This window comes from Acidobacterium sp. S8, from assembly GCF_009765985.1.
Lineage (GTDB): Bacteria > Acidobacteriota > Terriglobia > Terriglobales > Acidobacteriaceae > Alloacidobacterium.
This window is the reverse complement of sequence record NZ_LMUM01000028.1, coordinates 101,467-159,137: the sequence shown is the minus strand read 5'-3', so window position 1 is coordinate 159,137 and position 57,671 is coordinate 101,467. Positions and strand designations below refer to the sequence as shown.

Genomic DNA, 57,671 nt, shown 5'->3' with positions numbered 1-57,671 from the left:
GCGCCCCTCTTCTTCCGATCCGCGCGGAGCCCGCGTGGTGTAAGAGACGGAGAATTCCAGATTATCGACGAGGGAGCGGAGCTGATTGACGAGCGTCGATTTGCCCGATCCTGACGGCGCCGAAATGATGAAAAGTATTCCTGCCAAATCTATTTCCTTTATGCTGCCGGTCTGGCGCCCTACTCTTATTATCGGTAAATTACTCATAAAAAACCGGATAGAGAAATGATCCAAGTGCTAAATTCATGAAAACAAGGATTTCAAAAAGCCCAGGTTAGCTTCGCGAACCTGGGGCACCTGGTCGATTTTCCCTTGCCTTTTGGCCCTTTTATTCGAGGTTTTGTACCTGCTCACGCGCTTTTTCGATCTCCGATTTTATGCCCAGACCCAGTTCCGTAATTCGCGTGCCGTTCCCGGAAAGTCCGCTGGTCTTGGACAGGAGAGTGTTGGCCTCTCGGTTCATCTCCTGTAAAAGAAAATCAAGCTTCTTGCCGAGCTCGCCGCCCTGATCAAGAAGCGATTCAAAGTGCGCGATGTGAGTGCGCATGCGGGCAATTTCTTCTTCGACATCGCTGCGGTCGGCGAGAAGCGCGGCCTCCTGCAGGAGGCGTTCGTTGTCGAGATTACCGTTCAGCATCTCGGCCATGCGCTGGCTGATGCGCTCAAAGTAGACCTTCTGCACATCCTGCCGGAGGCCGCTCACCTCTTCCACGAACTCGCCGAGGCGTCGAAGTCCGCTGCGAAGCTCACCGGCGAGCGACTTCCCTTCTGCGGAGCGCATCGTGTTCAACTCGGCGATCAGCGGCTCAATACGCTCCATGACCGCCGCTTCGATGGCCTGCATATCTTCTTCAGAAGTGCGCGATTCGCCATTCCAAATACCGGGCAATCGGAAGACGGCGTTCAGATCGGGCTCACCCTTCAGCCTGTGCTCAGAGGCGGCGCTGCGAAAGGCGGCGATATATTCGGCGACAATCTCGCCGTTATATTGCGCCTCCCTGCTGGCGCTGCGGTCGATGGAAAGCGAAACCTCGACGTGGCCGCGCGCGATCTTCTCTTTCAAAAGCTTGCGCAGACGCATTTCGAGCGATTCCGTGCCGCCGGGCAAGCGCATGTGCAGGTCAAGGAAGCGGTGATTGACGCTTTTCAGGCTGACCGTGTATCCGAGAGTTTCGGTGACAGGCCCGGACGCACGCGCGAATCCGGTCATGGAATAGATAGGTGAGACAACCGTCTCTTTTTTCTGGCTCATAGCTCCGGTCTTCCAGTCGTTACCGGTTCGGGAAGGTTCGCCACATCCATGAACTGTAGTTGATACAGCTTTTGATAAATAGGCGATTGATGCATCAGGTCGTCGTGCGACCCGATGGCAGTAATGCGCCCCCGCTCGAGTACGGCGATGCGCGTGGCACGGCGCACGGTCGAGAGGCGATGCGCGATGACGACGACAGTGCGCCCCGCCATAAGGTTACTGAGCGCAGCCTGCACGAGCGATTCGCTCTCGGTGTCGAGGGCGGATGTGGCCTCGTCGAGGATAAGGATCGGGGCATCCTTGACCAGAGCGCGCGCGATGGCCAGGCGCTGACGCTCTCCACCGGAGAGACGAAATCCTTTTTCGCCGATCAGGGTGTCATAGCCATCCGGAAGCCGCATGATGAAGTCGTGCGCAAGGGCGGCCTTCGCTGCATCCTCCACGCGTGCGATGGGCACGTCGGGCTGACCGTAGGCGATGTTGTTGCGGACGGTGTCATTGAAGAGGATGGTCTCCTGCGTGACCTTGCCGATCTGTTCGCGCAGCGAGCGCATGCTGACGTCGCGGAGATCGTGGCTGTCGATGAGAATGCGGCCGGAGGTGACGTCGAAGAAGCGCGGGATGAGATTGACGAGGGTCGACTTCCCTGCTCCGCTGGGGCCGACAAGAGCGACGACCTCACCGCAGTGAATCTCAAGATTGATGTCGTGCAGGACTTGCTTCTCGCCTTCTTCATCGCTATAGGCGAAGCCGACATTCTCAAGCTTGATGGATTCGCGGAAGCCTTTGAGGGTGTAGGCGCGATGCTTTTCGACCAGCTCATCCTGGTCGTCCATGAAGGAGAAGATAGCGGATGATGCGCCGAGCGCCTGCTGGAAATTGTTATAGAAGAGGGCGAAGCGGCGGACGGGATCGTAGAGCTTGAAGAGGGCGACGATGAAGGCAAAAAAGGCGCCTTCGGTCATGGCTCCGCTCTTGATCTGGCCTCGGCCGACTAAGAGCAGCAGCGCTATGGCGATGGCGCCGATGGAATCCATGAGCGGCGAGCTGATGGCCTGCGCACGTACGGAGCGCAGGTTCGCCTTAAAAAGGCGCTTGGCGGCGTCGCGGAAGCGGAGCAGCTCCCAGAACTCCATGTTGAAGGCTTTGACAATGCGGTTGCCGGTGATGGTCTCGTGCAGGATGTTCTGGATTTCGGCGAGGCGGTCCTGCCCCTTGCGCGTGGTCTGGCGCACATCGCGTCCGATACGGCGGATGGAGCCGATGACGATGGGGACAAAAATCAACAATGCCCAGGCAAGCTTGCCACCGAGTGCGATCACCACGCACATGGTAAAAATCAGGGTGAAGAACTGCTGGAGAAATTCCGATAGCACGGACGACATGGCGTACTGCACGCGCTCAATGTCATTGATCAGCGTTGAGAGCAGCGTGCCGGTGGCGTGTTTCTGGAAGAATGAGACGGAGCGTCGCAGGACGGCTTCGTAGAGGTCGTCGCGCAGATCGGTGATCATGCCGAAACCGGCATAGTTCACCAGGTAGGTTCCGGCGTAGTCGAAGACGCTCTTAAGCAGAGTGGAGACGACGAGGGCGAAGGCAACGATCGTCCACTCGTTGTGAAAGTAATGGGGGACGAATTGCTGAAGCGTGAACTGATAGTGCGTTCCGGGGATTTTATAAAGCGGAATTGCCTCGTTCGGGCCGCCAGGGCTTAACACATGGTCGAAGATCGGCTTGACCAGCAATACGCGGAATGCTTCGAGCAGGCCAACGCCTGCCATGAAGAAGACAGCCGCCAGAGCCTGCCACCAGTAGCGGCGCATGTAATAGAGCAGACGCAGAATTCGCTTCATTTACCTTGCCTGCGGATCTGCCATCGATATGCCATTCTGCTATTTTACCGTTTCAGCGTGGCATATCGCGGTGGTCGGTCTTTACGCGATAGCCTTCTTTCGCCAGCCGCTTGCTGATTTCTTCGGCAATCATGACAGAGCGGTGCTGGCCGCCGGTGCAGCCAAAGGCTACCGTCAGATAGCTCTTGCCTTCGTGAATGTAGTGCGGAAGCAGGTAGAGCAGGAGGCTCGAGACACGATCGAGAAACTCTTTCGTTTGAGCGAATTGGTTCAGATAAGCAACCAGCTTTGGGTGCTTGCCGGTGAGCGGCCGGAACTCCGGGATGAAATGCGGATTGGGCAGAAAGCGCACATCGAAGATCAGATCGGCTTCGAGCGGCACTCCGTTTTTATATCCGAAGCTAAGTGTGGAGATCAGCAGATCTTTCCCGGTGCTCCCGCTGGCGAACTTGTTCTGCACGTGGGTGCGAAGCTCGTGCACGTTGAAGCTTGAGGTATCAATGATGATGTCGGCAACATTGCGGATGGGATCGAGGAGCTTACGCTCGGACTTGATCGCCCCGGCGACTCTTTCTTCGCGGCCAAGAGGATGCGGACGACGCGTCTCGGAGAAGCGGCGCACGAGCGCAGCTTCCGTGGCTTCGAGATAGATAACGGTGGTCGAAAGCGTGCGGCGTATCTGTTTCAGGATGAAAGGAAAGCGCTCAAGGCCCTCGCCTTCGCGCACATCGACGACCAGAGCGGCGCGCCGCGTTGTCGCAGAACTGCCAATGAGCTCGGCAAAACGCGGGACAAGCTCGATAGGCATATTGTCGACGGCATAGTAGCCGAGGTCTTCAAAGGCTTTGAGGGCAGATAATTTCCCGGAACCAGAAAGTCCGGTAATGATGACCAGGGCGCGGTTTTCACCATCTTTGCCGGTGGATTTGGCCTTTTTTTTCTTGGATCGATCAGCAGGTTTGGGCGCAGCTTTGGGGGCCATGCGCCCATCCTAGCATTTCACTGCAAAATCGGAGTGGAGATCGCAAGTCTAGGCTTCGATCAGTTCCATTTTGCCATCGCGTTTGCGGTGAAGAACCTTTACTTGTCCCTGGTGGTCGCGGAATACAAATACTTCGCGGTCGCGGAATTCCGCCTCTTTTACGGCTTCTTCGAGCGTCATGGGGCGCAGGGCAACTGAGTCCGCCGAGCGAACAACGTGCGGTTCCTGAATCGGCACCTTCGCCGGGAAGGAATGTACGGTAACAGGCAAGACCTGTTTCCCTCGGCCGTTGCCGTTTCCGTTGGTTTTCTTCGCAGCCGTCTCGGCAGCTGGCTCTTCTTTGGCAGCAGCAGCGGTACGATTGGCGCGTTTGGGCCGGGTAAGGGCAGGCTCGGTGGTAAGTTTTTCTTCCTTGGGTAGCCGCTTCTTGGTCTGGAGCTTCTTCTTGCAGCGGATCGCCTGGGTTTCCGCCTTATCGAGAGCGGCGCGGAGGGCCGTCTCCATATTGGTTGATTCGGACGTAGCGACGATGCTGTGCAGACGGGTATTGACGGTTATTTCAGCCGTCTGCCTGTATTTTTCTGCCGTGAGAATAACGTGGGCACCAGTAGTCTTACCCAGAATCTTCACAATGCGCGCAATCGCCTCTTCGGCTATGTCGCGTAGTGCGTGGGTCACGGTCACCTGCCTGCCTGTGTACTCAACCTGCATGGTGAAAGCTCCCTTCCTGAAGAAGTCCCTGCCAGAGTGGCGGCGAGGAGTTGTGATTGTACATCAACCGCGGACGCGTCGCTGATGGGTGCTGGGGATACGCATGTCCTCCCGATATTTGGCGACGGTGCGGCGGGTGACGTCGATGCCCTGCGACTGAAGCATGGCAGCGATCTGGTCATCGGTAAGCGGTTTGCGCGGATCTTCGTCTTCGATCAGCTTCTTCACCTTGCGCTTAAGCAGCATGAGCGGCGTGCCTGCTCCCTCCGGACCATTGACACCTTCGGAGAAGAAGAAGCGCAGCTCGTAAACCCCCTGCGGCGTATGCACATACTTATTGGATACGGCCCGGCTGACTGTGGATGGATGGACGCCGATCTCTTCGGCGACTTCCTTGATCATCATCGGTTTCATCGACTCGACGCCCTTTTCAAGGAAGTCTGTCTGACGGCGGATGATGGCCTCGCAGGTGCGGAGAATGGTGTTCTTGCGCTGCTCGATGTTCCGCATGAGCTGGATGGCGGAGCGGTAGCGCTCCTTCACGTAGTCCTTGACGTCCTTTTCCGTACCCTCCTGGGTGATCATGCGGCGGTAGCCCTGATTGAGGCGCAGGCTGGGAAGGTCTTCCTCGTTCATGACGACGACATATTCGTCGCCGCGTTTCACGAAGGCTACGTCCGGCTCAATCAGGCGTGCATCGACACGGTTGTAGCGCTGACCGGGGCGAGGATCAAGGGTGCGGATCAAATCGACGGCCTGCTGGGTTTCTTCCGGGGAACGCCCTAATACCCTGGAAACTTCGCGCAAATCGCGCTTCTGAAGCAAAGAAAGATGCTTGTCGACGATATTGCGGGCGTCTTCAAACACCCCCGCTTTCTGCGCCGTCTTGTCGGGATGCGCGACGGAACCATTCACCTGGGTCCCATTCACGTGCATCGGTTCGTCGCTCAACAGGGAATCGGCGGCCTCGGCGCGGCTCGAGCCGTTGGGGTAAACCGAGCGCTTCTGGCGCTCATAAATGAGCTCAAATTCGCGCTGTTGCGCATCAATTTGCACTAAAAGACACTCACGCAGATCTCTTGCCGCCACTCCAACGGGGTCAAGATGCTGCACGATTTTCATGGCGGCGGCCAGATGACCAGCGGCACGGTCTTTCAGTGCTGCGGGAATTTCGGCGCTTTCGAGATGACTGGCTTCGTATTCCGCTTCTGTTTCAGGAGCCAGTTGTTCGCGCAGATAACCATCAAGTAATTCTTCATCGGTAGCCGTTAAATATCCGTCTTCATTGAGGTTACCGATAATATATTCTGCAGCATCGCGAAGAGCAGGAGAGACGCTGAGAGAGCCAAGCTGCCAGAAAAGATGATCCGTAAGCGTGCTCGGCTGCGAAAGAAAGTTCTCAATCGAGGGCTTTTCGGTGATTTCGAAGCTGTTTGGAGTGCGAAAACCGGGGTCTAAATAGTCCTGAAAATATGAGCCGAAGTCGATCTCGTCAAACGGGTCTTTCTTGTCCTCGGCGGCAGCTTCGGCCTGCTGGGTTTCGACAGGACGATCGAGCATTTCCTCGCGCCCGGCCACGTCGTCGAGCAGCGGTACATTCTCTTCCAGCTCTTCGAGGATGGGATTTTCGGCGATCTCGGATTGAATCATCTCCTTCAACTCGAGCTTGTTGAGAGCCAGCACGCTGACCATCTGCATTAGGCCAGGCGTGAGTATCTGCCGCTGCGATACTTTCAAGCTGAGTCTTGGTTGGAGAAGTGCCATTTTGCCTGCTTACAAAACCATCAACAAATAAGTTGGGGATTTCCCTAAGTCTACACGCGCCTATGTCAATTCGACAGCTATTACGACCTCAGTTCAGGGAGAAGCCCTCGCCCAGATAGACCCTGCGAACATCAGGATCGTTACCCAGCTGCTCCGGTGTTCCGTGCCGGAAGATGCGCCCCTCATTAATGATGTAGGCGCGGTCCGTTACCGAGAGCGTCTCACGAACGTTATGATCAGTAATTAACACACCGATGCCGCTCGCTTTCAGGTCATAAATAATCTCCTGAAGGTCGAGTACCGCAATGGGATCGATTCCCGAAAAGGGCTCGTCGAGCAAAATAAATGACGGCTGGATGCAGAGGCACCGGGCGATTTCGACACGGCGACGCTCACCACCGGAAAGTGCATAGCCGCGGGTTTTGCGGATATGGCCAAGGCTGAGCTGATCAATGAGCTTTTCCGTGCGCGCCCGCCGCTGCTGCGGGGGGATGGATTGCACTTCGAGCACGGCGAGGATGTTTTCCTCGACCGTGAGCTTGCGGAAGACTGAGGGTTCCTGCGGCAGATAGCTGATACCGTACTGACGTGCCCGCAGATACATGGGAACGCGCGTAATATCGGCGCCGTCGGCGAGAATATGGCCGGTATCCGGCGTCACCAGACCAACGATCATGTAAAAGCTGGTAGTTTTTCCGGCGCCGTTGGGGCCAAGAAGGCCCACGACTTCACCCTGCGAAACTTCGAGGCTGACGCCCCGAACGACCTGGCGGCCTTTGTATGATTTTCCGATCTCGTCGGTTGAAAGCTTTTGCATCTATTTCGGAGCCCGCGTCTTGGTGACAGCGGCCGACTGCCCCCCACTCACCTCGACGCTATCATCCTGATCATTGAAAATCAACGCAGAACCGGTGGTTGTGCCGTGGGCCGCATCGGAAATGCGGGGCGGGCTGGCGGCGGTTCCGGTGAGGACGTAGCGTCCGTCGGTGGAGGTATAGACCAGCTGATCACCCTCGCCTTTTCTCCCCGGTTGGGAAAGCACGACGCGGCCTTTGGCAATGATCTTGTCGATCTGCGACTGGCCCGCCTTTTGCGGCCCCTCCGGCTGGAGGAAGAACTGGGCGCGGTCGGAACGGATGGTGCCATCAGGGGCGACGGCGGTGACATCCCCGTCGAAGTCGCCGCGCCTGTCTCTATCGGCATAGTTCAAGGTGCGGCTCTGAACCCGGACGACGCTCTGACGGCGCTTTGTTCCCATGAGGGAGGAGATCGTCGTGCCCACAGATTGAGCGCCACCTTTGGAATCGCCGTGAGCCTTGAGGGTCTGCTGGGTACGGGAGAGCTCAATGACGGGCGCAGTCACGGCGTTGGCGTTCTGCCACATCCGAGCCTGTCCCCGGAAGATGCTGTCTCCGGTTGAATGCTGCAGATCGGCTTGCGCTGCGATGATGTGCACCGGACCCTGTCCACCGAAGACGGAGCCAGCGGATGCGCTCCGCTGGCTTTCAGCGTGGAGATAGGTAGCCTTCACATCTCCCTGAGCCGTGGCGTCGCCGGTGTCGCGGTGGTAATCGACGGTCTGGGCAGTGAGGTCCACGGCACCGTTGTTGATACGCGGATTGCCGGTGAGCTTGAGCAATTGGCTTCCGGCGCTATACTCCGCACGCACTGCTGTAGCATGCAGAGGCAGCGGGGAGCTTCCATCCTTCATTTTCGCGTTTTTGGCGGGAGTCTGCGCGAGCGTTACGTTGCCTTCCTGCCCGGCGGTGTCGATTTGCGAGGTCTGCGCAGCGAGCTGACTGGGAACCCTGGCCTTTGCGGGCGCAGCCTGCGGAGTAAAGAGAACATGCAGCACGTCTCCTGTGCTTACGTTCGATGAACCGTCCTGAGCTGCTTCGGTGATCTGGGTATGTCCTGAGCCATCGAGTTGACGGATGGCGCGGCCGCCGGCCAGCGTGGCCAGCAGCTGGTCGGCGCGGATTGTCGTATTTTCCTCGGGCGCTTTGGACGAAATGGTGCGAAGCGTCGCCACCGCACCGCCGGTGGCCAGAGCTTTCTGGGCTGTTGCTTTCTTGTCCGGACCGGGTGCGAAATCGATGTCGAGTTTGGATGCGGTTATCTGACGGGTTGCCGAGCCATGAGGATCATTCGGGAGCTTCAACTGCTGGTCGACAAAACTAACTGCGTCTCGAAACTGCGCGTGGTGCAGAACAGCGCCGGGGGTGAAGGTGATCGTGCCTTCTACGGCGTTTCCGTGCATGCTCTGTTCGGCATCGCTGTCGATGAAGTTTACGCCACCTGCGAGCTGGACCTGAGTGGGCTGGCTTTGATTATCGAGCGCTACATCGGCGGCCTGCGAGGTGCTCTGCGCTCCTCCGCTGAGTACCGTGTGAACATTTCCTTTGGCGGTGATGCGCTGGGCTGAGCCGTCCTCACGAAGGTAGACGGTAGCCTGATCGGCAGAACTGCGCTCGTTCTTAAAGTCACTTTGCGCGTTGAGCAGAAATACCTGCCGCGTATCGCGGTCGATCTGCGCATGGCTGGCGTGTACGGTCGAAGGCTCTCCGTTGGAGCTGCTGGTCAGCACAACCTGCTTATCGAGAACAAGCACGCCCTGTTTCGAATCGAAGGTGGCGCCTACCGCCTCTCCGGAGGCATTGGGCAGCCGGAACTGGACGAGCTGGTTGGTGGTCGCGAGGCCTGTCTTCTGAGTGAAGACGACTCCGCTTGCCTTTACGTGGATGGTGTCTTTTTCAGCCGGAGGGCTGTCTTTTGAAGCGGGCTGGCTGACGGAGCGCTGCGGCGACTGGAGATCAATCTGAACGTCGCCGGTAGCGGAGGCGATGCCGTTCTTCTGGTCGTAATCAAAGTCGCTGCCGTAGACCCGGTCTTCTCGGTTGGAGCCAGGAGGGCCGTATAGGGTGATGGATACATCATGCAGCGTGGCGTGGCCGTCACCCTTGAACTGCACCAGCTTGGAAGCGTGAATGGTGAAGATAGTGTGGCCTTTGTCCGATTGCGAATATGTGAAGCCATTCGCCGTCTGCTGAATATTGACTCCCAGCTTTCCGGGAAGATCCTTCCCGAAATGGCGGATGCGGTAGCGCGCGTACAGAAGAAAGCCCCCGAGCACGACAACGAGCAGGCAGGCGAGGGCAGCAACCAGATACCGCAGCCGCTTGACGGTAATGCGCAATCAGTTCACCTGCTGCAGACGCGCGATGAGCTTCTGCGCCAGGCTTTCGCCTGATTCTGACCAGAGCAGCCGCGAGGAAATGCCGCAGTGTTGTTGTACACCGTTAGTGAAATCGACCAGCATCTGCACATTTTGTTTGACGTGCTCGGCGGCCTCGGCGTCTAGATCGACGCTTTCCTGCAGGAACGGCGTGTCGGTGCCGAAGTCAATGCGGATCTGGCCGTTCTGCTCGTAAGAGCCTTCGTCAAACTCCGGGCCGTAGCCGGTGATGCGAACAACGCGCGGCTCCTTGCGCCAGATAGGATCGAGGTCGCCTGCCTGCTCCGGCACCCAGAGTTCCCAGGTCAGCTCAAATTCGTAGGCAAAGTCCTCGTGCAGCAGTTCGAGAGCCGCGGAGACGGCCTGCTCCGGCGCGGCGGCTTCGATTTCATCCTCGTCATAGATGCGCTGGTATGCGGGAGTCTCGTTCCACGAAATGGGATAGGCGTTGGCGGCCTTGATGAAGCTGGAGCCGCCGACAATGGTGAACTGGCGAATGACGCCCAGCAGCGCGGGGCCAAGTGAGGTTAAGCGAAAGTTCGGGTACCACAGGCTCAGGTAAAGTTGGTCAGCCATCTCACCATTTTAGATGGCTTTTGGACCGGATACGGCTCATTCGGCACGCAATGCTTCCATGGGGTCAACCGAGGCGGCACGCCGGGCGGGAAGGTAGCTGGCGAGGAACATGGCTGCCACTAGTACAAAGGCTGTCAGCAGATGTACCCACAAGGGAGCGGTATGTACGTTTTCTGTTTTGCCGATGAGAAGCCGGATGGCCCCCCAGCCCAGCAGCGCGCCAGCGAACAATCCGCCGGTGACGACGAGGCTGACCTGCCGCAAAACCAGCGTCGAAATGTTGCTCTTACCTGCTCCCAGTGCCATGCGGATACCGATTTCGCGGGTGCGCTGGGCAACAGCAAAGGCCAATACGCCGTAGAGTCCGATGGCGGCGAGGGCCAAGGCCAGTGCACCCATGGATGAAGCCAGCAGCGCCATCAACTTTGTTTCGAAGATTGTGCCGTTGATATGTTCATTCATGGTTTCGAAGTCGGGCATGGGCAGATCAGGATCCAGACGGTGGAGCAGAGGGTGCAATGTGCCGGCCAGCGCTGCCGGATCGCCGCTTGTGCGCACATAAAAATTGGCAGGATGCGAACCCTTCGCACTTCCGTCTTTACTGAAGGACTGAGCATAGGGAAGGTAAATAAAGGGCTGACTGGTGGGATCGGAGAGACGAATGGCACTGATTGTCGGGATGACACCCACGATCTGAATATCGGTTTTTACATCTCCCGAACCGAATCCGAATTGGCCGCGCAGCGCTTTTTGCGCATCGCCACCGAAGTAGTGCTTCACAAATTTTTCATCGACAATGGCTACTTTTGGAGATGTCAGCGTGTCCTGCGCGTTGAACTCGCGCCCGGCGAGCAGCGGAATCTGCATGGTAGAGAAGAAACCAGCGCTGGCGTTATCGTTATCGGGCACAGGCTCATCTCGGGTGTCCTTATAGCCTGCCACCGTAACGTTGCTGCCGGACTCATTCCCGGTCATCAGCCCATTTCCGGCGTATACCACGCGCTGCACGCCCGGCTCATGCAGAATCTTACTGGTGAGTGTTTCGTATTCTTCTCTTACCTGCGTGTCGTTCTTACCGAGGGCGGACGCATCGATGCGGAATGTAAGCACGTGGCTGGTGGAGAAGCCGGGATTGATCTGATGAAGCTGATAGAGGCTCCAGCTGAGGATGGCTGCGCCCATGAGGAGAACGAGGCTGAGTGCGGTCTCCGCACCGACAAAGAGATTGCGGAGCCAGTTTCCGCTGCCGGCGACCGACCCGGACTGGCCGTGCAGGGCGCGCATCAGGTTTACTCGTGTGCTCATCAGCGCTGGCGCAATGCTGAATACGAGGCTGGTGGCAATGCCAGCGAAGATGCAAAACGCGGCTACCTTCCAATCCATGGGTGCGTTGAGAAGGTCGTGCAGGTAGTTTGTCTGAGGGATGGATTTGACGACCAGCTCAAGACTTAACCAGCCTAAGACTAATCCCGAAATGGCTCCCATCAGGCCGAGCAGTAATCCTTCGGCGACAACTTGCTGAAAGATACGTTTGCGGCTTGCGCCGAGCGCGCCGCGAACAGCCAGCTCCGCATGTTTGCGCGCGGCTTTTACCAGCAGAAGGTTGGCTACGTTCACACAGGCGATGAGCAATACGACGATCGCCATGGCTTCAAGGGATTTGAGAGGTTCGCCCAACGTCTGCTCTAACACGGGTACTCCGCGCGAGCCGCTGATCAGCGAAAGATGCGTCCTTAGCCAGCCGGATTTATCGCCGATCTTATGGCTCTCTGTCTGAAGCGTGTCGCGGCGCCAGTTCCACCAGGCTGTATTCAGTTGCGTCTCTGCCTGGGCTCGGGTGATTCCCTGGCGCAGACGGCCTACCAATAATGCCCAGCTATAGAGTGGATCGCTGAGGCGGTCTCCCCCGCCAGGTATGACCGCTTGTTCCAAAGACAAGGGGAGAAATATGGCAGGCTGCGTTGAATCCAACAGGCCGCTGTGTCGCACGACGCCCACTACGGTGAACAATGTGCCGCTGATTTTGACTGTCTGATTGAGGATGTTGGGATCGCTGCCGAACTTGCTCTTCCAGTAATCCTCGCTCATGACTGCGACTGGATTTCCGGCGTGGTAAACATCGTCGGAGGGAGCCAGCAGGCGTCCAAGGACAGGCTGCAACTGCATCACGTTGAAATAATTGCCGGTGACGAGATCGATGTTAACGTGGTCCGCATCCCTGGTGCTGACCAGGTTCGCTGATGCGGGAACATCTGCCGCCAGGTCGCTGAGGACGCGGTTATTGTCGTGCAGATAGCGATAAGTGGAATATGAAAAGTAAAGGTGGTTATCGCCACCCTGGGTCGAAATCGATCCGGTTTCGTATTGCGAGTGATCCTGCAGCAGTACCAGCTCACCCGGCTTTTGTACCGGCATGGTGTGCAACAGGACTTTATTGAAGATAGTGAAAATGGCGGCGTTGACACCGATGCCCAGCGCCAGGGTCAGCACTGCCGTCAGCGCGAAACCTGGAGATTTTCTCAGCTGGCGCAGGGCGTAACGAAGATCGTTCCAGAGATTCAACACGCGGTTTCTCCTGTGCTATTCGGCGCGCAATGCTTTTACCGGCTCGACGGATGCGGCTCGGCGTGCGGGTAGCAGTGCTGCCAGCGAAGCGACGATGCCGATCATCAGGATACCGCCGCCATAGACAAGCGGGTCGGCGGGTGAGATGCCGAAGAGCTGTTCACGCAAAGTTCGGGTGAGCAGAAAGGCTATCGGCAGGGTGACCAGTACGGCTCCGGCGGAGAGCACCATGACTTCACGCAGAATCAAGCGGGCGACGGTGAAACGCTGCGCGCCCAGCGCCATGCGGATACCGATTTCGCGCGTGCGCTGCTCCGTTGAATAGGCCAGCACGCCATAAAGTCCGATGCCAGCCAGCAGCGCCGCCAGCGCGCCAAAGACCGAAGCCAGGAGGGCGATCATGCGCTCGGAGCTGATGGTCTGGTTGATCGCGTCCTGCAGGGTGCGCGTGCTGTCGACGATCAGCTTAGGATCGATGCCCTGCACCGCAGCCTGGATGGCATGCGAGGTCGATTCGGGAGTCTGCCAGGTGCGCACATAATATGTCAGCGAAACAGGCTTGTCGTTTTGCACAAATGGGCGGAAAACCGTAGGCGTGGTCTGCTCGCGCACTGATTCATGCTTAATGTTGCGGACTACGCCAACAATGACGGTATCTGTTTCCGGACGGCGGCTGCGGCTTACATGATGGCCCACCGCGTTGGCTGCAGAGCCAAAGTATTTACGAGCGAATAACTCATTCACCACCGAGACCTTCTGCGCTCCGAGTGCATCGGCCCGGGTGAATCCCCGCCCCGTGATGAGGGGAATGCCCATCGCGGAGAAGTAGTCCTTGCTTACCCACGGCACCTCGGCGTCCACTTCTTCGTCGGGCTTCGGTGTGTATCCGGCGATATCCACGCTGCCGTTTGTTCCTTCATCTGCCAATTCGGGATCGTTGGTGGCGCCCACGCCGCGAACTCCGGGCAGGGCGGCGACGGCATCAAGGATGCGCAGCTCGACATTAGAAATGGAGTCTCCCTGATAGCCGGCCATCTGAGGCGAGATATCGAACTGGAGAAGATGATCGGTGGGAAATCCAGCATCCACGGAGTGAAGCTTCTGGATGGTCCGCATGAAAAGGCCAGCGCCCACAAGAAGGAGCAGGGTGAAACTAATCTGCAGGCCAACGCAGCTTCTGCGGAATTTGATGGATCCGCCGGTGCCCGTACCGCTCTGCTGCTTGAGCGAATCGACGAGGTTCGGCTTAAAGAACTGTACGGCTGGAGCGAGGCTGAAGACGACGCTGACGAGCAGAGTGACACACAAAGCAAACGCGAGAATCGGGGTGTCCATCTGGGCAGAAAACGGTGTGTCGGGGGAAGTCGCGGAGAGCCACGCAATCAGAAGCCGCACCATCTGCGGGGCGAAGAGAACACCCAGCGTTGCTCCGCCGATGCCCAGCAGCAGGCCTTCCGTCAGCAGCTGCGTCACGATATCGGCCCTGCTTGCGCCCAGGGCGTAGCGCATGGAAAATTCCCGCACACGGGCAGCGGCACGAACCAGAAGCAGGCTCGCCATGTTGACCGCAGCCATAGCGACGAGCAACAGAACCATGCCCATTAAGATACGCAGCGGGGTCTCGACCTCTTCGCGCATGGGGGAAAACCCTCTGGCAGCGTCAGCGACGCTCAGATGCGAAGTGGTGACAAAGCGTTGATGTTCACGTTCGGACTGGTCGTGAATATTCTTGAACTCCATCTCGCGGAGCGAGTGCCATAGCGGCGCCAGGGCCGCATCGGCCTGTTTTGTCGTTACTCCGACGGGGAGACGTCCGATGATTTTGAGCCAATAGGACTGCCGATCGGTCAGGTCATTGAGCGGAGAGAGTGTACGCTGCATCGTCATGGGTACGAAGACGCGCGGCTCGTCTCCCCAGACGGCGCTGTGAAAGCCCGGGGCGACGACGCCGATGACGGTGAATGGTGTTCCATTTAATGAGACGGTTTGCCCTACGATGGTTGGATCTTCGTTGAAGCGCCGCTTCCAGTAGTCGAAGCTGAGGACCGCAACTGGATTGGCTCCGGGCGCCGTCTCATCGCTCGAGGCAAAGAGTCTTCCGGCCGCGGGGTGAATTCCGAGTACGTCAAAATAATTTCCGCTTACGATCTCGGCAGAAACGGATTCGGCGCTGTTGTGCCAGCTAACGCCCGCATATGCGGCCGATGTTGCGATTAACCCCTCAAAGATGGAGCTTTTATCGCGCAGATCGCGATACATAGGGTAGGTGAGGTAGACGTGCGCATCATCATGGTCGCCACCCTGATCGTTGATATGTCCTACACGATCGCCGGAAAAACGGAGGAGCACCAGTTGCTGCGGGTCTTTTACGGGCAGACTGCGGAGGAGTGCCTGATCGAAGAGGGTGAAGATCGCAGTGCTTGCGCCGATTCCGAGCGCCAGGGTCAAAATGGCAGTTACGGTGAACCCCGGGGACTTTTTCAGCTGCCGCAGAGCGTAACGCAGATTTCCAATGATCGATGACATGACACACCCTTCCGATCTTCCCGGGTGCACGTGGTATTCCAACTCGAGAGTGCCGGTATATCGCTCATTCGAGGCGATTTTCTCCATCACGCCGGATGCTATAGCAGACGTGAGATTGTCCGGATTCGCTCATCTGCGTTCAAAAATGGACAAAGGCTGAGCCCTGCGGCACCCAGACGACGGATTTCGAGTCGCTTATTGAGGTTCGAAATCCAACTCGATGGGATCGATTAAGGGCACCAGCCATTCGAGCAGTTCTTGATGGAGCGGGTGCGGACCGTAGGCATCGAGGCTGGCCTGGTCGGTAAACTTCATCACGCCGCCAAAGGTATAGCCCTGTCCGCGCGGAGAAATATTTTTCCCGACATAGGTTTCGATCAATCCGGGGATCTGTCCCTGAAGATTTTGAATTTTCAGGGGCACAAAAAACAAGGCTTTGAGGCGTGACAGCTTCAAGGCCTTTTGTTTGTTCTGAATAGCATGATCGTCAATGTTCATGCACGTTTTGTACATGTCGACCTGTGCAGAATGGAACGTTCTATATTTTCCAAATTGACACGAATTTTCTATAGTTTCAATTCCAGTGGGTGTCAAATGGGTGTCAAAAAACCCTGATCTGGATTGGCCAAGAACGGCTTTCTGATTTCCAGTGGGTGTGAAAGGTCGCCTGTTTTCGAGGAAATCGCCTATAGGCCAATTCTGAGCGATTGCCGGGCATTGTGGAGCAAGAGAAACCGGAGCTGGTCGGCTCCGGTCGGTGGTGGGCTGATGATGTCGAAGGTCAGCTGATCGTGACGGTCCCGGTCTGCCGGCAAACTCGTCCTGTCCTGCCAGTCTCGAAAAAGTAGCGGACCTCGTTGCGATCCTCTTCGCAGTCTTCGATAGCTCCGTCCCAGGGCGAAGCGGTCCGGATAATCTCGTCGGTCTGGTCGACTGTGAGGCGCTGTTCTGTTGTGTGTGGCATGTCTTCAGCTTCACCGTTTCGAAGCCGAATAACCACGATTTTTTACCGCGTCGCCGGGCTTATCTCCAGCCCATCGCTGCCTTGCGCGCAACAGATCGAGCGGTCGGTTCAGGATGCGAGTGACAGCGATGCTTGACGACAGGGCTTTCCGGCCCAGCCATCAAGTCGAAGGCCGCACGCTGTTCTCCCGGCGCGGTCCAATACTCGATCTTCTTTCCGCATTCGGAGCAAACGGAAAGGCCACCGAAGCGATATCGTGCCGCTTCCATCTGGTTAAACGTCTGCGGGAAATGCATGCCGATTATTGTAAGCAGGGTGTCGAGTGTGACCGAATGTGGAAAACGCGGTATCTGGTCGCGATCTATGAACTGAAGTCAGCGCCGCGCGCCGCAGCATCCGATCATGCGAAATAGAGTCGATCCAAAATCATTCGATCTGTCGACGACCTGCCCTGAGTGCGGCTACAAGGTTCAGCCGCACGAGCTCCTGCGCATCGACAGCGAACGCATGCGCTGCCCGAACTGCAAGCAGGACGTCGTGATACCGATGAAGGGCATCGGGACGATGAACACAGCAGTTCCCATCGAAAGGTCGGATGCAAATGGATCTGAATGAGCCGATCATTCTCAACGGCGAGTTCCAGTTTTGCGACATCGGCAACAGGCTCGCGCTCGCGTTTCTGGACGCTTCACACGACGTTCTGAAACACGTGCATGCTTTGAATGTCCTTGAACTGAAGAAGCGGCTGGATGCGGCTCTGATACCGCTGGTGCGGCATGTGGGAAGCTGTCCGGACTGTCAGGAAGACTGATGCGTCTGGCGGTCTATACGCAGCGGAAATAAAACGGTGTCGGGTAAGTCGACAGCGTTTTCTTCACCAACATTGCCTGAACTCGGGGTGACTCGAGACCACCCCTTCCACGTCTCTTTCGGCGCGGCGTGGATCGCAACCAGATGCTCGATCTTGCCTGTCAGTTTGGAAAAGTTATCGGCGCCGATAACTGCGACCTCAGCCGCATGTTTCCAGTGGTGAACGGTCTGCTCGTTCACGCCGATGCGGTCGGCATACGCGCGCAGCGTCATGCCCTGCTCGACCGCCAGCCTGTTACTCAAAGAGTTGAGTTACAGGCAGATCGTCACGAAGGCGTCATTTTGCGATGCTAGCTAATTTAAGACCCAGGTGCGCACACCGGATCGCGACAACTTCCGCTCGGCTCGTGCTGCCTCGCTTGATCAGGAAAACTACATCGGCCGCCAAGCTGCGGACCTCGGCCTCGAGCGTATGCTTGCGATGATCAGCTTGCTTGCGAGCGAACTCCCGCTCGGCGTTCGTGCAGATGAGGCGATGCCGTTCGGCGAACTTCTCAGGGTTGACGATCACTGGACCACCACGTAACTGCGAATCTTCGCCGCGAGCTCGGCGATTGCCCGCCGCTCTGCGTCGTCCACGTCCGCCGGTAACAGCCGTTTACACTCGGCAGCGATCTTTCGCAGATGGGCTTTGACCTCTGGATCACCAGCGTCCCTGATACCTCGCAATATGCTCTCGACGTCGCCCAAAGACTTCACACCGAGAACTGTCGCGGCTTCGTTCATCGGGAACGTGACGAGCGACAGCTCCCACAACTTGAGCTCTTGCAACAGCCTGCCGCCATCGGGTGTGTCGGTCGACCGGATCGTGTCGTAGCCAATGCTCATGCCGCGAATGATGCCGCTTTTCAAAAGCGCGTGCGCCTTCTGTGCGACTGGCAACTCCATCAGCAGCTGACCGGCAACCTTCAGGCCATATTCGCTGTCCGTCGCCTTCACAGTGCCAACAGGCTCACGACTATCATGCTGCCAGAGCAGAGGAATGGTCCCACCAGAGCTCTGCAGCGTCTTTGTGAACGCTCCCGGCGCAACCACGTCGCCGCCCAGGTCCGTGTTGTTGTAAGTCGAGCCGTAGCCAACAAACGAACCTTGAGCCCCATCATCGAGGCTTTTGACGCGGAAAGCGCAATCCTTCGTCTGCATCGATCACCCCTGCGGAGACACTGGCAAGGTTCGGCCATTCGACGGGCTGTTGAGCGGTGAAGACAGCCGCGATGACAACGCCGATGCGAAGCTTCCCGTGACGAATGCGTTCGGCCGATAGGTGCAAAGCGTGGTGCGCTCTTCGCACAAAATCGTGACGGCATTGCGAATGAAATTGTCGCGATCTTCGAAACTGATTTCGACAACGGCATCCATGCGATCGATCAATTCGGCGCTCTCAGAACTGCCAGCCAAGAATGTGCCCGGTAAAATCGCAGTCGTCGAAATAACAGGCTTACCCCAGAGGGTTTGCGTCGCGGCGGGCGCACCCGGATCACCGACGACGTAGGTGCCGAAGGTGGTTTTGATCAAGTCGATTTTCGCTGTGTCGGTTGGATTCAAAACGAAAAATCCGGCAGGCGTCTCGTCACTTAATTCGACTTGTTCTAAAGCGACTCTGAGAGTGTCGATTTCCGTCGTCGCACCAGTGGGAAGCAACGCCGGGTCGAACTGCGCCGCGATGGTGAGAAGCCCGGTCAGGTGATTTCCCGTACCATCGCCAGCGAGAATCTCTACTTCTTCTTTGTAACGCAAACCGTAGAGCAGTTTCTGTTGAATGAAGGCGGCCAGCGTGGGGCTATCGTCCATCACCTGACGACTCGCGGCAAGCCAATGGGCGATGGTTACAACGGACTGGCTAACGGTCGTGAATGTAATCGTGCTCTCAGCTTTCAGATTGCCTTCGCCGGGCTGCGGTGAAGCGCTGTTCACGAAGCTTTGTTCTCGAACGAAATAAACCTCGTTCCCTGTCGTCGTGTTGCCGCGATAGAGCAGGTCCCTCAAGAACAAACGGCGCTGCGCCAGCGGGACAATTGTGCCTACTTGTTGCGGTGCAATGACGCCCGGTGTTCCCGCCATACCCGGGCTTGTGCCGGTGATCATCTTGCGGCCCAGCGGGATCTGATTCAGGTCGTTCACACGGATGCTCGCTCGGCCTTTGCTCACGCCGATCACGCGCCTCAAGTCGTCGCTTTCGGCCAGTGCTTTTTGCAAAACGTCTTCGTTGAGAATTGCCGCGGAAAGGCGGCGCTGGTTGACGACGTCAATCGCATCGAGTTGCCGCCCCTGCTGGCGCTGTTGCTCAGCGATAGCCTTTACCGCGCTGTCAATGGTTTCAAGAAAGGATTTCGTCTCGCTATCCATGATGGGACACTCCATGCTTAGCTTCACAGTGCCTTGTAGAGCGGCTGTGAGCGGGCCGGGCGGCTCTGACGACGGGTGCTTTTGGCGGCGCGTCGTGCGAGTGTCCTGTCGCATTATTGCACTACTCTCGTTGGTGATGCCAAAATTTCTTTTGCGCGTCCTTCGTCTTCGGGCAGGAACTCTTCGTTCGGGTGAAGCTCACGACCGGTTCTCTCGAAGAAAGCGGTGGCTACTGCACGCATGAAGTCGATGAAGGCTTCGTACTCATCCATCACAGCTTTCACTTTGGCGTGCATCGCTTGATTGCGTTCGGTGATCGAGTTCATTTCTGCTCCTTGTCGGGTTCGCTGCCGAACATCTCCTCCAACTCGGCGACGCCACGTTTCACGGCCTCTAATTCATCGACAGTCGGCTCAGGCTGCGTCACTGGCGGCTCCCAGCCAAATTGCGATGCCAGTGCTGCTGTGAGCTCGCCATTGTGCTTGTAGAGCGCCGCGATCAACTCCTGATGCCGCGTCACCAGACCGGAGAGGCTCTTTACGACACTCCACATTTGCAATTGCATTTCATCATCCATCTGCGTACACTCCCTTCCCTCAGTTATCCCGCGCGATCTTTGCTAGCAGTCTGGCAATTGGATCGTCGCCCTCGTGGCTCCGCTGGTTCGGAAATCCACGCAGGCGGACGATGGGTTTGCCGTATTTCGTGATGACAACGCGTCGACCTTGCGAGGCGAGTCGAAGCAGTTCCGAAAAGCGACTTTTTGCGGCTGCAACTCCTACTCTCATTTGGAAAAACCCTCAAAATGCTGGTCAATTTTTCAGAAAAATACCAAAACCTGCGATTTTTTTTACTCGGGGTCCGTTGTGGTACCGAGGCCCCCTCCACAGAGATTTGAGGTACCCTCCCCCCCTGCTTTGCTAACGACCCGCGCTCTTACCGCCAGACACGTACTGGCGATTCGTGCCAGTGATCGCTGCGGCTTCGGCTGCTGCCGTCGTCTCGTTGCGATCTGAAAACCCTTGCTCAACTTTTTGAGTAAGGGTTTTCTTCTTTCCGCGACCACCCTTGCTTCCATGCTTGCCAGCTTCCACTTGTCGCTGCGCTGCTTCCTGCTCGATCAGCGGCAGCGCGGCGCATGATCGAGGACATAAAGGCGGTGGCTGATACTTTAGGGCGAGATTCTCACCCTAAGCCAAAACCTAGCGCGCTCATCGCTCCACCTCGACCGCCCGTGTCTCCTGAGATTGAATCTCCAACTCATCGATCATCTGCAACAACCGCTCGCCTTCATCCGCCGGCAGCTTCTCGGCAAGCTCAAGCAATGGCAGCCCAGGATGCTTCTTCGCGATCCGCGCGATCTTCGCTTCAATCGCCGCGCAGATCGAAAGCCTTCGGCTGTCTTCAGCGATCTGCTCAGCTGTGCGCATGTGCGGCTCGCTCGGCTTTCTTTTCGCGTCTCAGCTTCAGGTCCGCGAAACAACCGCATGGAAACTCCATGAAGTCGCTCTCACCGATTTCAGCTGCGGCCTCCAACAGAGATTCGACGAGCTGCGCTACTTGCTGCGCGGTGACGCTGATGCGGTTACATGTGAACTCGACGTTCCTATCGAAGCCATCTTGCTCAAGCACGACTTCACCATTCTCGACCGCTACCGACAGGTTGTTTACAGACGAAATCATGTTGCTCTTGGTCATTGTGGCTTCCTCCCGGCGAGTGTGAGGTCGCGAAATGCCGGCATCGGCTTCGCCTTTCTATACGCCGCTTTCTCAAGTGTTTTGACGATGGTGTCGTGCTGGATCAGCTGGTCGAAGGTCAATCCGGAACCGTAAGTACTCTTCAAATACCGAACTGCCTCAAGCATCATCGCCGGCGTCAGTTTGTGGCGCTTGATGCAGATTCGTAGAAAGTTCCTGCGCGTCGGTGTGTCTTTCACCTGTCGGAACTCTGGAAGGCAGTTGTTGTTCCATGTTTGAATGATTGATTCAAAGACGCCTTCTGTATTTTGTTCTAGCGGCTGTGAAGAAAGGACACACACACTCGACACGTCGCCAGACGTGTGCGTTTCGTCGGCACCAGCCGACTCGTCGCCAGACGATGCATTGCGCCGCACCAGCGGCGCGTGTGTGTCTTGGTTCTGGTTTGGCAAAGGCAAGGTAAGGCAAGGCAAGGCAAGGCTTGGTAGTGGTGTTTCGTGCGCTTTTGTGCGCTCGTCGTGCGCACGCTCGATTTGCTCATGCATTTTTGCATCCGGACGTGACCCGTATTTGTCTCTGAATTGCGGCTCCAGTTGCTTGCGTTCGTTCTTGTTGAGTCGCGTCATGCGTGGCCAATGACCGCTTGCATAGGTGAGCACTGCGCGTGCCAGCTTGATGTCTATCGAGTCCTCGGCATGCTCGTTCCAATCGTGAACCACGAGGCGGTATTTCGGATGACGATCTAACAGGCGACACTCCACGAGTGCCTCAATCAGCTTGGTCGGATCATTTCGATAATCGATGCCCAGGGCAATGTCTTCGTCGCTGTGGTTATTGCCGATATCGCCTCTTGGCCGTTCACGCGCCGTCATATGCCACAGGAGCTCGAGAATGCCGACCACCACGTAGAGAGGAAGATCGAGCATCCAGCACAGCCGCTTTAACTTCGTGTTCGTGGGCGCTTCACGCTTCATCGCGCACCGCTATTTCTGTGGTGCGTGGCATCACTTTTTTGGAGCGCGACGTAAGGAACAGGCGTAATCTGTTGGCAAGGGTTCATGACATCCTCCACTGGTGTCTAAGCCGTCGGCATTATTGCTGGCGGCTTTTTCATGTCCGCCTATGCCAACTAAGGGAAACCGCTTTTCTTCGTTTTGGAAAAGTTCAGGTGTTTGATCGTTTAGCTCTGCGCCTCTAACGGCACGCTGGAGCGTCCCTTTGTCTTACTGCTGCTGTGACATCCGACCGCAATTCTCCAACCATCTCGCCAGAGCCAAGCGAGGAACAAAATAGCGATTTCCTACACGAATCGAAGGCAGGATGCCCTGCGCCAGCATTCGATAGGTGTTGCTGACTCCGAATCCGCAGTCGCGCGCAACCTGGCGGGGCGTCAAGCAGAATTCCAGCTGAGGGTCTTTTCTGCGACGCATTCTCTTCGGCTCTGGTTGTGGCTTTGCTTCTAGCACCGCGGTAGCGTGCTTGGTTAGATCAGCGTTGTTATTGCGTTTCATCGGATGCGTAACCTCCATCTCACAATGCCGTTGTGAATAGTTTTACGACATCGACTTTTCGAGTTAGCTGCTTGCGGGTCGCAGGTGTCCCAAACGACCCCAGATTCGCTAAAAATATCGCACTGTATAGAAAATTCCGGTCGATATGGAAAATTTCGCACTCCTAAAAAAGCTGAAGAAAGCGCTTGTTTTCCACAGGCGATATTTGCGGATGGGTACAAGTTTGGCGCATAGTTGTTTCGCCCACCTTCAGCATTCCGACCTGTGGCACCTATAACGTATATAATGGGGCTATATGCCAAAACAGAAACCAAAACCGGAACCAATGAAAATGATCCACATCTACGTGGACGCAGAGCTTGCCAAGCAAATCGAGAATTTTCGATTCAAACACCGCTTCACTTCACAGAGCGAAACTGCACGGTGGCTTATGCGCCACGCGCTCGAGGCGAAGCCAGTGCCGTTAGATAAAACAGAAAGGTCGACCCGATGACAGAGGACAGGACGGGATATAAACGCGGCAATGGCGAAGGCTCGAAGCCGAAGAAACTGGCGAGTGGAAACTATCAGGCAAAGATCCGACTCGCCGGTAAGCGCGTATACGTGACGAGGCCAACAGCGGCAGAAGTCTTGCAAGAGGTCAAGAACTTACGAAAGAAATTTGAGCGCGGTGGTCGTCATGCGTTGAATCAGAACCACACAGTCGAGTCGTTTCTTAATTCTTGGCTGCCCTTCGTAAAAACCAACAAGGCGCCCGGCACCTATCGCAACTATGAGCAGAACGTAAGAGTTCATCTACTGAACCGGAACTATAAGGCGGCGATCTGGAACATTCGACTGGACAAGCTACAACCAAAGCATGTGCAGGACCTGCTCGACGAGGTTGCCCGGAACGTGCCGAGTCCGACGACGATAAAGAACCTCAACGCGACTCTGAAAACCGCCCTGACCAGTGCAATCAAGTGGGAGATTCTCGACCGCAACGTGGCGAAAAACGCGCAGCCGCCGAAACAGAAGAAATACCAAACCCATCCGCTGACCGAGGCCGAATCGATTGCGCTTCTCGACGCGGTGCGCGATCACCGGTTCGAGGCTTTTTTCTACATGGGTTTGTTTCAGGGTCTGCGAAGCGGCGAGGTCATCGGCCTGCAATGGTCGAAGATCGACTTCGAAGCGAATCTCCTGACAGTGAGCGAAGTACTGCAGCGCGTCAAGGGTGAGGGCGTGGTCAAGCTCGGCGTGAAGTCAGAAGCCTCTGACCGCACCATACCGCTGATGCCCATTGCAGCAGAAGCGCTGAAGCGTAGACGGGACCGCCAACAGGCCGAACGTTTGGCTGCCGGCTCCAAGTGGAAGCAGGACGAAGGGTATATCTTCACATCGAGGCACGGCCATCGGGTCATGTCTGAAGAACCTCTGGTAACCCTAAAAAAGCAAATGGCAGCAGCCAGGTTCAGCCCTGACAGGATCGCAGCCATCCGTTTCCATGACCTTCGGCACACGACCGCGGACATCTTGCAGAACGCAGGCGTCGACCTGAAGGTGATCCAGACGGTCCTCGGTCACTCGAACTTCCAGATCACGGCAAAGTTCTACATGCGCGGTAAAACGGATGCCATGCGTGAGGGTCTCCAGAAGGTGAACGACCGGTACTCGTCGAGGCTAAAAGCGGGTGTCAAAGTGGGTGCCGAAATTCCAGTGGGTGTCAAAGTGGGTGTCAAAAATGAATGGCCGACCATCCAATAATTTTTAAGTCGTTGATTTTATTGACTTTTGAAGCGGTTTTGAAACCACCAAGAAATAAAACTCTGTCAATTTTGAATCTCCCGGGCGACGCGTTCCATCTGTTCTTCATTCACTCCAGGTTTCCAGCGAAAAGCAAAGCAATGAATGTACATACCGCCATCTTAATGCAGGCGGCAAGCTGTTACTCTGGAGTTAACAACACAGACAATTTCTCAATTCCCCCAGAATGAAGCGATGGTAAAGGCGTGCCTGATCACCAGACCGACTATCACAATTGGAGACCAAAACATAACCCCTGGCTGGTAGCGCTGACGGTTACCCTGGCCACGTTTATGGAGGTGCTGGACACCTCGATTGCCAACGTCGCCCTGCCCCATATGGCGGGTTCGCTTGGAGCGAGCCAGGAAGAGGCGACCTGGGTTCTGACCAGCTACCTGGTGTCTAGCGCGATTGTTCTGCCGATTTCAGGCTGGCTGGCGACGCGCTACGGTCGCAAGCGCTTTTACATGACCTGCGTGGTTATGTTCACGGTCTGCTCGTTTCTGTGCGGCATTGCGCAGTCGCTGCCGATGCTGATTTTCGCCCGCATTCTGCAGGGTGCAGGTGGCGGCGGCCTGGCTCCGAGTGAGCAGGCGATTCTGGCGGACACATTTCCTGTAAGCAAGCGCGGGCAGGCCTTTGCTGTTTATGGAATGGCAGTGGTGGTTGCGCCTGCCATTGGCCCGACGCTGGGCGGCTGGATTACCGACAACTTCAACTGGCACTGGATTTTCTTTATCAACATTCCGATCGGCATATTGTCGATCTTTTTGAGCCAGCGCATGGTGGAAGATCCTCCGTATCTGCAGGAACAGCGCAAGAAGGTCGGGAAGATCGACACGATGGGGCTTGGCTTGATTACGATTGGTGTCGGCTGCCTCGAATTTGTGCTCGATAAAGGGCAGGAGAAAGACTGGTTCGGCGACAACATGATCACAACGTTCGCCATACTTGCCGCCTGTACTCTGGTCGCGTTTGTGATCTGGGAGTGGAACCATGAAGACCCCGTCGTCGATCTCAAACTGCTCAAGAACCGAAACTTCGGCACGGCTATTTTTCTGCAGTTCATTCTCGGAATGGTGCTCTTCGGCTCAACCGTGCTGATTCCGCAGTTTCTACAGGTGCTGATGGGCTACACGGCGGAACGGGCGGGCGAAGCTCTCTCGCCTGCTGGTTTCATGATGATGCTGATGATGCCGATTGCCGGACGACTGATCGGCAAGATGGACGCGCGTCTGCTGGTTTCTATCGGCTACGCCATTACGGCTCTTGGCCTTTACAATCTCACGCGCCTCGATCTTCAAACCAGCTTTGGCAGCATTGTGCTCTGGCGAATGTTCCAGGTGAGCGGACTTGCGTTTGTTTTCATTCCGATCAGTACGCTGAACTATGTCGGCGTTCCATTCAACAAGAACAACCAGATTTCGAGCTTCTCGAATTTCGCACGTAATCTTGGCGGCAGCGTAGGTACGGCGATGCTGACGACATTCCTGCAAAGGACGCAGCAGACACATCAGTCCACGCTGGGCGCTAATATCATAGCCGGAAGCACCCAGTACCAACAGTTTCTTGATTCGACCAAGGCATCCTTGATGCGCCTCGGGCAAAGCTCTGACCAGGCGGCACAGGCGGCGGTGGGACATGCTTATCAAGCGCTTCTGCAGCAGTCTTCGATGTTGAGTTACATGAACGCATTCTGGTGGCTGAGCGTGATGATCGCCTGCCTCATTCCGCTGCCGTTCGTTATGCGGAAGCCGCCGGCGATGAAGAAGCCTGCTGGCGAGGCGATGGGACACTAAGCAACTGCAGATTCCTCTGCGATGCCGTATGATCTTTCTGCATCAAACTTGAGGCAGAGACGCGTTCTGCGCGGAGGATTCTGAATTGGGCAAGAGCATGGTTCCCAGGCGGTTGTTCTTTACCAAGGGTGTGGGCAAGCACAAAGAACGCCTCACTTCATTCGAATTGGCGCTACGCGACGCTGGAATTGCTGCGCAGAATCTTGTTCGCGTGTCGTCTATTTTCCCGCCGCAGGCAAAGCTGATTCCTCGTAAAGAAGGTTTGAAGTATCTGCATCCGGGAGAGGTTGTTTTCGCGGTTGTGGCGGAGAACTCCACGCGTGAGCCGCATCGGTTGGTGGCATCGAGTATCGGGGTAGCGATCCCGGCAGATCGCAACTCTTATGGCTATTTGAGCGAGCACCACAGCTTTGGAGAAACCGAAGAACAGGCCGGGGAATACGCAGAAGAATTAGCCGCAGAAATGTTGGCGACGACCCTCGATCTCGAATTCGATCCTGACAAAAGCTGGGACGAGAAAAAGGAAATTTACCGCATCTCGAATAAGATCGTTCGCACCGCTAACGTGACGCAGTCGGCTATCGGCGATAAACGCGGACTTTGGACGACGACGATTGCAGCAGCAATCCTGATTTTTGAATAAAATTACATAAGAAGCGTATCTAAGTTGTGAGCGGCTTTTGCCGCGGGGAGCAATCGAGGCGCGGGGCCGCAGGTGCCTGCGCCTTTTCTCTGTCCTTTAGCAAAACTTATGTATATGTGTCGTTGAGAGAAATTTATGCCATCCAATCCCAATTACCGAATCGGTCTGGTGCAGATGTCATGCAGCCCCGACCCTGATGCCAATCTTGATAAGGCAGCTGACCGCGTCCGCGAAGCTGCCCGTGAAGGCGCAAACGTTGTTTGCCTGCCTGAGCTGTTCCGCGCGCAGTATTTCTGCCAGCGCGAAGATATTGCGCTTTTTGATCTGGCCGAGCCGATTCCGGGCCCAAGTACCGAGCGTTTGAGCGCTATCGCTCGCGAGGAGAAAGTCGTTGTGATCGCTTCCCTCTTTGAGCGGCGCGCTGCCGGGCTCTATCACAATACGGCCGCCATTCTGCAGCAGGATGGCACGCTTGCCGGGCTGTACCGGAAGATGCATATTCCGGACGACCCGCTTTATTACGAGAAGTTTTACTTCACACCGGGCGATCTCGGCTTTAAGGCTTTCGACACCGCATTCGGCAAGATCGGCACGCTGGTCTGCTGGGACCAGTGGTACCCGGAAGGCGCTCGCATTACGGCTCTGCAGGGAGCGAATGTTCTGTTTTATCCGACGGCAATTGGGTGGCATCCGTCGGAGAAGGATGAGTTCGGCGCGGCGCAGTATGAAGCGTGGCAGACGATTCAGCGCGCGCATGCGATTGCCAACGGCGTCTTTGTCGGCGCGGTGAATCGCGTCGGCCATGAGCAGGGCGATGTGCGCGGCAACCGTGTCGAGGGTGCGGGGCTTGAGTTCTGGGGCGGCTCGTTTATTGCCGATCCGTTCGGACGCATCATTGCCAAGGCTTCGCATGATAAGGAAGAGATCCTGATCGGCGAGGTCAATCTGCGGTCGATGGAAGATGTGCGCCGCAACTGGCCGTTCCTTCGCGACCGCCGCATCGATGCGTATTCTCCGATTGTGCATCGCTTTCTCGACTCGACAACCCTGGAGAAGTAATGAGCGCGATGGAAGGTACTCCTCGAGATCACAGCTACCGCATGCCTGCGGAGTGGCACAAGCACGCGGCCACATGGATTGCATGGCCGCACAATGCGAATGACTGGCCGGGCAAATTCCAGGCGATTCCATGGGTGTATGCCGATATCGTGCGGCATCTCTCGCGCGTGGAGGATGTGCACATCCTGGTGAACGACGCTGCTGCGGCTTCGCGGACTCGGAGCATACTGCGGCGGTCGGGCGCGAATCTTGCTCGGGTTCACTTTCACGAGTGGCCGACGAATCGCGTGTGGACACGCGATTCGGGACCGATTTTCGTGAAGAATGCGGACTCGATTGCCGTCACCAACTGGAAGTTCAACGGCTGGGCGAAGTATGACAACTGGCAGTTCGATAATGAGATTCCGAATCATGTTTCTGATGAGCTGCGGTTGAAACAGTGGACGCCGATGATTGGCGACCACCGCGTGGTGCTCGAGGGTGGGTCGATTGATGTGAACGGCATGGGCACGTTGATTACGACGGAAGAGTGCCTGCTCAGCACGGTGCAGCAGCGGAATCCCGGCGTCAGCCGCGAGCAACTGGAGAAGCTCTTCCACGACTATCTGGGTATCGATCAGGTGCTTTGGATGAACCGCGGCATCGCTGGTGACGATACTCATGGACACGTGGACGACATCACGCGTTTCGTCGATGAGAACACTATCGTTACGGTTGTCGAGCCGAACCGCGAGGATTATAACCATCTGCCGCTGGCTGAGAATCTGGACCGGTTGAAAACGGCTCGCAATCTTTCCGGTCAGCCGTATCGGATTGTGGAGCTGCCGATGCCTTCTCCGGTGATCTTCGAGGGTCAGCGGCTTCCGGCGAGCTATGGCAACTTCTATATTGCTAACGGTCTGGTGCTGGTGCCGACCTTCAATGACCCTAACGACCGTAAGGCTCTGAATATTCTTGCGGAGTTATTTCCGGGGCGAGAGGTGGTTGGTATTCATTGCGGCGAATTTATCTGGGGGCTTGGAGCGTTGCATTGCATGACGCAGCAGCAGCCGGCATAGCCCCACCCCCCGGGTAGGCTAAATTGCTGGGAATAAAGGCTGTTTCTTGCGAATCTCGCAAGTGTTTGAAAGCAGAGCCGTTGTGGGTAAGTGTCTCGTCTGACTCAGTTTATTGGGTGAAACCCAGGGCTAAAGCCCTCTTTGACTTCGTTTGTATTCACCGGGCTAAAGCCCCGGTGCTTCTACCCTAAAGACAGAATCCTCGGAAACCGGGTGCGCTCAGTTTTTTGTCCCTATTTCTATTGTAGTGATTTCTGCAATATAACCGGCCAAAGAGCGGCGGTTTTCTTCCCTTTGGAATGTGTGGTTTAGCAGGAAAATTGAGGTTAGGGGGCTTGACAGCTATTTCTGCTGGCGAGAACCGGGGCGCTTTCTGCTATCTTGCAGAAAACAAGTTCAGAGCAGATTTTCCTGTGATTTAGATCTACATGTCATTTGGGGTGGGCCAAAATCCTATACCGATCTGGTTTGGGATTCTTCCTCCCTTTGGTCGTCAGAATGACGGCGTTGAGGGGTGGTCGTCAAGATGACGGCAATCGAAGGCGGTCGTTAGTATCACGCAGCATACGCGATCGTCAGTACGACGGCAGCTGAGTTGGTCGTCAGTACTACGATGACGGCGGCTGAATGATGACGGCGGCTGAGTGTGGTCATAGAATGACGGCGGCTGAAGTTAAGTCGTCAGTATGGCTCGGCTGAGGTGATCGTTCGCGGCTGAGGCGGTCTTTCAAATGATGGCGGTTTATCTCTACAGGAAAAATGCTCCACTGGAGCCAAAACCACAGAATGCGCTATTGTCGTGTCGCAGCATCCCTACTCTTTGTTCTTTCGCCCGTTCTCTTCGCGCAGCGCCCACAGCAAAACCTTACTCCTGAAGAACGCCAGGCGCTGATTGCCAAGCGCGAGTCCATTGAAAAGCAGCTAGAAGACGTCGCCATTATTGACCGCAAGGTGATGGTTCCGATGCGCGATGGCAAGCGGATGGCTGCCGATATCTACAGGCCGAAGGATACGTCGAAGAAGTATCCGATTATCTTCAGCCGCACGCCCTACAACTTCAACTTCTGGGATGTGCGGATGGGCACCTACCGCGACATGTCGACGGAACTGGACGCGGTGAAGCGCGGCTATGTACTGGTGGAGATGAATGAGCGCGGACACTTCTTTTCCGAGGGCAACTACGACATTCTGGGCGCGCCGCTGGCCGATGCCGATGACCAGCTCAACTGGATGTCCCTGCAGCCGTGGTCGAACGGCAAGATCGGGCTGATTGGCTGCTCTTCTACCGCCGAGTGGCAGCTGGCGGCGGCTTCGCTGGGCAATAAGGCGCTGACGACGATGATTCCGCAGAGCTTTGGCGCAGGTGTGGGCAAGGTTGGCCCGTATAACGAGCAGGGCAACTGGTATCGCGGGGGCGCGGTGCAGATGTTGTTTATTGACTGGCTTTATGGCGAGCAGAATCAGGTGCGGCCGATGTTTCCTCCGGACACTTCGCAGGCTGATTTGATCAAGGCATCGAAGATGTTTGATCTCGCAGCGCAGATGCCGCCTGTGGACTGGGCGAAGGCCTTTGAGCATTTGCCGGAGAAAGACTTTATCTCGGCGGTGGATGGGCCGAAGGGTATCTACAGCGACGTGATGCCGAACACGACGGGCGGCGCAATGATTCAGAGAACGCCCAACGATCCGGCATGGCGGAAGGGCGGATTGTGGCAGTCGGATACGATGCCGATCAATATTCCGGGACTCTGGTTTATGACCTGGTATGACGTTTCCACGGGGCCGAATCTTGCTGCTTACAATTTTGTTCGCGAGCATGCGAAGGGCGAAGCGGCGAACGAGCAATATGCGGTTATTGCGCCGACGCTGCATTGCCAGTACAAGCGCGCGAGCGAACATACCGTAGTGGGTGAGCGCGACATGGGCGATGCGCGGCTGGATTATGACGAGATCACGTATGCCTGGTTCGATCACTTTTTGAAGGGTGAGGACAACGGCATGCTGCAGAAGACGCCCAAAGTGCAGTACTACACGATGGGTCTGAACAAGTGGCAGCACTCGGATACATGGCCGCCCGAGGGCGCGAAGCCTGTGACGCTGACGCTGACCAGCCAGGGACATGCGAACACGCTGCATGGCGATGGCGCGCTTGCGTCGACCACAAAAGGCGATCTGCTGAATTTCACTTCGACTTTGGATAAGAAGGCGCTGAAGGCTGATCTTGCCGACACGTTTACTTATGATCCGATGCATCCAACTCCTTCTTACGGGGGCAATGTGTGCTGCGCGGCCAATACGATTCCGGGCAACGGCGGCGCGCTCGACCAGCGCAAGATGGAAGAGCGGCAGGACATTGTCGTTTACACGTCAGAGCCGTTGACGAAGGATATTGAGGTTTCCGGGCCGATCACAGTTACGCTTTACGTCTCTGCCGATGTGAAGGACACGGACGTGACGGCGAAGCTGATTGACGTGCAGCCAGATGGCACGGCCTACAACCTGGATGAGACGATTCAGCGGCTGCGGTATCGCGATGGCGACGACCACATGGTGTGGCTGGAGAAGGGCAAGGTTTATAAAGTGACGCTGACGCCGATGAATACGTCCAACTGGTTTGCTGCCGGGCATCGGATTCGGCTGGAAGTGGCGGGGTCTAATTTTCCGCGCTTCGATCGCAATTTGAATACGGGCGGGAATAATTACGACGAGACGACGAGCGTGGTGGCGCATACGTCGATTCATCATTCATCGGAGTATCCGAGCACGGTTACGTTGACGGTGGTTCCGCGGTAGGCTTGTTAATTGTTGTGAAGGGCGTGTCTTCGGATGCGCCCTTTTGTTTTTGCGGGTTGATTTGGGACTCTTTCCTCCCGTTGGTCGTCAGAATGAGGTCTCCTATGTTTTAGAGGTGGGTGCTGGCTTTGCCAGCACTTCGCACGAACGTTGTTCGTGCGGGTCCTTCGACTGCGCGCTTTGCGCTCCGCTCAGGATGACGGCATTTTTTCTTAAGATCAATCGATCACAGAACGGCCCTGGCCTGAAGGCCCGTTGATCGCAGATTGATTTCACCGGCCTGAAGGCCGGTGCTTCTACCTTTGCTTAGCTGACTTCTTCTACGGTGTCGCCTTCGCCGGGGGCGAGGAAGAGGTTGGTTTCGAGGCCGTGCTGACGAGTGTAGAGGTCGTAGTAGCGACCGCCGAGGGCGTAGAGGGTGTCGTGGGTGCCGCGTTCGAGGATGGAGCCGGATTCGATGACGAGGATCTGGTCGGCGCGGCGGATGGTGGAGAGGCGGTGCGCGATGACGAAGGTGGTGCGGCCCTGCATGAGGTAGCTGAGGCCGTGCTGGATCATCTGCTCGGATTCGGAGTCGAGCGAGGATGTGGCCTCGTCGAGGATGAGAATGCGCGGATTGGCGAGGATGGCGCGGGCGATGGAGAGGCGCTGGCGCTGACCTCCGGAGAGCTTTACGCCGCGCTCGCCAACGATGGTGTCATAACCTTCGGGAAAGCGTTCGGCGAACTCATCGACGCGGGCGATGCGGCACGCGTCGAGGAATTGCGCTTCGGTTGCGTCGGGATAAGAGAAGACGACGTTCTCGCGGATGGTGCCATCGAAGAGAAACGACTCCTGCAGCACGACTCCAAGCTGGCTGCGGAAGCTGTCGAGCTTGACGGTGGAGAGATCGACGCCGTCGACCAGGATGCGGCCCGAGTCAGGATTATGAAATCCGCAGATGAGGCTGATGATGGTGGATTTGCCTGAGCCAGAGGAGCCGACGAGCGCGGTGACGGTGCCGGGGCGCGATTCGAATGAGATGCCGTGCAGCACCGGCTTGTCGGGTTCGTAGCTGAAGCGGACATCTTCGAAGGCAACGTCTCCGCGGATTTCGCCGAGCGCAACGGTGCGGTTCGGATCGCTGAATTCGTCTTTTTCGCTGAGAATCTCCATGGTGCGATCGAGACCGGCGACGGCTTCTGTGAGTTGCGTTCCGATGTTCACCATCTGGAAGACGGGCGCGATCATGAAGGCGAGCAGCATGGTGTATTGCACGTAAGCGCCTTCGGTCATGGCTCCGCCGAGAACAGCATGACCGCCGAGGAGCATCACCATTCCGCCGACAACGCCGAGGACGGTGGTTGCGGCAAAGGAGAGCGCGCTGGTGGCGGTGAGCGAGCGCATAACGTTGTCAAGCAGGCGCTGAACGCCCTGCGCGAAGATTCCGGCCTCACGTGTCTCGGCGTGGTAGCCCTTTACGACACGTACGCCGCCGAGGGATTCGGTGAGACGGCCGGTGACTTCGGCGCTGATTTTGCCGCGTTCGCGGAAGATGGGGCGGATGGTTCTGAAGGCGTTGGAGAGGACGATGACGAAGACGGCAACGACGGCGAAGACAATCAGCGTCATGCGATGGCTGCTGCGCAGCAACAATATAAATGCGAGGGTGGCGGTGAGCAGTCCGCCGACGAACTCGACGAGGCCGGTGCCGATGAGGTTGCGGACGCCTTCGACATCGGTCATGATGCGCGAGACGAGGACGCCGGTGCGGTTGCTGTCATAAAAGCTGACGGGAAGCAATCCGATGTGCTGCTGTACCTGCTTGCGCAGGTCGGCGATCATGCGCTGCGCAGCTTTTGACAAGAGCTGGGTAAGAGAAAAAGAAGTGATGGCCTGAATGGCTGTCGCGCCAAAGACTGCGCCGACGAGGGGGAGGAGCTTCTCTGCGTGGTGGTGTCGCAATACCTGATCGATGAAAGGCTTTGCTGAGAGCGGCAGGACTAATCCGGCAACGCGATTGATGGCCATGAGGACGAGGCCGAAGGCCAGCAGCCATCGACGCGGGCGGACCAGCCTCCATATCTCCGGCATGACTTTTTTGAGGTCAGCCTTCTTCTTTGGCTGATCGGCGCGAATGGCGCTGCGATGGCCGCCGCTGCGCTCAGATCTCATCGACGTCATGGAACCTGGTCGCATAATTTCTAAACTCGCGCTCTGCGCGCCGCGATGAAAGACCGCACGCAGAGGATGACGAAGATGAGAAGCAGAACGGACATGGCTGCTTTCTCTTCTACGGCGATGGGATGAGGAAACTGTACGCCCTGAAGAAGACGGATGTAGTCATAGATACTTTTGGCTGTTCCGAGAAAGCCGAGCAGGCCAAGGGTGACGGCGATGTGCATGAGGAGCATGCGCTTTTTCGCGACGCCAGTGATGGCGAGGAAGCCCAGGATACCGAGAATCAAGCCAACAAAGGCGGGAATGAGAGCCGTTGGAGCGTGGCTGCCTGTGGCGACGAATCCAAAGACACCCAGGAGAATGAGTACCACGCCGAACATAACGGTAGTTTTTGCCATGTGAGAAAGTGCGCCTCCGCTGCTTCAAGCATAGTGCATTCGAGGCTGTCTTTTCTGACGCGGCAAAAATCTGCGGGACTCAATTTGTTTGCGGCGACGGAGTGATGCCGATGGCAGCCAGAACTTTTTGCACGGAGACTTCGGGCGGATCCTGCGCGGAGACATGCAGCGCGTTGGCCGGAGGCTCCAAGGTGGCGAGCTGGCTATCGAGGAGGGCTGCGGGCATGAAGTGATCATGACGGGCCTGCATGCGCTCGGAGATGACTTTTTTTGGTGCTTCGGTCAGGACGAAGCGATAGGCGTCATCTGGAAGGTCGGCTACGAGCGTTTCCCGGTACGTCTGCTTGAGAGCGGAGCAGGTGAGGATGCCGCTTTCGCTCTTTTGATGCCAACCGGCCATCAGGTCATGCAAGGTTGCGAGCCAGGGGGCGCGGTCTTCGTCGGTAAGCGGAATGCCGGCGTGCATCTTTGCTTTGTTCGCGGTGCTGTGGTAGTCGTCGCCTTCGGCAAATTGCCAGCCAGTGGCTTTTGCCAGAGCGCGTGCCAAAGTGGTTTTTCCTGAACCGCTCACTCCCATGACGATCAGAATCATGCTTTCCCCTGCTGTGCGATCAGCTGCTTTACGTCGTTGACGATCTGGTCTGGTGTCCAGTCGTTTGTCGGATACCACTTGAAGACTTTGCCATCGGGACCGATGACGAGAGTTGATAAGGAGTGGGTGATGGTGCGATCTTTTTCCGGCGTTGCGCCGACGTCGAAGAAGCGCAGCAACGGAGCCAGATCGGCTTTGCTGGGTGCGGCGAAGTCCCAATGCTGGAAGGTTTCGTTTGTGTACTTGCCGGTGTAGGAGCTGCCGTAGCTGCGCAGCACCTGCGGCGTGTCGTATTCGGGATCGAAGCTGACGCTGAGCAGGTGGGTTCGCTTGTATAGCGAGGGATCGGCGGCGAGAGTCTTGTCAATCTGGGCGAAGTTGCGACTCATGCGCGGGCAGAAATCTGCGAGCGGACAGCGCGTGTAGATGAAGGTGATGAGCAGCACTTTGCCGCGGAATTGCGCGAGGTGAATCTGCTTGTCGTTTTGGTTGACGAGGTGGAAGTCGGGAATCTGATCGCCGGGCTGGATGGGATGGTAGAAGTAGCTCGGTTTGTAGTCGGGCTTGGCCTGCGCGATGATGACGATTTCATCGAGGAGATCGGAGTCATCGGTCGCGATCAGGGTGGCGGTGATGCTGTCGCCGGGATGCAGCTCGCTGATGATGCTGGGATTCTTTAGCTTGTACGGCATCGTCATCGCTTCCATAAAGCCGGGGATAGCGGCTGCGTCGAGGACGATTTCGGCCTTGGATGCATCGACGGTGACGATCTTTCCACGCACGGGGTAATGCTTTGAGTGAGCGTCCGCAGCGGGGGTGGATGGCTCAGCTGGCTTCTGGCGGCAGCCTCCAACAACAATCGCGCAGGCAAGCAGTGTAAGCAGATAAGTACGGGCCGTGGAGCGGATCACAGCTCAGTTTACACTTTCTATGTGCTCCCGCTTTTTGACTCGCAGCCGCAACTCCCGTTAGCCGAGATGGTCGGCAATGCCCTGGCAGACGGCGCTGTTGTGGTGACTGCGAATGCGCGCTCGGCGCGTGCGCTTACCTTTCAATATGCCGAACAGCAACGCGCCAAGGGCGTGGAGATGTGGCCGTCACCGGCGATCTTCGATTGGGATAGCTGGCTGGGTCAATTGTGGCAGCAGCTTTCGGCCGTCGATCCGGACTTGCCTCTTCTACTGACTCCGTGGCAGGAACGCGCGCTCTGGAAGATCGTGCAGCAGGTGGATGCGCCGCTGGTGGTTTCGCTGGAGGGAATTGCATCGCTTGCGCAGAGCGCGTATGCGCTGCTGAGCAACTTCCGGCTGCAGGGTGAGCGGAATTCGACATGGCTGGAGACGGATGCGGAGCATTTTCGGCGATGGGCGAAGACGTTCGATCAGCGTTGTCGCGACAGGAAATGGACAAGTCGAAGTGATTTAGTGCCGCTGCTCAGTGGAGCGGCGCGGGCCGGTAAGCTCTCACTGCCGCGGCAGATTTTGCTGGTCGGCTTTGACCGGTTCACGCCTGCGCAGCAGATTTTTCTGCAGAATCTTCGCGAATCGGGAGTGATTGCGGATGACAGCCCGGCGGCGGCTCCGGAAGCGACTTCGCGGAAGCTCGTAGTTGCGAACGATCTTCGAGAAGAACTGCTAGCGTGTGCGTCGTGGTGCAGGGAGAAGATCCTTGCGAATCCCGTGATTCGCATTGGTGTGATTGCGCCGGATGCGGGCAGCATTCGCGCCGAAGCTGAACGGGCCTTCCGGACAGTGCTGATGCCGCAATCGTTTGATCTTGCTGCAGAAGACCAGCCGATGCCTTTTGAATTTTCGCTGGGAGTGCCGCTGGCAAATGTGCCGGTGATTCGCGCGGCGCTTCTGCTTTTGCGCTGGATTACGCAGCCGCTGCCGGAGGAAGACATTTCGTGGCTACTGCTGTCCGGATATTTGCATGTGGAGGCTTCAGAGAGAGAAGCTCTGGCACGGTTCGATTTCAGACAGCGCGATTCGGGCGCGCTTTCACCGGAAGCGAAGCTTGAAACATTTATGAGCAGTCGAGTACCGGCTTCATTTGCCGCACGCATGCGAAAGCTGCTGGAGACAGCGCGGGTAGACGGTGCATTCGACGGCAGTGGCACCTATACGCAGTGGGCCGATCTGGCGGAGCCGTTGTTGCAGGCGGCTGCGTGGCCTGGATATCGCACCCCGGATAGTGTGCAGTTTCAGGCGCAACGAAGGTGGCAGAGGCTTCTCGATGAAGTAACGCTGCTCGATTTCGCAGGGCGCGGCATTTCCTTTACAGCTTTTGCGCAGGCGCTGGAAAAACATGCGCAGGAGATGATCTTTACGCCGGAATCTCATCACGCTCCCGTTCAGATCATGGGCGCGCTAGAGTCGTCGGGGCAATCGTTCGATGCCATCTGGTTTCTGGGCGCGGATGACTCGCAATGGCCGCTGACAGGTAAGCCGCACCCGCTGATTCCTGCGTGGCTGCAACGCAGCGCGAGGATGCCGCATTGTGATGTTGCTACCGACACCGAATTGGCTCGAGTTGTGACGCAGCGCATTGTGGAGAGCGCACCGGAATGCGTCTTCAGCTACGCTCGCCAGAATAAGGAAGGCGAGCTGCGGCCTTCACCGCTGCTTGCGAATTTCTTTGACGAGCCCAGGAACGCCGAAGCCGCTTCTTCATTGCATGAGCAAAGCAATATTGCGAACGAATTGCCGAATGGAAGCGGCCTGGAAGTACTTGTGCTCCGCTCGGAGACGATTTCCTGGCCTGTGGAATTGAGCGCGGGCGGTGCAGACACATTGAAGCGGCAGGCAGCCTGTCCCTTCCAGGCCTTTGCAGCGCGACGACTGCAGGCACGCCCGCTCAACCGCACGGAATGGGGACTGGATGCAGCGCAGCGCGGCAACCTGCTGCATAAGATTATTGAAAATGTCTGGTCGCCGGAGACTCCTGAGCCGTGGCGTATGACTTCGCTCGACGATCTGAAACATATGATCGCCATACAACAGCTGGACGCGGCGCTTCAGTATCACATTGAGAATGCGTTCCGTGATCTTGTACGAGATCATGGCGGAGATGTATGGATGGGGGCGTACCTGGAATCAGAGCGGACGCGCCTGCTCACGCGCTTACGAGAGTGGATGTTGTATGAGGCGAAGCGGCACTCCTTCACTGTTGAGAAGCGCGAAGAGAAACTGCTGGATGTGAGCGTAGGTGCATTGAAGCTGAATCTGCGCGCGGATCGCATCGACGAGCTTAACGACGGCTCTCATCTGCTGATTGATTACAAGACAGGCGATGTATCGGTTTCGCAGTGGCAGGGAGTGCGGCCTGATGAGCCGCAGCTGCCTTTGTATGCGGCTTACGGAAATATCGAGCGCTTGAGCGGCCTGCTTTTTGCGCAGATACGCGCGGGGCAGACGGGATTTGTGGGGCGCGTTGCCAATGCGCCGCAGACTCTGCTTGCCGACACGGCTGCTTTGCGCTCACTGACGAGCCAGCCTTACGACGAAAGCATGCGCGATCAGTGGGAAGCGGCACTGCTGCAGCTGGCGGAAGAGTTCCTGCGAGGCGAGGCTTCTGTCGATCCAAAGCGCGGCGCGAAGACCTGCCAGTATTGCGATTTTCCCGGGCTCTGCCGCATTGCGGAGACTGAGCGTGTTTCTGGCATTACAGATGCCGGAGGCGATGATGAGTAAGCTTGCGGTAACGTCTGCCGACCAGAGAGAACGCGATGAAGCGCTCGATTTCCGCTCGTCGTACATTGTGCAGGCTCCAGCCGGCTCAGGGAAAACGGAGCTGCTGACGCATCGGTTTCTCAAGCTGCTGGCGCGTGTAGACGATCCGGAAGAGGTACTGGCGATCACCTTCACACGCGCAGCTACTGCGGAAATGCGCGTTCGTATCCTGCGAAAGCTCGAGGAGGCGCGGAACAATCCGCGAAGACACAGCGGTGACGATGCGATGCTGCTTTCCGCACGCGCAGCGCTGGCGCATGCTGAAGCGCGGGGATGGAATCTGCTGGAGCAGCCGCAACGGCTCAACATTCAGACGATTGATTCGCTGTGCATGAGCATTGCGCACGAACAGCCGCTGCTGGCGCGCATGGGCGGCCATCTGCAACCACAGGACGATGCGCGTCCTCTCTACCACGAGGCGGCGCGGCGGACGCTGTCCCATCTTGGCGAAAGTAATCGCGAACTGCATGCGTCCTTGTTTCACTTGTTGCAGCTGCGCGACAATAACCTGGGAGATGCACAGCGGCTGATTGCCGAGATGCTGGGAAGCCGCGACCAGTGGGTACACACGTTTCCGCTGGTGGGAGATATTTCGGAAGACACATGGTCGGAAATCCGGCTCCAGCTGGAAGAGCCTTTCCGCGAAGCGATTACACGCGCACTGAAGGCTGTGCATGAATTGCTGCCGGCGCATGATGTGATTGCGCGGGAGATTGTAGAGCTGGCGAATTATGCATCGAGCAATCCATCCGAGATTGATCTGCGCGCGCTTTCACACCTGAGAACACTGCCGGAGCCGAATGAAAAGTTTCTGGAGCAATGGCAATGTTTGTGCAGTCTGCTGCTGCCGGCGAGCGGCGATTCGTGGAGAAAACAGGTCACGGTGCGCGAAGGATTTCCTAAGCCTGCATCGAAGGCAAAAGGCTCGCTCGAACAGAACTATAAAGATCGCATGATGGACCTTATCCATCGGCTGTCGCAGATGGATGGGTTGCTGCCGGCGCTTTGCGCTTTGCGGCGCCTGCCGCCAGCGCGCTACGACGAAGACCAGTGGGAGACGCTGCGCGCGCTGTTTACTGTGCTGCGTTACTCAGTTGCAGAACTGGTCGTGTTGTTTGCAGAACAGAATGCGGTGGATTTTGTGCAGCTTGGTCTTTCCGCGCTGACAGTGCTTGAAGAACAGCATCCGACGGAGCGGTCACTGGCGGTAAGCGAGCGGGTGAAGCATCTGCTGGTGGATGAGTTTCAGGATACATCGCGCCGTCAGCACAAGCTGCTGGAGAGGCTGCTGCATGCTTGGGGTCCGGGCGAGGAGCGGAGCTATTTCCTCGTTGGCGATCCTATGCAATCGATTTACATGTTTCGCCAGGCGGAGGTGGAGCTGTTTGCGCAGGTGCAGGAGCGCGGCATTGTTGCTGCCGGGCAGGTGCATGGCTGCGTTCCGGTGCAGCTATCGGCTAACTTTCGTTCGCATGCCGGGTTGACTGAACCACTCAATGGATACTTCGAGAAGATTTTTGCCAGCAGACATGGCGCGGGCGCAGCTGCCGTCTCTTTCACACGATCTATTGCTACTGAACCTCAACTGGCAGTAAGGTCCGTGTGCCTGCATCCACAAATTTTGCAAGGCACGGGCAGCGGCAAAGCGGAGCCGGATGCTCTGGAGCAGGCGCGGCAGCGCGAAGCCGACGAAGTGTTATCGATTATCGAGAAGCATCGTCCGATGATCGCCGCTGCCGAGGCCGATCCAAAGCTCTCGTATACCGTGGCTGTGCTGGGACGCGCGAAAGAGCATCTCGCTGCGATTGCCGCCAGGCTGCGCGAGCGCGGTATTCCCTTTCGTGCTGTTGAGCTGGAGCCGTTGGGAGAGCGGCAGGAGATTCGCGATTTGCTTTCTCTGATTCGCGCGCTGCTGCACCCGATGGATCGTATCGCATGGCTTTCTGCTTTGCGCGCCCCGTGGTGCGGATTGATGCTTGAAGATCTTCATATCCTCAGCGGCGGTGATGACAAGCAATTTGCTTTCATTCCCATTTCACAGCTAATAGAAGAGCGCTTGTCGCTGTTGAGCGATGACGGACAGCGGCGCTTGAGGCGTGTTCTTACTGTTCTGACACGCGCCGCTGAACTGCGCTACAGAGGACCGTCTTCGTTTTCATTGTGGGTGGAGCGGACCTGGCATACGCTCGGAGGCCCGCTCTGCCTGGACGATTCTCAGCGCGGGAATGTGCGCGTCTTCTTCCGCATGCTCGATGACGCAACGGCGAATGGTGCGGACTGCATGGGCGAAGACTTTGACGTGCGGCTGAATGCATTGTTTGCGCAGCCTGATCCCCGCGCCAGCGAGCGGTTCGGCGTGCAGTTGATGACGATTCACAAGGCAAAGGGACTTGGCTTCGACGTGGTGCTGGCACCGGGTCTGGAACGCAGCACAGGGCAGGACCGGCAGCAACTGATCTGCATGCTGGAACGGGTCAGCCTCGACGAGGCCGGTGAAGATGAGATTTTAGTGGCTCCGATCGGCAGCCGGGGTGGAGACAAACATCCGCTCTACCAATGGGTGCGAAGACAGCGGCGCATGCGTGAAGAGGAAGAACGCAAGCGTGTGTTTTATGTTGCATGCACGCGGGCGCGGCGCGAGCTGCATCTATTTGGCACTGCCACGGTTGCAGCAAATGGCGATTTGAAACCGGGCGCGACCGACAGCTTATTGGCTTCTGCATGGTCTGCGCTGGAAAGCGATTTTGCTGCGGCTTACGCAGAGCACAGGAAGCGGGATGTGGTTCCCTTCCCTGCTCCTGGGCAGCCGGGAGTGATTGATTTGGCAGCATCCTCGAATTCTGCTCACCCGCCGTTGATTCTGCGGAGGCTTCCTGCCAATGTTGTCATTCCATATGCAGGCAAAAATGTGCCAATTTCGGCGACGGCAGACATTTTCGATGAGCGGGAGAATTTTGAGCGTCCGGAGGGTTCCCGACTGCGCCGCATGACGGGCAATGTCATTCACTTGCTGCTGGAGCGGGTCAGCCGATACCTGGAACAAAAGCCGGATGCTTCCATGGAAGAGATTCGGCGCGTGATCAGGCCGCAGGCGGCGGCGATGCTGCGCGCAACGGCAGTGGCTTCAGAACAGGCTGCGATGGCAGATGTGATGGGCGCAATCGAGAGTATGGTTGCGGATGAGAATGGACGCTGGCTGCTGGGGCCGCATCCGGAGGCACAAAGCGAGGCCTCATGGACGGGATGGCTGGATGGCAAATTACGAACGATCCGGGCGGATCGCGTCTTTCGCGGCGGGGATAAGCCGCGGGATGCGAGCTCAGAAAACTTCTGGGTGGTGGATTACAAATCCTCGTTTTATTCTGGACGCGATTTGGATGGGTTCATCGAAAATCAGAGATCTCTGTACGAGCCGCAGCTCGCTTTATATGGAAAAGCGCTGCGAAAACTTCGCGGAGAGAACGTCATTTTGCGCCTTTGCCTGTATTTTCCACGATTGCGGCGAATGACATATTGGACGGGATGATAATATTCACGATTAAAAAATCTGAGCGCAGTTTCACAAATGTAACAGTGACATAACAATCCCTTACCTTCCTCTTCCGTTATGTTATTTTTCGCGCAATTCGCCTGATTTCGTAATTTAGCGCTTGAATCGCACGGCGATTTTGCTATAAACCTTGCCTTAAGGAAAATTTCCCGACAATTTAGTTACGCCCTTTGGTAACATTTGGGTAACAAACCCAATTACCCGGACTTTCGGTTTTACGTTCTTTTCCTACGTTGCTGTCCCGTTGAGCTGCAGAGCAACTACGTTCAATCTTTTTATACGTGTCGGACATTCAAGAGGCCCGCTATGAATTTTTTCATCACGGATCTTGTAATGGGCTCTGCAGCCAGACTGTTATCAAAATCACCAGGACTGCGGCCCTTCACCGACCACGTATTTCACCTTTTTATTTTCTGCCGCTGAAAGCAAGCACGTTTTTGCAGAGGTGAAGTTTCGTGTTTCAAAATTGCGCTCCTCCCCCCCTGGGCGCCGATAGGTACGTCGGCGCACTTGCTGGCAGCAATAGCTCGCCTTTGAACCCAAACCGTTTCATGCCTCGCGTAAAGCGAGTTGATATTCATACCGCCTTCAGTTCTATTGCTCTGCTGGCATTTGGCATTTTTCTAATTCTTACAGGCTGCGGATATAACGTGAATGGAGCCTCCGAAGGCTCTCTGGTGGTTACACCAGACACGGTCGACTTCGGCGATGTGCAGGTCGGACAGACGGCGCAGAGTACCGTTACCCTACTCAATCAGGGCGTGACTACGGTCAGCGTGTCACAGGTCACGGTGGCGGGGCAGACCTTTTTCCTGAATCCCCAAACACAATTGCCTGTGACTATCGCGCCGGGCAAAACGTATTCCGTCCAACTCGACTTTAAGCCTGGGAGCGCGTCGAGTTATACCGGCACAGTAACGGCAGTGGATTCGAGCGCACGGCGCGTAGCGCAGTGGAACATGAAAGGCTGGGGAATCTCGTCTTCCAGTAGCCAGGCTCAGCTCACGGCTACCCCATCAAGCCTGGCATTTGGCAGTCTTGCAGTTGGCGCGTCCACGACACAAACTGTGACGCTGACATCTACAGGGACTGCTCCACTGACCATAAATTCGGCCACGGCAAGTGACGGATTCGCTGTCTCAGGAGCCAGTTTCCCACTGACGCTCAAGCCGAAAGAGACCGCGACGCTTCAGGTTCAATTCAAGCCGACCGCGGAAGGTGCCGTCAGTGGCTCATTGGCTATTTCCAGCAACGACTATAAAAATTCAACAACCACGATTCATCTCACGGGCACCGGAGAAGAAGCTCCGGCTTTGGCATCTGAGCTGGCTATCAACCCGGCAAGCCTGAGCTTCGGCAATGTGACCGTGGGATCTTCTTCGACGCAGCCAGTCACGCTCAGTTCTTCGGGAACAGCCCCTATCACCATCGCATCCGCGAAGCTGATAGGTACGGAAATTACATTATCCGGAGCGAAATTCCCACTCGTCCTGAAGGCACACCAGACTGTGACCCTGAAGGTGAACTTTGCGCCTACAACTGCGGGCGCGGTGGCGGGGCACCTCATCGTCGATAGCGATTCGGTGAGCCATCCGACAATGACAATCAATATTGCCGGCACGGGTGAACAATCCGCCGCGCCACAACTCACGACCAGCGCAGCGGCTCTGAGTTTCGGCGATGTGACCCTGGGTTCGCAGTCGACGCAGCCGCTTACACTCACGTCGACCGGCACGGCTGACGTGACGGTGAAGTCTGCGGGAATCAAAGGTACAGGCTTTGACGTTTCCGGAGACAACTTCCCGCTGACCTTGAAACCGCACCAGACGACAACTCTGCAGGTGCATTTCAAGGCGGCCACACCGGGCGCGACACAAGGCACACTCGCAATCAGCAGCGATTCGAAGACCGATCCTACGGCTGCTGTAGTCCTGGCCGCTACTGCGACCCCTGCTACCACTTCTCAGCTGGCTGTCAGCGCGGCGAGCCTGGACTTCGGCAACGTAACCGTGGGAGATTCTTCCACACAACAGTTGACACTCACCTCGACCGGAGCTGCGCCAGTCACGATCAGTTCAGCCAGTGTTGCCGGAACAGGCTTTACCGTTACGGGAGCAAGCTTCCCGCTGACGATCGATCCGCAGCAAACGGCAACTCTTCAGATTCAGTTCGATCCCACCTCGCCTGGAGCAGCCACCGGGCAGCTGACCATCGATAGCGACTCGGCGACAAACTCTGCGGCGACGGTCGATTTGAGCGGCACGGCGCAGGCTGTAGTTCCACCAACACCACAGTTATCAGCCAATCCTGCGAGCCTGAATTTCAACAATGTGACGGTAGGTTCAGCAACCGTGCAACCTGTCACACTCAGCTCAAGTGGAACTGCGCCAGTGACAATTACGGGAGCCTCACTCAGCGGCACGGGCTTTACCTTGTACAAGGCTCAGTTCCCAATCACGTTGCAGCCCGGCCAGACGGTGGCACTGTATGTGATCTTCAGACCAACTGATACTGACACAGTCAACAGCACACTGAGCGTCAGTTCCAATGCCGCGAACCCTGTTGCCATTCCTGTCAGCGGGACAGGAGCAGAGGCACAAACTCCCCAGCTGACCGTAACGCCTAACGAGCTGGACTTCAGTAATGTGACTGTAAACTCGACGGCGACACAATCTGTAACTGTGGTTGCTTCCGGCACGAGCCCTGTTACTGTGAGTGCGGCCAACATCAACGGCAACGGGTTCACGGTTTCAGGAGCGGATCTGCCTGTCACCCTGCAGCCCGGCCAGCTTGTCACGTTCAATGTTCAATTTGCCCCGACAGCAGCGAGCGGTTACACGGGCTCACTTTCCATACAATCGGACTCTGCGACAACCAGCACGTCAAGCGTTGTGCTCACGGGCACAGGCGTAGCCTCTGCGCCCAACGCCAACATCTCTCAACTCACTATTAATCCCTCGAGCATGACCTTCGGCAACGTGACGGCAGGTTCAGCTTCGACACAACCGCTGACTCTCTCCTCGACTGGAACAAATCCCGTCGTCATCAACTCGATCTCGGTTGACGGGCAAGCCTTCAGCATTGCAGATCAAACATTCCCTCTAACTCTGAATCCGAACCAATCGGTCACACTGCAAGTGCAGTATGCGCCTGGGGCCACGGGCTCTGACACCGGAACAGTGACAATTAACAGCAACTCGGCAACGAACGCCACTTCGGTGATCAATCTCACCGGAACGGCCGTAGCGGCAACGAGTCCGCAATTGTCGCTGAGTGCGGCCAGCCTGAGTTTCGGAGATATAACTGTTGGCTCGTCGTCTACCCAACCGCTGACGCTTACCTCCACAGGTACAGCGCCGGTCGTTGTTCACTCGGCGCCGGTCGTAGGGCCGGGCTTCAGCGTGTCGGGTGCTACCTTCCCGCTCACTCTGAACCCGCAGCAGGCAGTCACGGTGCAGTTGACGTTTGATCCTACCCAGACGGGAAGTTCGTCAGGTGCTGTCACAATCAACAGTAATTCGGCAACGAATTCTCTGGCCGCAGTCACGCTTACCGGCACGGGAACGCCTGCTCCCAGTCCGCAGCTGTCACTAAGCGCAGCCAGTCTGAGCTTTGGCGATGTCACGACAGGATCGTCTTCGACACAGCCACTGACACTGACTTCGACGGGTACGGCGACAGTGACGGTGAACTCAGTAAATATCACGGGCTCGGGCTTCAGTGTGTCAGGTGCCAACTTCCCGCTCACACTTGATCCGCAGCAAACAGTGACGTTGCAGGTGACATTCGATCCGGCATCTGCCGGGGGGGCGTCCGGTCAACTCACAATCCAAAGTAATTCTTCAACAAATACCACAGCTGCTGTTGGCTTGAGCGGAACGGGTGAGGCTACAACCATACCTACTCTTTCGCTCAGTATCGGCAGTTTAAACTTCGGCGATGTCGCGGTTGGATCTTCATCAACTCAAGGGCTGGTGTTGACCTCGATAGGTACCGCGCCGGTCACGATAAATTCCGGAAACATAAGCGGGAACGGCTTCAGCTTTAGTGGCGCAAGCTTCCCGATTACGCTCGGACCGCTCCAGGTTCTGACCCTGGAGGTTACGTTCGCTCCAACGGCTGCAGGAGCCTCAACGGGCACGATGAGTTTCGCCAGCGACTCTTCTACGAATGCGACAAACTCTGTCGCATTGAGTGGGACAGGTGACGCAACAACGCCGGGATTATTGGCAAGTGCGACCAGCCTGAGTTTCGGCGATGTCAACGTAGGATCCTCAGGGTTAGCTTCACTTACGCTGATGTCCAGCGGTTCCGCTTCAGTCACGATCAACGCTGTGAACGTTACTGGAACGGGCTTCAGTGTGTCCGGAGCAAGCTTCCCCCTTACGCTCAGCCCGGGTCAGACGGTAACTCTTGATGTGGTGTTCTCACCGACAACGGCGGGCGCAGCATCGGGTACGCTGGCCATCAACAGCAATTCAACCGCAAACGCTGTGCCAGCGGTGAGCTTGAGCGGCACCGGCGAAGCAGTACAGCACGAGGTAGATGTGAGCTGGAATGCACCGAGCAGTTCTCCTGTACCGGTTGTCGGCTACCACGTATACCGGGCAACGGGAAGCAGCACGACGTATTCGCTGCTGACTTCCTCGGTAGAAACCGCGACAACGTACGCGGACAACACAGTTCAGAGCGGCACCACTTACAGCTACTATGTAACGAGTGTCGATGCCACAGGCGTGGAGAGTTCTCCATCGAATGTGACTACTGCCTCTGTTCCGTGATGTTGGTTAGAAATAAAAAAGAGAGGTGCGTGTTTGAGCTTTTCAGGTTCGGAAAGCTCGGCACGCACCTCTCCATTGCAGGGGAAGGCAACTGAATAGGATTGCAGGTGCTCGTTTGAGAACACGGACAGCACCTGCAATCACTCTTGTTTAATGGCCTGAAGATAAACGGCGCAGGAGGAGAGCCCAATCGCCTGCATCGGGTGATGACGGTGAATCCCACATACTGCCCGTCTGTATCTCCTGCTCAGGACTCCACTCACCAGTCTGCGCGTCGAACCATCGGACAGTGTATTTCCCCGATTGCAGCTTGATGTGCGCTCGGCCGCCCTTCGGGAGATAGACAGCGTACGTGTTGCCTGCATCCGCCAGGCAATAGTTCCCGCTGTTCACTAATTCATCGTGCGGGTTCGTCTTCCACCATTCAAAGCTGGTGAAAAAGTCGACCATGTATCCATAGCCCTTGAGCATGGTCATGGTGTCGTCTCCACGGCCGTTCAGCCAGCCACCGCCCGTATCCGGCCAGATATTTGTGCCCCGCTTCGCTGTTTCTCCTGTCGTCCCATAGCCTCCTGCCATCGCTATATCCCAGGCAGTGCGGCGTAGAGTATCTGCATTTTCTTCCGGCGGAGGCGGACCCCATAACGGGTAGTGATCCTCATATCCATATTCCTCATTGGTTTGAGGAATGATTCTGCCCAGCTTCTCCTGTTGCTCTCGCTCGCCGAGCATGAAGGCGTGCTGATCTCTTGACCACTCCTGAAATGAAGTGAAGCTGAACCAGTCGGAGGTGCGGTCCTGATGCGTGTTCTTTATCGGATGACTGGTGGCGAGATGCTTATAGGGATCCCATTCGTTAATCAGCATGCCGGTACGATGGGTCCACCACACATTCCGATAGCGGTCGAGGTCATCGCCCAAATCCCAGGTGATATTCGAATAAGCGCCGAAGCGATTCACCGCATACTGAATGAACCGGCGCTCATCGTCGCTTCCGGCTTTGGGATGAACCACGCCATCGTTCATATCGAGCACCAGCGAAACGATCATGTCGCGTTCACGTGCGTAGCGGAGTGCTCTTTCGAACCTTTGCCAATACGAGACGTCAAAGCGCGTGTAATCGAATCCAGGCTGGTAGATGTCTTCAGCATTCTTCGCCGGCCACGGGGTGATGCAGAGTGTCCAGGCGGGACCGGTCATCGCGGGCTCGCCATAAAGCGTGAATGCGCGCCCCGCAATAGTTACGCGGATACGATTGATCTTTAACTTGTGGAGACGCTCGATGGCAGCTTGAATGACATTGTCGTCTTGCCATCCCATCAACCAATAGGCTGTCGTCCCATTAAAAAAATAGTGCTCTCCTGTTCCCTCCCATTGGAAATGCCAGGGATATTTCGAATCGACACGAATGGGGCCGCGGCGATGGCCGTCGACAGCAGTGAATGTGCCGGTGGATTCTCTATGAGTGCGACCCTGACGATATTCGATGAAGTATCTGTAGGTGCCGGCCTTCGGTGGCATAAACCTTATTCGAAAAAGACTTCCATTTTCGGAGTCGCAAAAGCCTTCTACATTCCAACGCCTGCTGCCATCTGCAGCCTCAAACCAGCCATGCAAGGAAGCGTCTGTAAAAGGGTTGGCCGCGCGCGGCCTGGAGACATTCGCGGTGACTTCTACGAAGTCGTATGCCTCGACGGTAAGAGAGGATTGCGTGAACGATATGTTTAGCGGGCCGGGTTTCGAACATCCGATGATGAACAGCGTGGAAACAAGAAGTACACACCACCTGACCCTGCGGAAAGCAACCATATTAATGACTGATGAGCTCGCCGGCACTGATGCTTTCGAGCCTTTCTATATCGGTAAGGGCTTTCTGGAAGATGACCGGCGAAATCCCTTGTGTTGAGGAAAAATTCCATTTATCCGCAACCAGATAGAGCGGCCGGCTCTTTCCTTCCTCATAGATCCTGCCCACATACTCGCCGAGAATACCTACAACCATCATGAGAGCAGCATTGCTCAGACAAAGAACAACCATCAGCGAGGTCCAGCCGGGGACGGCTTTGCCGGAAAAATAAGCAAATAAAGCTCGAACAGCTTCTTCCAAAGCAAGAAGGGTCATCATTCCACCCCCAACGAAGCTGATTCTCAAAGGCAGGGGGGAAAATGAGACAACAGCGGTCCAGGCTAGCCGAAGCATCTTCCCGAGGGGATATTTCGTCGTTCCGGCGGCTCTTGCATTGCGCTCATAGTAGACGCAGGTTTGCGGATACCCCACCCACGCAACCATTCCGCGTAAAAAGCGATGCATCTCGCGCATAGCAGTGAGGCTGTCAACGCATCGCCGAGACATCAATCGGAAATCGCCGACATCCTGTGGAAGGCTTTTAAGGAAAAAGACCCGCATGCCACGGTAAAAAGCCCACGCTGTGAATCTTTTGAAGACGCTTTCTCCTGTACGCGCTACTCGCTGGCCGCAGACGACATCGTAACCATTGCGATACTGAGCGACCATCTGATGGATCACTTCAAGCGGATCCTGCAAATCGCCATCGATCAAGACCACCGCATCTCCGGAAGCATGATCGATGCCGGCTGTGGACGCGTACTGGTGTCCAAAATTGCGTGACAGATTTAAAACCTTAATGCGGGGATCAGACGCGCTCCACTCCACCAGAAAATCGATAGTCCGATCCGAGCTGCCGTCATTGACTGCGATCACTTCGCAGGCATACGGTGAGCTGTCCAAAAAATGAGTGAGTTGAGGGCGCAGTAAAGAGAATATTTCTTCCTCGTTGTAGAGGGGCATCACGATCGACAAGAGCTTTGGATTTGGCCTCGAGATAATGTAGGTATGGCTCATAGCACATCCTGTCTCCGCTCTTTCAGCAGGAAAGGTCAGAAATTCGACAGCAATAAATCGTTATTGCTGCGCTGCTACCTGGGCCCGTGGACTGCCGCATACGAATGCTTTTTTTACAAACACCAAAACCTGGACAGGTTCAAATCGTCCCATTGCAAGCGTTACGGGGGACTTAAAAAGTGGATCATCAGAAAGATGGTCTGCAAACTCGAGGTTATGCTCGTTGTCTAAGTCTTCTTTGATTACCTTCTCACCGACAAATCCCGGCGCGGTGATGACGATGTCATTCTGATCCGCCTCATTCACGAGCGCCGGCCAGTCCAATGCACCATCTTCGTATCGCCATAACCAGGTCACGTCTGGTTGTGGCAGGTCTTTCAAAACCCACGAGTATTCGATCTGAGGCACATTAAAAGCGCGACCGTTGCCGAGGTAAGCAATCCTGGGAGAATTCAGGCCACAGCTTTGACTGATGCGTTCCAACGGTGTCCAATCCCACTGGTCAAGTCTGACGAGAGCCTGCCATGGCGGACTACCGTTCGGGAATTTGAGATTCACCGGATGCTTGTTCGGAAATATCACCGGTGTTACCAGCATGGCCAGTTGAGCGCTAAAGAGTAGTGCGAACGCTGCAGCACCTGGAAACGAATATGCCCACCCTGACTGCTCCGCCAGCAAACCGACGACAAGCGCGAGCGGTATTACGGCAGGCGAAATATGACGCAGCAGATGATTTGTGCCAGAGAGTTGCGCGAGCACAATCGGCATTCCAGTGCAGGCACACGCAAAGGCGATTGCTTTCTGAAATCGGCTTAGTAATTTCTGCTTCAAAACGAAAACTTTGACAAAACAAGCAACAACGACCAAGCCAATTGCGATCACCACTCCGTGGCCAAGCAGACATTGAGCCACAGTGTCGAGCCATCGCATCCACGTCGCAGGCGATGGCGCTCCTAACGAATTCCGGACAAAATTCCTGGCGTAGTGGACATAATCAAACGACTTCTTTGCATTCAGCAGCCACCATGGACCCGCTATCAGGAATGCAAGCGCACCCGCCTTCCGCTCCTTCGCAAGAGTCGGAATCCCAAGCCAGCCATAGTGTCCTGCAATCAACCAGAAAGCGAGAAGCGGACATGCAATCAGGAAAAAGGTGGTCTTAGCCAAAAATCCCAAGCCGACTGCAACTCCCAGGCCAATCCAGCGATCGGGACGATCGGAGTTATCTTCCCATGAGAGGGCAACATAATAGAGCAACGCCGAGGTTGCGAGGTAAAGAGAAGTATCAGTGCCGAAGAATGCGCTGGCGGAAACAACTTCCGGAGAGAGAGTAAATATAAGTGCGGCAAATGCTCCGGCTACTCTACCGCCGACACGGCGCCCTGTGAGAAAGACGAACCAGGCACTCAGCACAAAGCATGCCAAAGAGACGAGTCGGGCCGTTGTCGTGTGAAATCCAACGACGGCAAGAAATGGAAGGGCCAGAATGCGATATGCCGGTGGACGACCGAAGGTTTTTATTAGAATGCGTCCGCCGACAGTTAGAATCTTTCCCGCCCACAAGCGCTGTACATCTACACCGGAATAACTAAGATATTCAGCCTCGTCCCAGTGAGTTCCATAGGGATGATGCAGTGACCAAGTAATTGCCGCGACGACGACCGACGTAACTATGCCGGCCGCAAAAAGGGCCCAGAAACTTGCATCTTGCAAGGGCTTTTTCATTGCAATTAGGTCTTATCCTCTTTGCAAAGCCCCCTCGGTAACAAGTACTACAAACACAGTCCTTATGAACTGTGACAATACTGGACAGCATCCTCTTCTGAAGGTGCGGCTGCTGGAAACTTCATGTTCACTTCTCTCACATCCAACCATTTGAGCGGCGAGGACCGGTAACAGAAACGATGCGGCTTAACCTCAAACAATTTTGCGGATGAGGGAAGGGGCATGATCTGCTGGGCAAGGGGGATTCTGGGGCCTCACATCGATTCTTATTTCGCATCTTCAGGTATAGCTGGAACAAGTTTCACTGTTGATAAACCTAAACTTTCGAGATAGGGGAAATATTTTTCGAAAAGGCGGCCATCTCTTATCCTGGCAATCGGGACTTCAAAGCAAAATCGAGATAACGATGCAGCAGCTATGATAGCTGCGATAAGGATGCAGAAGTGAGACCAACTGGTGGTATGCATATCGTTTTCATCGAAGAAGGCAATATGCATGTGTCCATAAATTCTGCGGATCTGAACATAGACGAGCGCCTGTAAAATATATACGCCATAGGAAATCTTTCCTAAATATTGCAGAAGGCCCGCTCTTAGTAAAACCGTCTGCCATTTGTCGCGAAAACGAATCACCCACACGAGAGTCGCAGCAAATGTCAGCGCGACGAGCGAATATCCAAAATGCGAATCCTTGGCGTGTCCCACTCAAACTTTGCCCACGCGAAATACATGCCGAGAGTAGTAAGTAAGGCGGCTGTCACGAGCGTCACATAGCCAGACGGAACTCGCCACTGCGCCGTCCTAAGGCTTAGCGCCAGGAGCGCCCCAAATGCGAGCCCATCGCAGTGGCACGGAGTGGAGACATACTGCAATAGCGCTCGATGAGGGAACCATATATAGAGCCCCCAGCGTAAGGGAGTTGATACAACAATAATCACAATGAGCACCCTGAAGAGAGCAGTCGGATGCAGGTTTTTGACAATAAAGGGGAAAAGTAAATAAAACTGCTCTTCAATTTGAAGCGACCAGAAAGGATTAAGAAACACAGCCGACGACATGCGGTTCCTGAATGCAACCAGGAAGTTGCCGAGAAACGCGCTGAACCATGAGACATCGAAGAGATTCCTCAATACCGAGCCTTCATGGAAGACCAACCGTGCGAAAAGTCCCGCAAATAACACCGCGTAATATAGCGGGAATATACGCAGAGTTCTGCGGAAGTAGAACTGACGGTAGTAGTTTTCCTTGTCACGTGAATCAAGCAGGATCCCCGTAATCAGGAATCCGCTCAACACAAAAAAAAGATCTACACCGCACCAACCGACAGATTCCAGTTTCCAAAGGACGGATCCTGCCCGGGCACTAGGTCCGAAGTGCACTAGCAGTACCAACATAACTGCCAAGGCTCGTAACCCGTCGAATTCAGCGATATAGCCGCGAAACCTAAACTCCGATTGCTGGATGTAATGTTTCATCGAGGCACCTCTGATAAGTTCAACCCATAGACGCCTGAGCAACTGATCAACGATTAGGCTCGATACTAAAACCCTTTTTTTATTTGCTGCACAACTCAAGAACTTCTTTGCGGTCTTGCTGGGCCTGGACATTTGCCGCCCGCTTCAGCCAGTTCTCCCGCCAGTAGGGATAAATTGCCCTCGGGCAGAGACGATGATAGTCGGATTTACAGACAACACCTTCGAGAACAATGCATGGGAACTTCATGTTCACCATCTTGCCCGACTTCTCTTCAATAATGTGATGGACACGACGAAGCACTTTGTAGATGCCGCCGCAATATGGCAGCATCTCGGAATCGAACCAGAGACCGCGATTCTTCTGGTTTTTATCGAGGGTTGCGAGGATCTCCTCTTTGCTCCGCACCTCGACGAGCTCGCCTGGCTGAAGATCGAGCCGCTCTATCGGAGGCTTTTCAGCGCTTCCCTCGACAAATGGATAGCGGCTGCCTCGCCTGCGTGCCTGCACTTCATTAAAACCACCAATGATGGTTGCGTGCACAATGCGAGAGACACCGAGAACCGTCTCAAGCACGCGATGCGTTCTCAAATCTCCTGCCATGCCGGTATCGAGATTGCCGGAGCGTAAATCGCGTATATACTGGCGAGGATCCCAGAAGCTCATGTGCGAAGTAAATCTGGGGACTTCCGTTGCCTGACATTTATAGATCGTATCGCCCTGCGCATTTTGCGAGGCGCTTGCGGAACAGACGCAAGCCTCACTGCAAGTCTTCTGGACCGACGCAACACCCTTCGTCCATACTGGAGACGTTTCCAGCGTGACCAAAGTAGTTTCCGCACGTTTCAGCCATGCTTCTTTCCAAAAAATCAGGCAGCCCGCTTCGCACCCGCCATGACCACTGCCATCGCAACGAGACGTTTCGAGATGAACTGCATCGGTAAGGCGACGAATGCTCCATCCCTGGATGTAGTCACAGGTCTTGTCAGCGCGCTTGTATACGCGAAGTCTGCGACCGCAATACGCGAACATCTCCGGCATAAAAGGGAGGTTGTCAAGGCAGCCATTCTGATCGAGAGTGCTCAGAATATCTTCCTTGCTGAGAACTTCCACCCATTCTCCAGCCTTTAAGTTCAGTAGATGTGAACGGCTCGCGCTAGATTGCGGCATTGCGCATTCCTCTTCTCTTCGGAATTTTTTGGGAAATGAGATGACACTCCTTCATCTCGCCGAGTCGGCCCCATACCTTTTTTTTGCATTCGAAACGATGAGCAGGATTTATAGCCACCATCCAGCGAATAGTCCACACAGCGAGCCGGCGAAACATGCGGATCGGAATACCGGCGATGAACCATTCTCCATCGGAGGCTGGTATGCCAAAGACCTGCACATCCGCACGGGCTTTATCAAACCACCATTCGAGAAAGTAGCTTTGCTGGATACGGCGCGCAGGCACTGCGTGATAGATAACCGCCGAAGGCTCATAGAGCAGCTGTTCCTTGGCGGACAGCAGACGAGACCCAAATTCGCTGTCCTCATTCTTCTGTGGAGAGGAGCAGCCCGCGCGCGGTCCGAGATCCACGCGGAAGGCACCGTACTTTTCAAAAATGGTCTTCCTATATGCCATGTTATTGCCAAAAGGCGACTCATTGATTTCGTGACGTTCGAGCCCCAGATCGAAAATGGCAACCGGAGCCATCGCATAGACTTGTTTCGCGTTCAACCAGGGTGGAGATGTAAAACCCTTCTCCGGCAATGTGCGGCCGCTTACGCCCATACAAGTCTGCTTCGCAAAAGCGGAGGTAAGGTTCTCCAGCCAAGCGGGTTCTGCGACTATGTCATCATCCGTGAAAGCAAAAATATCTCCCCGGGCGTTCCCGATTCCGGTATTCAGGGCGTATGACTTTCCCTGTCTCGGCTCAAATATGTAACGGAAACGATGGGGATAGAGGTTGATAAAATGCTCAGCCACCTCGCGGGTATCGTCGGTCGAGTTGTTATCTACTACCACAATCTCCCAGTTAGCTGACGCAACAAGCTTCTGGCATGCCAGGCTTTCTAAGGCGACAGCCAGGCTTTGAGAGCGGTTATGAGTGCAAACAACCACAGAAATATTCATCTTTAACGTGCCTGCGGGCTCTCATGAAAGCCGGGTAGAAATTCGGGGTCGTGTGCGGCAGGCTTTTTCAGCAAGCGCTCCAGCGTGCTTTTCGGATTGAGAAGCGCATCGAACAACTTTCCTGCGAAAGTTCGATATAAACGAGTTCGACTCAGACCTACTCCGGCTTCTGCAAGCTTTCCCTTGTGGTAGTTCCAGAATTTATCGCCACGACGATGCGTCAAGTTACGCGACAGAAAGTCGTAATATTCCGACAGCTTTAAATCGAGGCAGAACTTGTACTCTTCGGCGGTCAGATAATCCCGCCCATATGTGACAAGATCGTGCAGCCTACCCGCGATGAATGTATTCATCTCCGTAGAGAATGCGAACAAAGAGCCTTCGCGCACCCGAGTCACCGTGAGCACCTGATGAACAAAGCCAAAATCCGAAGTCTTCAAAGCTGCACAGCATGCTTCGGAGTCGCTATGCAGATTCGTTTCGTTGTAAAAAGCATGACTGGCACGGATAAGGTCGGCGCGAAAAAGCAAAGAGGTTGCCGTGCCGAAGACGTACAGATCTTCGAGAAAAAGCTTGCGGCATACCTCTCGGCCAGAAATAAGGCGGCTGGGATAAGGCAGTCCGGCCCACATGACCTGACGACCTTGTAATCCATACGCGCCTACAATGCCGATCGACGGATATTCTTCCGCGACGTCAACCATCTCTTCTATGCACTCAGGAAAAATCCAATCGTCGGCGAAGACAATTTTGCAATATTTTGCCGACGAAGGCAGCCGGCGCAGCGCCTGATTAAAATTCGGAACAGCACGCAGGAACTCTTCATTGTCGTAAACCCGAATCCTTGCGTCTTTGGAAGCATACTGGCGGGCAATCTCTGCCGTGGCATCGGTGCTGCAATTGTTCGCTACGATGCACTCCCAGTTCTGATAGCTTTGCGCGAGAATGCTTTCTAAACATTCGGCAATATGATTGGCCTCATTGTAGGCCGGTACCACGATGCTGACGACGGGTTGAGACATGTTTTCCAGCTTCCTAATCAGGCTGTGGCCAACGATTCAGAATCCAACTGCGCAGGAGCTCGCATTGTTTTGAGCAGGTCGATGTAAAACTTCTTCTGCCCCATCACGAACAGAAGCATTCCTAAATACACTGCGATAAACAGGCCCGAACCAAGAATGAGCCGGGGTAAAGGCGGCAATGACTGACCATAAAGCTGCTGCAACACGAGCGGTCCGATGGATGCAACGGCGCCCGAGATCAAGGGACGACTCAGTGTTTGAATCACATCCCAGAATGAGATCGAGGTACCACGCACACACCAGGCGATATGAGGAAGAACCCACAATCCCATCGCTATCGAATAGCCCAGCGCAACGCCTTTCGGGCCGAATGGCAATCCAATAAGATAGCCGGCCATGACGAGCGGAGCAATCGCTAAGGCAATCTTCAAGCTTCGCCCAACCTTTCCCACGGCAAACAACAGCCACGAAAAAGGATTAATCATCGCGAAGATCAAGATGGTAGGAGCAAGATAGCGGAAGATAGGTGCCGCATCTTTCCACTTAGGCCCGAGCAGCACAAAGATTGCATCGTGAGCGAATAGCGCACACACGATCGTAATAGGAAGCGTGAGTGCCAGCACAAGCGAATATCCCTTGAGAAAATAGCTGCGCAAGCGTGGTGGATCGTCCTGCACACGCGACAATGCCGAGAACGCTACTTCACCGACTGCTGAATTCAAATTATCTGTAGGGATGTTTGCAAGCTGATAGGCGCGCCCATAGATGCCGATCGCGTCGGCTCCCCAGAAACGGCCCAGCAGAACCTTTTCCATGTTGTAGGCAACATAAACAACGACACCATTCAAAGTAATGGCGCCGCCAAAACGCATGATAGAGCGTAAGCCGGATCTCATCTTCGGCAGCCTTGGAAGCCAGAGCGCTGAAATCCAGAGACCGACAGTCGTAATGAGCGGTAGCGCGACGGTCATCGCAACTAATGACCAGTAGCCGTAACCAGCTTTCGCCATACCTACGGCCAGAAGTGTGCTGATGACGAGAGCAATCACATTGATGACTGAGAGCGCCGTAAAGCGCATGTTCCGCTGCAAGAGCGCTGAATGCTGCACGCCTCCGGCATTGAAGAGAAATCCCGTCGCCAGCGCAATAGTCACCAGGCGCAAGCGGGGCTCATGATAAAAATTCGCAATTACCGGAGCAAGCGCCGCGGCAAATACGGCCAGGGCGGCTCCGACAGCCACGTTGATCCAAAACAAGGTGGAAACCTG

At 55.9% G+C, this 57,671-nt stretch carries 49 protein-coding genes (1 of these 49 running past the window's edge); 13 read left to right on the top strand and 36 right to left on the bottom strand.

From position 1 onward, the window contains the following. From gmk to GSQ86_RS12465, 13 genes are all read right to left on the bottom strand, one after another. A protein-coding gene (gene gmk / locus GSQ86_RS12525) for a guanylate kinase (protein ID WP_158750281.1) crosses the window boundary here: on the bottom strand, positions 1 to 147 show its 5' portion. Its footprint begins 546 nt before the window's first position; the window shows 147 of its 693 coding nt (coding positions 1-147); it begins with the start codon at positions 145 to 147; its stop codon lies beyond the left edge, outside the window. Positions 148 to 328: 181 nt separating this feature from the next. Continuing rightward, positions 329 to 1,252 carry a YicC/YloC family endoribonuclease gene (locus GSQ86_RS12520; RefSeq protein ID WP_158750280.1) on the bottom strand — a complete coding sequence of 308 codons (924 nt, stop codon included), beginning with the start codon at positions 1,250 to 1,252 and terminating at the stop codon, positions 329 to 331. Further along, on the bottom strand, positions 1,249 to 3,105 hold the full coding sequence (locus tag GSQ86_RS12515) for an ABC transporter ATP-binding protein (RefSeq protein WP_158750279.1): 1,857 nt from the start codon (positions 3,103 to 3,105) through the stop codon (positions 1,249 to 1,251). The genes GSQ86_RS12520 and GSQ86_RS12515 overlap by 4 nt, the downstream gene beginning before the upstream one ends. A gap of 52 nt (positions 3,106 to 3,157) precedes the next feature. Beyond that, entirely contained in the window at positions 3,158 to 4,087 is a 930-nt protein-coding gene (gene rapZ, locus GSQ86_RS12510; protein WP_158750278.1) for an RNase adapter RapZ, read from the bottom strand. A 48-nt stretch (positions 4,088 to 4,135) separates the two neighbouring features. Then, the gene (gene hpf / locus GSQ86_RS12505; RefSeq protein WP_158750277.1) at positions 4,136 to 4,798 is read right to left on the bottom strand and encodes a ribosome hibernation-promoting factor, HPF/YfiA family; all 663 of its coding nucleotides are present in this window, start codon (positions 4,796 to 4,798) and stop codon (positions 4,136 to 4,138) included. A 63-nt stretch (positions 4,799 to 4,861) separates the two neighbouring features. Continuing rightward, positions 4,862 to 6,562, bottom strand: a complete 1,701-nt coding sequence (locus GSQ86_RS12500; RefSeq protein WP_158750276.1) for an RNA polymerase sigma-54 factor — start codon at positions 6,560 to 6,562, stop codon at positions 4,862 to 4,864. Positions 6,563 to 6,650: 88 nt separating this feature from the next. Then, entirely contained in the window at positions 6,651 to 7,379 is a 729-nt protein-coding gene (gene lptB / locus GSQ86_RS12495; protein ID WP_158750275.1) for an LPS export ABC transporter ATP-binding protein, read from the bottom strand. Then, the gene (locus GSQ86_RS12490; protein WP_158750274.1) at positions 7,380 to 9,758 is read right to left on the bottom strand and encodes an LptA/OstA family protein; all 2,379 of its coding nucleotides are present in this window, start codon (positions 9,756 to 9,758) and stop codon (positions 7,380 to 7,382) included. Next, on the bottom strand, positions 9,759 to 10,373 hold the full coding sequence (locus GSQ86_RS12485) for a hypothetical protein (RefSeq protein ID WP_158750273.1): 615 nt from the start codon (positions 10,371 to 10,373) through the stop codon (positions 9,759 to 9,761). Positions 10,374 to 10,409: 36 nt separating this feature from the next. Continuing rightward, a complete protein-coding gene (locus GSQ86_RS12480; protein ID WP_158750272.1) occupies positions 10,410 to 12,938 on the bottom strand; it encodes an ABC transporter permease in 2,529 nt (842 codons plus the stop codon). 15 nt (positions 12,939 to 12,953) lie between these two features. After that, a complete protein-coding gene (locus tag GSQ86_RS12475; protein ID WP_254062343.1) occupies positions 12,954 to 15,464 on the bottom strand; it encodes an ABC transporter permease in 2,511 nt (836 codons plus the stop codon). Positions 15,465 to 15,659: 195 nt separating this feature from the next. After that, entirely contained in the window at positions 15,660 to 15,962 is a 303-nt protein-coding gene (locus GSQ86_RS12470; RefSeq protein ID WP_158750271.1) for a Dabb family protein, read from the bottom strand. A 283-nt stretch (positions 15,963 to 16,245) separates the two neighbouring features. Then, on the bottom strand, positions 16,246 to 16,428 hold the full coding sequence (locus GSQ86_RS12465) for a hypothetical protein (protein ID WP_158750270.1): 183 nt from the start codon (positions 16,426 to 16,428) through the stop codon (positions 16,246 to 16,248). A 128-nt stretch (positions 16,429 to 16,556) separates the two neighbouring features. On the opposite strand from GSQ86_RS12465, the gene GSQ86_RS12460 reads away from it, so the two are divergent. The 3 genes from GSQ86_RS12460 to GSQ86_RS12450 are packed head-to-tail and all read left to right on the top strand — an operon-like array spanning position 16,557 to position 17,239. Continuing rightward, positions 16,557 to 16,841: a hypothetical protein gene (locus GSQ86_RS12460; protein ID WP_158750269.1), complete on the top strand. Its 285-nt coding sequence runs from the start codon at positions 16,557 to 16,559 to the stop codon at positions 16,839 to 16,841. Next, entirely contained in the window at positions 16,831 to 17,043 is a 213-nt protein-coding gene (locus tag GSQ86_RS12455) for a hypothetical protein (protein WP_158750268.1), read from the top strand. Before GSQ86_RS12460 ends, GSQ86_RS12455 begins: the two co-directional genes overlap by 11 nt. Continuing rightward, entirely contained in the window at positions 17,024 to 17,239 is a 216-nt protein-coding gene (locus GSQ86_RS12450; protein WP_158750267.1) for a hypothetical protein, read from the top strand. The genes GSQ86_RS12455 and GSQ86_RS12450 overlap by 20 nt, the downstream gene beginning before the upstream one ends. Here GSQ86_RS12450 and GSQ86_RS12445 read toward each other — a convergent pair. After that, the gene (locus tag GSQ86_RS12445) at positions 17,227 to 17,541 is read right to left on the bottom strand and encodes a hypothetical protein (protein ID WP_158750266.1); all 315 of its coding nucleotides are present in this window, start codon (positions 17,539 to 17,541) and stop codon (positions 17,227 to 17,229) included. The genes GSQ86_RS12450 and GSQ86_RS12445 overlap by 13 nt on opposite strands. Positions 17,542 to 17,608: 67 nt before the next feature. Between GSQ86_RS12445 and GSQ86_RS12440 the strand changes: the two genes are divergently transcribed. Next, entirely contained in the window at positions 17,609 to 17,824 is a 216-nt protein-coding gene (locus GSQ86_RS12440) for a hypothetical protein (RefSeq protein ID WP_158750265.1), read from the top strand. On the opposite strand, the gene GSQ86_RS12435 is transcribed toward GSQ86_RS12440, so the two are convergent. The 9 genes from GSQ86_RS12435 to GSQ86_RS12390 form a co-directional block, all read right to left on the bottom strand. Beyond that, positions 17,806 to 18,441 carry an HK97 family phage prohead protease gene (locus GSQ86_RS12435; RefSeq protein ID WP_158750264.1) on the bottom strand — a complete coding sequence of 212 codons (636 nt, stop codon included), beginning with the start codon at positions 18,439 to 18,441 and terminating at the stop codon, positions 17,806 to 17,808. The two genes, GSQ86_RS12440 and GSQ86_RS12435, sit on opposite strands and share 19 nt — an antisense overlap. A 3-nt stretch (positions 18,442 to 18,444) precedes the next feature. Beyond that, complete coding sequence (locus GSQ86_RS12430) at positions 18,445 to 19,758, bottom strand: phage major capsid protein (protein WP_158750263.1); 1,314 nt, start codon at positions 19,756 to 19,758, stop codon at positions 18,445 to 18,447. After that, positions 19,758 to 19,970, bottom strand: a complete 213-nt coding sequence (locus GSQ86_RS12425; protein ID WP_158750262.1) for a hypothetical protein — start codon at positions 19,968 to 19,970, stop codon at positions 19,758 to 19,760. The genes GSQ86_RS12430 and GSQ86_RS12425 overlap by 1 nt, the downstream gene beginning before the upstream one ends. Further along, positions 19,967 to 20,209: a hypothetical protein gene (locus tag GSQ86_RS12420; protein ID WP_158750261.1), complete on the bottom strand. Its 243-nt coding sequence runs from the start codon at positions 20,207 to 20,209 to the stop codon at positions 19,967 to 19,969. The genes GSQ86_RS12425 and GSQ86_RS12420 overlap by 4 nt, the downstream gene beginning before the upstream one ends. A gap of 31 nt (positions 20,210 to 20,240) precedes the next feature. After that, a complete protein-coding gene (locus GSQ86_RS23930; protein WP_158750260.1) occupies positions 20,241 to 20,432 on the bottom strand; it encodes a type II toxin-antitoxin system prevent-host-death family antitoxin in 192 nt (63 codons plus the stop codon). A 423-nt stretch (positions 20,433 to 20,855) separates the two neighbouring features. Then, the gene (locus GSQ86_RS12405) at positions 20,856 to 21,074 is read right to left on the bottom strand and encodes a hypothetical protein (RefSeq protein WP_158750258.1); all 219 of its coding nucleotides are present in this window, start codon (positions 21,072 to 21,074) and stop codon (positions 20,856 to 20,858) included. Next, entirely contained in the window at positions 21,061 to 21,342 is a 282-nt protein-coding gene (locus GSQ86_RS12400) for a hypothetical protein (RefSeq protein WP_158750257.1), read from the bottom strand. The genes GSQ86_RS12405 and GSQ86_RS12400 overlap by 14 nt, the downstream gene beginning before the upstream one ends. Beyond that, complete coding sequence (locus tag GSQ86_RS12395; RefSeq protein WP_158750256.1) at positions 21,339 to 22,316, bottom strand: hypothetical protein; 978 nt, start codon at positions 22,314 to 22,316, stop codon at positions 21,339 to 21,341. The genes GSQ86_RS12400 and GSQ86_RS12395 overlap by 4 nt, the downstream gene beginning before the upstream one ends. 249 nt (positions 22,317 to 22,565) lie before the next feature. Beyond that, on the bottom strand, positions 22,566 to 22,853 hold the full coding sequence (locus tag GSQ86_RS12390) for a helix-turn-helix domain-containing protein (protein WP_158750255.1): 288 nt from the start codon (positions 22,851 to 22,853) through the stop codon (positions 22,566 to 22,568). A gap of 489 nt (positions 22,854 to 23,342) precedes the next feature. Here GSQ86_RS12390 and GSQ86_RS12385 point away from each other — a divergent pair, with 489 nt between their 5' ends. The 6 genes from GSQ86_RS12385 to GSQ86_RS12360 all read left to right on the top strand — a co-directional run bounded on the left by GSQ86_RS12385 (position 23,343) and on the right by GSQ86_RS12360 (position 31,990). Beyond that, positions 23,343 to 24,599 (top strand): site-specific integrase, encoded by a 1,257-nt coding sequence (locus GSQ86_RS12385; RefSeq protein WP_158750254.1) that lies wholly within the window; start codon positions 23,343 to 23,345, stop codon positions 24,597 to 24,599. A 245-nt stretch (positions 24,600 to 24,844) separates the two neighbouring features. Further along, complete coding sequence (locus GSQ86_RS12380; RefSeq protein ID WP_254062342.1) at positions 24,845 to 26,437, top strand: DHA2 family efflux MFS transporter permease subunit; 1,593 nt, start codon at positions 24,845 to 24,847, stop codon at positions 26,435 to 26,437. A gap of 85 nt (positions 26,438 to 26,522) precedes the next feature. Continuing rightward, a complete protein-coding gene (locus tag GSQ86_RS12375; protein ID WP_254062341.1) occupies positions 26,523 to 27,080 on the top strand; it encodes a pyruvoyl-dependent arginine decarboxylase in 558 nt (185 codons plus the stop codon). A gap of 135 nt (positions 27,081 to 27,215) precedes the next feature. Further along, on the top strand, positions 27,216 to 28,139 hold the full coding sequence (locus GSQ86_RS12370; RefSeq protein ID WP_158750253.1) for a carbon-nitrogen hydrolase: 924 nt from the start codon (positions 27,216 to 27,218) through the stop codon (positions 28,137 to 28,139). Between the two features lie 8 nt (positions 28,140 to 28,147). After that, a complete protein-coding gene (locus tag GSQ86_RS12365; protein WP_158750451.1) occupies positions 28,148 to 29,197 on the top strand; it encodes an agmatine deiminase family protein in 1,050 nt (349 codons plus the stop codon). Between the two features lie 786 nt (positions 29,198 to 29,983). Then, the gene (locus GSQ86_RS12360; protein WP_158750252.1) at positions 29,984 to 31,990 is read left to right on the top strand and encodes a CocE/NonD family hydrolase; all 2,007 of its coding nucleotides are present in this window, start codon (positions 29,984 to 29,986) and stop codon (positions 31,988 to 31,990) included. 306 nt (positions 31,991 to 32,296) lie between these two features. Here the strand turns inward: GSQ86_RS12360 and GSQ86_RS12355 are convergent, their stop codons facing one another. From GSQ86_RS12355 to GSQ86_RS12340, 4 genes are all read right to left on the bottom strand, one after another. Next, the gene (locus GSQ86_RS12355) at positions 32,297 to 34,144 is read right to left on the bottom strand and encodes an ABC transporter ATP-binding protein (RefSeq protein WP_254062362.1); all 1,848 of its coding nucleotides are present in this window, start codon (positions 34,142 to 34,144) and stop codon (positions 32,297 to 32,299) included. A gap of 29 nt (positions 34,145 to 34,173) precedes the next feature. Continuing rightward, complete coding sequence (locus GSQ86_RS12350; protein ID WP_158750250.1) at positions 34,174 to 34,548, bottom strand: hypothetical protein; 375 nt, start codon at positions 34,546 to 34,548, stop codon at positions 34,174 to 34,176. Between the two features lie 79 nt (positions 34,549 to 34,627). Beyond that, on the bottom strand, positions 34,628 to 35,140 hold the full coding sequence (locus tag GSQ86_RS12345; protein WP_158750249.1) for a gluconokinase: 513 nt from the start codon (positions 35,138 to 35,140) through the stop codon (positions 34,628 to 34,630). Beyond that, on the bottom strand, positions 35,137 to 36,051 hold the full coding sequence (locus tag GSQ86_RS12340; RefSeq protein ID WP_254062339.1) for an SCO family protein: 915 nt from the start codon (positions 36,049 to 36,051) through the stop codon (positions 35,137 to 35,139). The genes GSQ86_RS12345 and GSQ86_RS12340 overlap by 4 nt, the downstream gene beginning before the upstream one ends. A 21-nt stretch (positions 36,052 to 36,072) precedes the next feature. On the opposite strand from GSQ86_RS12340, the gene GSQ86_RS12335 reads away from it, so the two are divergent. The 3 genes from GSQ86_RS12335 to GSQ86_RS12325 all read left to right on the top strand — a co-directional run bounded on the left by GSQ86_RS12335 (position 36,073) and on the right by GSQ86_RS12325 (position 47,202). Then, positions 36,073 to 38,832 carry a PD-(D/E)XK nuclease family protein gene (locus GSQ86_RS12335; RefSeq protein ID WP_158750248.1) on the top strand — a complete coding sequence of 920 codons (2,760 nt, stop codon included), beginning with the start codon at positions 36,073 to 36,075 and terminating at the stop codon, positions 38,830 to 38,832. Continuing rightward, positions 38,792 to 42,397 (top strand): exodeoxyribonuclease V subunit beta, encoded by a 3,606-nt coding sequence (locus GSQ86_RS12330; RefSeq protein ID WP_158750247.1) that lies wholly within the window; start codon positions 38,792 to 38,794, stop codon positions 42,395 to 42,397. Before GSQ86_RS12335 ends, GSQ86_RS12330 begins: the two co-directional genes overlap by 41 nt. 575 nt (positions 42,398 to 42,972) lie before the next feature. Further along, positions 42,973 to 47,202: an S-layer family protein gene (locus tag GSQ86_RS12325; RefSeq protein WP_158750246.1), complete on the top strand. Its 4,230-nt coding sequence runs from the start codon at positions 42,973 to 42,975 to the stop codon at positions 47,200 to 47,202. A 150-nt stretch (positions 47,203 to 47,352) separates the two neighbouring features. Here the strand turns inward: GSQ86_RS12325 and GSQ86_RS12320 are convergent, their stop codons facing one another. The 9 genes from GSQ86_RS12320 to GSQ86_RS12280 all read right to left on the bottom strand — a co-directional run. Continuing rightward, on the bottom strand, positions 47,353 to 49,011 hold the full coding sequence (locus GSQ86_RS12320; RefSeq protein WP_158750245.1) for a DUF4038 domain-containing protein: 1,659 nt from the start codon (positions 49,009 to 49,011) through the stop codon (positions 47,353 to 47,355). Between the two features lies 1 nt (position 49,012). Then, positions 49,013 to 50,065: a glycosyltransferase family 2 protein gene (locus tag GSQ86_RS12315; RefSeq protein WP_158750244.1), complete on the bottom strand. Its 1,053-nt coding sequence runs from the start codon at positions 50,063 to 50,065 to the stop codon at positions 49,013 to 49,015. Between the two features lie 60 nt (positions 50,066 to 50,125). Beyond that, a complete protein-coding gene (locus GSQ86_RS12310) occupies positions 50,126 to 51,790 on the bottom strand; it encodes a glycosyltransferase family 39 protein (RefSeq protein WP_158750243.1) in 1,665 nt (554 codons plus the stop codon). 266 nt (positions 51,791 to 52,056) lie between these two features. Then, positions 52,057 to 52,494: an acyltransferase family protein gene (locus tag GSQ86_RS12305; protein WP_158750242.1), complete on the bottom strand. Its 438-nt coding sequence runs from the start codon at positions 52,492 to 52,494 to the stop codon at positions 52,057 to 52,059. Beyond that, complete coding sequence (locus GSQ86_RS12300) at positions 52,446 to 53,264, bottom strand: acyltransferase (RefSeq protein WP_158750241.1); 819 nt, start codon at positions 53,262 to 53,264, stop codon at positions 52,446 to 52,448. Before GSQ86_RS12300 ends, GSQ86_RS12305 begins: the two co-directional genes overlap by 49 nt. 79 nt (positions 53,265 to 53,343) lie before the next feature. Beyond that, on the bottom strand, positions 53,344 to 54,375 hold the full coding sequence (locus GSQ86_RS12295; RefSeq protein WP_216841130.1) for a hypothetical protein: 1,032 nt from the start codon (positions 54,373 to 54,375) through the stop codon (positions 53,344 to 53,346). Between the two features lie 43 nt (positions 54,376 to 54,418). Next, entirely contained in the window at positions 54,419 to 55,381 is a 963-nt protein-coding gene (locus GSQ86_RS12290) for a glycosyltransferase family 2 protein (protein ID WP_158750240.1), read from the bottom strand. A 2-nt stretch (positions 55,382 to 55,383) separates the two neighbouring features. Continuing rightward, complete coding sequence (locus GSQ86_RS12285; RefSeq protein WP_158750239.1) at positions 55,384 to 56,403, bottom strand: glycosyltransferase family 2 protein; 1,020 nt, start codon at positions 56,401 to 56,403, stop codon at positions 55,384 to 55,386. A gap of 17 nt (positions 56,404 to 56,420) precedes the next feature. Continuing rightward, a partial coding sequence (locus GSQ86_RS12280; RefSeq protein ID WP_216841129.1) for a lipopolysaccharide biosynthesis protein occupies positions 56,421 to 57,671 on the bottom strand: 1,251 nt, incomplete at its 5' end.

Bases quoted from the DNA above. Each gene is read 5' to 3' on its own strand.
- GSQ86_RS12520 (WP_158750280.1), bottom strand. From the start codon at position 1,252: ATGAGCCAGAAAAAAGAGACGGTTGTCTCACCTATCTATTCCATGACC.
- GSQ86_RS12515 (WP_158750279.1), bottom strand. From the start codon at position 3,105: ATGAAGCGAATTCTGCGTCTGCTCTATTACATGCGCCGCTACTGGTGG.
- rapZ (WP_158750278.1), bottom strand. From the start codon at position 4,087: ATGGCCCCCAAAGCTGCGCCCAAACCTGCTGATCGATCCAAGAAAAAA.
- hpf (WP_158750277.1), bottom strand. From the start codon at position 4,798: ATGCAGGTTGAGTACACAGGCAGGCAGGTGACCGTGACCCACGCACTA.
- GSQ86_RS12500 (WP_158750276.1), bottom strand. From the start codon at position 6,562: ATGGCACTTCTCCAACCAAGACTCAGCTTGAAAGTATCGCAGCGGCAG.
- lptB (WP_158750275.1), bottom strand. From the start codon at position 7,379: ATGCAAAAGCTTTCAACCGACGAGATCGGAAAATCATACAAAGGCCGC.
- GSQ86_RS12485 (WP_158750273.1), bottom strand. From the start codon at position 10,373: ATGGCTGACCAACTTTACCTGAGCCTGTGGTACCCGAACTTTCGCTTA.
- GSQ86_RS12475 (WP_254062343.1), bottom strand. From the start codon at position 15,464: ATGTCATCGATCATTGGAAATCTGCGTTACGCTCTGCGGCAGCTGAAA.
- GSQ86_RS12470 (WP_158750271.1), bottom strand. From the start codon at position 15,962: ATGAACATTGACGATCATGCTATTCAGAACAAACAAAAGGCCTTGAAG.
- GSQ86_RS12465 (WP_158750270.1), bottom strand. From the start codon at position 16,428: ATGCCACACACAACAGAACAGCGCCTCACAGTCGACCAGACCGACGAG.
- GSQ86_RS12460 (WP_158750269.1), top strand. From the start codon at position 16,557: ATGCTTGACGACAGGGCTTTCCGGCCCAGCCATCAAGTCGAAGGCCGC.
- GSQ86_RS12455 (WP_158750268.1), top strand. From the start codon at position 16,831: ATGCGAAATAGAGTCGATCCAAAATCATTCGATCTGTCGACGACCTGC.
- GSQ86_RS12450 (WP_158750267.1), top strand. From the start codon at position 17,024: ATGCAAATGGATCTGAATGAGCCGATCATTCTCAACGGCGAGTTCCAG.
- GSQ86_RS12435 (WP_158750264.1), bottom strand. From the start codon at position 18,441: ATGCAGACGAAGGATTGCGCTTTCCGCGTCAAAAGCCTCGATGATGGG.
- GSQ86_RS12430 (WP_158750263.1), bottom strand. From the start codon at position 19,758: ATGCGACAGGACACTCGCACGACGCGCCGCCAAAAGCACCCGTCGTCA.
- GSQ86_RS12425 (WP_158750262.1), bottom strand. From the start codon at position 19,970: ATGAACTCGATCACCGAACGCAATCAAGCGATGCACGCCAAAGTGAAA.
- GSQ86_RS12420 (WP_158750261.1), bottom strand. From the start codon at position 20,209: ATGCAATTGCAAATGTGGAGTGTCGTAAAGAGCCTCTCCGGTCTGGTG.
- GSQ86_RS23930 (WP_158750260.1), bottom strand. From the start codon at position 20,432: ATGAGAGTAGGAGTTGCAGCCGCAAAAAGTCGCTTTTCGGAACTGCTT.
- GSQ86_RS12405 (WP_158750258.1), bottom strand. From the start codon at position 21,074: ATGCGCACAGCTGAGCAGATCGCTGAAGACAGCCGAAGGCTTTCGATC.
- GSQ86_RS12400 (WP_158750257.1), bottom strand. From the start codon at position 21,342: ATGACCAAGAGCAACATGATTTCGTCTGTAAACAACCTGTCGGTAGCG.
- GSQ86_RS12395 (WP_158750256.1), bottom strand. From the start codon at position 22,316: ATGAAGCGTGAAGCGCCCACGAACACGAAGTTAAAGCGGCTGTGCTGG.
- GSQ86_RS12390 (WP_158750255.1), bottom strand. From the start codon at position 22,853: ATGAAACGCAATAACAACGCTGATCTAACCAAGCACGCTACCGCGGTG.
- GSQ86_RS12385 (WP_158750254.1), top strand. From the start codon at position 23,343: ATGACAGAGGACAGGACGGGATATAAACGCGGCAATGGCGAAGGCTCG.
- GSQ86_RS12370 (WP_158750253.1), top strand. From the start codon at position 27,216: ATGCCATCCAATCCCAATTACCGAATCGGTCTGGTGCAGATGTCATGC.
- GSQ86_RS12365 (WP_158750451.1), top strand. From the start codon at position 28,148: ATGGAAGGTACTCCTCGAGATCACAGCTACCGCATGCCTGCGGAGTGG.
- GSQ86_RS12360 (WP_158750252.1), top strand. From the start codon at position 29,984: ATGCGCTATTGTCGTGTCGCAGCATCCCTACTCTTTGTTCTTTCGCCC.
- GSQ86_RS12355 (WP_254062362.1), bottom strand. From the start codon at position 34,144: ATGAGATCTGAGCGCAGCGGCGGCCATCGCAGCGCCATTCGCGCCGAT.
- GSQ86_RS12350 (WP_158750250.1), bottom strand. From the start codon at position 34,548: ATGGCAAAAACTACCGTTATGTTCGGCGTGGTACTCATTCTCCTGGGT.
- GSQ86_RS12345 (WP_158750249.1), bottom strand. From the start codon at position 35,140: ATGATTCTGATCGTCATGGGAGTGAGCGGTTCAGGAAAAACCACTTTG.
- GSQ86_RS12325 (WP_158750246.1), top strand. From the start codon at position 42,973: ATGCCTCGCGTAAAGCGAGTTGATATTCATACCGCCTTCAGTTCTATT.
- GSQ86_RS12320 (WP_158750245.1), bottom strand. From the start codon at position 49,011: ATGGTTGCTTTCCGCAGGGTCAGGTGGTGTGTACTTCTTGTTTCCACG.
- GSQ86_RS12315 (WP_158750244.1), bottom strand. From the start codon at position 50,065: ATGAGCCATACCTACATTATCTCGAGGCCAAATCCAAAGCTCTTGTCG.
- GSQ86_RS12310 (WP_158750243.1), bottom strand. From the start codon at position 51,790: ATGAAAAAGCCCTTGCAAGATGCAAGTTTCTGGGCCCTTTTTGCGGCC.
- GSQ86_RS12300 (WP_158750241.1), bottom strand. From the start codon at position 53,264: ATGAAACATTACATCCAGCAATCGGAGTTTAGGTTTCGCGGCTATATC.
- GSQ86_RS12290 (WP_158750240.1), bottom strand. From the start codon at position 55,381: ATGAATATTTCTGTGGTTGTTTGCACTCATAACCGCTCTCAAAGCCTG.
- GSQ86_RS12285 (WP_158750239.1), bottom strand. From the start codon at position 56,403: ATGTCTCAACCCGTCGTCAGCATCGTGGTACCGGCCTACAATGAGGCC.